The organism is Pseudomonas trivialis (assembly GCF_001439805.1).
Classification (GTDB): Bacteria; Pseudomonadota; Gammaproteobacteria; order Pseudomonadales; family Pseudomonadaceae; genus Aquipseudomonas; species Aquipseudomonas trivialis.
Genome location: NZ_JYLK01000017.1, coordinates 1 through 57,671 on the forward strand (window position 1 = coordinate 1; position 57,671 = coordinate 57,671).

Sequence of the window (57,671 nt, forward strand, 5' to 3'; positions counted from 1 at the left end):
GGCGGTGTGGCTGGCGGGCTTGCCCCGCGTTGGGCTGCGAAGCAGCCCCAGTAAAGACGAATGCGCTGTATCAGGCACTCCCTGGGCCTGGTTTTGGGGCTGCTGCGCAGCCCAGCGCGGGGCAAGCCCGCTCGCCACGGTGCGTTTTGCGATCCTCGAATTTGTATTCAGCCTGTCATTCAGTCGCCAGCGGCGGCGTACGCGGCGGCACCCGGCGCTTGCTGCCGATGGCTTCATACGCCGCAGCAAAGCGCAGCAGCGCCGAGTCGTCGTAGGCGCGGCCGGCAAAGGTCAGGCCGACCGGCATGCCGATGTCGGCCATCACGCCCATCGGCACGGTGACGGTGGGCACGCCGAGGTGGCGGATGGCGAGGTTGCCGTTGGCCACCCACACACCGTTGCTCCAGGCGATATCGGCGGACGCTTCGTTCACGTCGGCATCCGCCGGGCCCACGTCGGCCACGGTGGGGAACAGCACGGCGTCGAGTCCGCGTGCGTCCATCCAGTCTTCCAGGTCTACCCGGCGCGTGTGTTCCAGACCGCGCAGGCCATCGGGCAAGGTCGCTATTTCGTTCCAGGGCCTGATGCCGCGCTGCGCCATGCGCACGTATTCGTCCATGCCGGCGGCCAGGTCGTCTTCGCGGTTGGGCAGAGTGCCGGGGTCATGGGGGAAGATCTGCGGGCCGTCCACATCGGCCAGACGGTTGAGCGCCGGGTCATCGTTGGCGCGCAGGAAATCATCGAACGCCCACGCCGACAACTCCCACAATTCATCGTGCAGGAACTCTTTGGATACCAGGCCACGGGTGAACACAGTCGGCGCGCCGGGGCGGTCGCCTTCGCAGTTGGACACCAGCGGGAAATCCACGTCGATCACTTCGGCTCCGGCCGCTTCCAGCGCCTGGCGGGCGGCCTGCCAGAGGTCGATCACCGACGCGCGGGTGTTGATCTTCTGCCCGGTGGGGCCGCCGATGCCGGGTTTTTCACTGGTGCCGGCCTCGGGGTCGGCATTGATGTACATGCGCGGCACGCCAAAGCGTTTGCCGGCCAGGGCGGCGCTGCTGGTAGCGAGTGCCACGTAGGACGCCGGGCGCACCGCGCTGACGCTTGGAATCGGTACCCACGGTTGCAGACGCCACAGGTCGCCACGGGTGTCGGGGTCTTCGGCGACCACCACGTCGAGCACTTCCAGCAGGTCGGCCATGGTGCGCGTGAAGGGCACCACCACGTCCATGGTCGGGGTCAGCGGCCAGTTGCCGCGCACCGAAATTACCCCGCGCGAGGGCGTGTAGGCGCACAGGCCATTATTCGACGCCGGGCCACGCCCGCTCGACCAGGTTTCCTCGGCCAGCCCGAATGCTGCAAAGCTCGCCGCCGTGGCCGTGCCGGCACCGTTGGACGAGCCGGACGCAAAAGGCGCCGTCAGGTAATCGGCGTTGTACGGGCTCTCGGCACGGCCATAAACACCGCGCTGCATACCGCCATTGGCCATCGGCGGCATGTTGGTTTTGCCCAGGCAGATGGCGCCACCGTCACGCAGCCGTTCAATGGTAAAGGCATCACGCTGGGCGACCAGCCTGGCAAACGCCGGGCTGCCGGATGCAGCGGTCAGCCCCTTGACCAGATAACTGTCCTTGGCGGTATAGGGAATGCCATCCAGCGGCCCGAGTGTTTCACCCCTGGCCCGGCGCGCATCGGACGCCTCGGCTTCTTTCAACGCATCAGGGTTGCGCACCACCACGGCGTTCAACGCGGTGGCGGTGTGCGCGCCGTCATAGGCATCGATCCGCGCCAGGTACGCCTTGACCAGTTCAACGGCAGTGGTCCGGCCGGACTCAAGCGCAGCGCGCAATTGGGCAATCGAGACTTCGGTAACTTGCATCAGGTTTTTTTCGCCGCCTTCACGTGGGGGTATGGCGGCAGTCTACGTACAGATATTTCACAGTGCCAGCTTACGACGCTAGCGCAGGCCTCCCGCGCCGGTGCGGTCCACCAGTTGCAGGCTGTCACGCCCGCCGCGCTTGGTTTCGTAGAGCGCGGTGTCGCCCAGTTCGATCACCGCCGCCAGCGAGGCAGGTGGCTGGTCGAACAGGTTGGCGCCGATGCTCAAGGTGACGGGCGCGGGCGTGGTGAAGGCTTGCGCGGCCCGTTGCTGGAACTGCTCACGCAGGTGACTGCCCAGTTCTATGATCTGCTGCGTGGAGGTATTGACCAGCAGGATCACGAACTCATCGCCGCCCAGGCGGGCCGACAGCGCGCCCTGGGGCGTCGCGCTGCGGATCAGTTCGCTCAGGCCGATCAGCAGGCGGTCGCCGGCGGTATGGCCGTAAAGGTCGTTGACCAGCTTGAAGTTGTCGATGTCGATCAGCAGCAGCGCCCCGGGTTGCGTGGACGACACCTTGGCCAGCAGGCGCGGTGCCCGCAGTTCCAGGGCGCGGCGGTTGTAGAGGGCGGTCAGCGGGTCGCGGGCGGCGAGCCGGGCGATCTGCTGTTCGCGGCGATGGCGCTCGGAGCCGGTCATCGACAGCGCAATCAGCATGATCGCCATGGCGCCTTCCACCAGGGAAATCTGGATGATCTCGCCCTTGAATGAAGCCAGGTCGATCAGCGCGCCCGGTATCAACACCGACAGCGCCTTGACCACATAAAACCCGCCGTGAAAGCGCAGCACGTAGCGCAGCTGTACCGCGCCGATGCTCAGCGAACTGCCGTGGGGCCGCAGCAGGTAGCTCGCCCGCAGCGTCGGCAACGCCACCAGCAGCGACTGCACGCCCAGCATGGCCTTGGACCATGGCAGGTCGGCCGGCAGCGCCAGCATGCCGAACCACACCACAAGCATCAGCAACCAGGCCCGCGAAAGCTTCACTTGGGTAAACCGTGCAACGCCAAGCAGAAACAGCACATGCGCGCTCACCAGCATGCCATTGGCCAGCCAGATGCCGATCATTAAAAAGCCGTTGATGCGCAGCAGGGCCAGGGTGGAACCGACGCCGATGGTGGCGAAACCGCTGGCCCAGAACAACAGCGAGGATTCGCGCACGCTGTGCCATTCAATCGCAAGGTAAAGGGCGGCAGCGGCTGCCAGGGCAATGGTCAGTGCCAGAATCGTAGGAGGGTCGAGCGTCATGTTGGTGCCGGGATTGCCTGGGTGTGCGTTCAAAAACGCAATTGTAAGCGCACACGCAGGTTTTTCGGAGCTTTCAGAGTGATGGCTCGATGATATCAGATGGCCGGTTCATCAAACGCCTTTGGTCGACGGCAACAGGATCGTCAAGATGCCCACCAACGGCAGGAACGAGCAGATCTTGTACACGTACTCAATACCGTGATTGTCAGCGAGCAAGCCCAGCAGTGCCGCGCCGATGCCGCTGAAACCGAACATCAGCCCGAAGAACACCCCGGCGATCATTCCCACATTGCCCGGCACCAGCTCCTGGGCGAACACCACAATCGCCGAGAAGGCGGAGGCGAGGACGAAACCGATCACCACGCTGAGCACGGCGGTCCAGAACAGGTCGACGTAGGGCAGGGCGAGGGTGAACGGCGCCGCGCCGAGGATCGAGAACCAGATGACTTTCTTGCGGCCGATCCGGTCGCCAATCGGGCCGCCTGCGAAGGTGCCCACGGCCACGGCGCCGAGGAACAGGAACAGGTACATCTGCGAACTGGACACCGACAGCTGGAATTTTTCGATGAGGTAAAAGGTGAAGTAGCTGGTGAGGCTGGTCATGTAGAAGTATTTGGAAAACACCAGCACTGCCAGCACCACCAGGGCAAAGGTCACGCGGCCTTTGGACAGGCCATGGGTGGCCTTGCCGCCCTGCTTGAGCTTGAACAGGTTGAGGTGGTGGCGGTACCAGCGGCTCAGGCCGTACAGCACCAGAATGGCGAACACGGCAAACAGGCCGAACCAGGCGATATGGGTCTGGCCGTAGGGAATGATGATCGCCGCCGCCAGCAACGGGCCGAAGGCGCTGCCGGTGTTGCCGCCCACCTGGAAGGTCGATTGCGCCAGGCCGTAGCGCCCGCCCGAGGCCAGGCGTGCGACGCGGGACGTTTCCGGGTGGAAGGTCGACGAGCCTACGCCCACCAGCGCCGCCGCCATCAGGATGGCGGGGAAGCTGCCGACAAACGCCAGCATCAGGATACCGACCAGGGTGCACACCATGCCGGCCGGCAGCAGCCAGGGCTTGGGGTGACGGTCAGTGTGGTAGCCGATCCAGGGTTGCAGCAGCGAGGCGGTGAGCTGGAACGTGAGGGTGATCAGGCCGACCTGGGTGAAGCTCAGCCCGTAGTTGGCCTTGAGCATCGGGTAGATCGACGGCAGCACGGCCTGGATCAGGTCGTTGATCAGGTGCGCCAGGGCACAGGCGCCCAACACGCGCATGACCAACGGGCTTATCTGCGGCGCAGGGGCGGCAGCGGAGGGGGTGGCGGTAACGGTCGACATGCAGGCATTCCATACAAGGCAGCTAACAGGGGCTGACAGTACTTCAGCTGGCAGCTCATTTCTAATTGTTTCGAGGCCTGTGCTGCAGGCATGACGTTACTGCTCGGACACCGACAGGTTTGCGTAGAAAATGCAGCCGATCAAGCGTGCGAACAGGCTCAGGGTTTCCGGCAGGTTGGGGTCTTCAAACAGCATCGCGCGCGAATCCAGGGCGCACAGGGCACCGTAGAGACGGCCATCGGGGAGGAAGATCGGCGCGCCGGCGTAGCTTTCAATGTCGAACTGCTTGACCACCGGGCGCACCGCGAAGCGGCCGCTCTTGCTCACTTGCGGGATGAACAGGGCAGTGGGGTTGACGCAGAATTCGCTGCACAGGGTGGTTTCCAGGTCCAGCACGTCGTTGGCGTTGATGCCCATTCCCGAAGGGTCATAGACCGAACAGACCACCCACTCGACGTCGGTGAACTTGGCAATCCCGGCAAAGCGCATGCCGGTCAGGCGGGTGACCAGTTGCAGGATGCTGGTGGTGGCTTCGATTTCGGCAATGGCAGCGCGCTCGTCCGCGCTGAGCAATGATTGTGGGGCGATGACGCTTGGAACCATGTGGAACACTCCAAAGACGTGGCGACCGAGGCCGCCACGTGCAGGCAGGTACTAGTTGATGCGTGGATGCTGTTGTACCAGATTGTTGCGCTTGGCTTCCAGTGCGGCAATCTCGGCATCGATATCTTCGATTTTCTGCTCGATATTATCGTGATGTTCCTGCAACAACTCCTTGGCCTCTTCCATGTCCGAAGCCGCCGGCGCCGCGCCGCGCAGGGGCTTGTTGGCGGTCTCCTTCATGGTCAGGCCGGTGATCAGGCCAATCACGGCGAATACCATCAGATAATAGGCGGGCATGAACAGGTTATTGGTGCTTTCCACCAGCCAGGCCACCGCCGTCGGAGTAACACCCGCGATCAGTACCGACACGTTGAACGCACTGGCCAGGGCGCTGTAGCGCAGGTGAGTGGGGAACATCGCCGGCAAGGTGGAAGCCATCACGCCGATAAAGAAGTTCAGCACCACCGCGAGGATCAACAGGCCGGCGAAGATCAGGCCGGTCTTGCCGCTGGTGATCAGCATGAACGCCGGGATCGACAGCAGCAGCAGGCCGACGCTACCGGCGATGATGAAGGGCTTGCGGCCGATCTTGTCGCTGACAAAGCCGATGAACGGCTGCACGAACAGCATGCCCACCATGATCGCGATGATGATTAGCACGCCGCTGTTTTCGGCGTAGTGCAGGTTATGCGACAGGTAGCTGGGCATGTAGGTGAGCAGCATGTAGTACGTCACGTTGGTGGCCGCGACGATACCGATGCAGGTCAGCAAGCTGCGCCAGTGCTTGGTGGCGATCTCCTTGAACGACACTTTGGGGCCATGGGTCAGGCCTTCGCGGTCGCCCTGTTCGAGCTTGTCGACGTGCTGTTGAAAGGCCGGGGTTTCCTCCAGCGCATGGCGCAGGTAGAGGCCGATCATACCCAGAGGCAGGGCCAGGAAGAACGGCAGGCGCCAGCCCCAGGCTTCGAAGTCCGCCTCACCCAGCACGGTGGAAATCAGCACCACCACGCCCGCGCCCAGCACGAAACCGGCAATCGAGCCGAAATCCAGCCAACTGCCGAGGAAACCGCGCTTGCGGTCCGGGGCGTATTCGGCGACGAAAATCGACGCGCCGGTGTATTCACCGCCCACCGAGAAGCCCTGGGCCATTTTGCAGAGCAGCAGCAGGATCGGTGCCCAGATGCCGATGGAGGCATAGCCGGGAATCAGGCCGATGGCGAACGTGCTCAGGGACATGATCACGATGGTGGCGGCGAGGACTTTCTGTCGTCCGTATTTGTCACCCAACGCGCCGAAGAACAGGCCGCCCAGTGGACGAATCAGGAAGGGTACGGAGAACGTGGCCAGGGCTGCGATCATTTGCACGCTGGGGGAGGCGTCCGGGAAGAACACCTTGCCAAGCACATAGGCGACGAACCCATACACGCCAAAGTCGAACCACTCCATGGCATTGCCCAGCGCGGCGGCGGTGATTGCCTTGCGCATCTTGGCATCGTCGACAATGGTGATGTCTTTCAAACCGATGGGTTTGACGCTTTTCTTACGTAGTTTCATGCGGGCCACTCTAAACAGAACAGGGGGGGTGCCATCGTTGCAGTGGCACCGCTGTGCTGCTTCAGATACACGCGGACACGAAATAATTCACCTTGTTGCATATTTTTTTGCCTTTCCCGCCTGCAGGCGCGACGGCAGTGGCGTGATGCGTGGATGTCATCCTACAACCGAATATGGCTGAGTTATTTCATACCCCTTTAAATCCTTGCCCATTCGGCAATATTTCAGATTGACACCCTGTAGGCGTCCCGATATAAAAGCCACAGTTGTACGACGACATATGACGTTACATATGTCTTACCTAACAAAAATAAAAAAGTGATGCCATGAATCTGAACGAGCCCATCAGTGCCCATCGTGTCGGCCAGGCGGTCGGCAACTATCGCTGGACCATCTGCGCGATGCTGTTCTTCGCCACCACCGTCAACTACCTCGACCGCCAGGTGCTCAGCCTGCTGGCGCCGCAGTTGTCGACGCAATTTGGCTGGAGCAACACCGACTACGCCAACATCGCGGCGGTGTTCCAGTTTGTCTACGCGATTTCGATGCTGTTTGCCGGACGTTTCGTCGACAAAATCGGCACCAAGGCGGCCTACGTCATCGCCATCGGCATCTGGTCCAGCGGTGCCATCCTGCACGCGTTTGCAGTGCCGATGGGTGAGGGGATTGCGGCGGTCAGCGGCGCAATAGGCCTGGCGGTGATCCCGGTGTCGATTGCCGGTTTCATGCTGGCGCGTGCGGTGCTGGCAATTGGCGAGGCGGGTAACTTCCCGATTGCCATCAAGGCCACCGCCGAATACTTCCCGAAAAAGGAGCGCTCGTTCGCCACCGGTATCTTCAACTCGGGTGCCAACGTGGGCGCGATCCTGGCGCCGATCTGCGTGCCGCTGATTGCCGGTATGTGGGGATGGGAGGCGGCCTTCATGGTGATCGGCATGCTCGGCTTCGTGTGGGTGGCGATCTGGGCCGCCGTGTATGAAAAACCGGACCAGCAAAAACGCCTGTCGGCCGAAGAGCTGGCCTACATCCGCAGTGACCAGACCGTCCAGCCGCTCACCCCGGCGCCTGCCGGCAGCGTCGCGAAGAAAGTCTCCTGGTTCAAATTGCTCACCTACCGCCAGACCTGGGCCTTTGCCTTCGGCAAGTTCATGACCGACGGCGTATGGTGGTTCTTCCTGTTCTGGCTGCCCACCTACCTGTCGGCGCAATACGGCATGAAAGGCGCAGATATCGTGATGCCACTGGCCGTGTTGTACAGCATGACCATGGTCGGCAGCATCGGCGGTGGCTGGTTCCCCAGCTATTTCATGGCCCGAGGCGACGCACCATACGACGGGCGCATGAAAGCCATGCTGGTGATCGCGCTGTTTCCGCTGGTGGTATTGCTCGCGCAGCCGCTGGGTTACATCAGCTTCTGGGTGCCGGTATTGCTGATTGGCGTGGGGGCGTCGGCGCACCAGGCGTGGTCGTGCAACATCTTCACCACCGTGTCCGACATGTTCCCGCAGAAGACCGTGGCCTCGGTGGTCGGCATCGGCGGCATGGCCGGCGGCCTGGGCGGTGTGGTGATGACCAAGATCGGCGGCTGGGTGTTTGACTATTACAAGTCGATCAATGACATCCACACCGGCTACATGATCATGTTCGCGATCTGTGCGCTGGCGTACCTGGTGGCGTGGAGCGTGATGAAGACGCTGGTGCCGCGCCACAAGGAAATCACGGACCTCTAAAAGCGGCGGTGATCAAGTGTGGGAGGGGGCTTGCTCCCGATGGCGGTGGGTCAGTCAACTGATAATTGACTGAAACACCGCCATCGGGAGCAAGCCCCCTCCCACATTTTTGATCTCCGTTTATCAGAGGGAGATCACCAGGTTACGGGTTGCGCGTGACTCGCCAGATGGTATTGGCCAGGTCGTCGGCAATGATCAGCGCGCCCTTGGGGTCGACCGTCACGCCCACCGGGCGGCCGCGGGTCTTGCCGTCATCGCCGCGAAAGCCGGTGGCGAAATCAATCGGCTCACCGGACGGCTTGCCATTGCTGAACGGCACGAAGATCACCTTGTAGCCCACCGGGTTGGGACGGTTCCAGCTGCCGTGTTCGCCGACGAATACGCCGTCGGCAAATTTCTCGCCCATGGCAGGGATGGAAAAGTCCACGCCCAGCGCCGCCACGTGGGAGCCGAGGCTGTAATCCGGCTTGATCGCAGCGGCCACCTTGGCCGGGTTCTGCGGTTGCGCACGTGGGTCGACGTTCTGCCCCCAGTAGCTGTAAGGCCAGCCGTAGAAGGCGCCTTCACGCACCGAAGTCAGGTAGTCCGGCACCAGGTCCGGGCCCAGTTCGTCGCGTTCGTTGACCACCGTCCACAATTGCCCGGAACCCGGCTGAATGGTCAGCGCGGTCGGGTTGCGCAGGCCGGTGGCGTAAGGCTTGTGTGCGCCGGTGGCGGCGTCGATCTGCCAGACCATCGCGCGGTCGATTTCCACTTCCATGCCACGTTCGGTCACGTTGCTGTTGGAGCCGATGCCCACGTAGAGCTGGCGCCCGTCCTCGCTCACGGCCAGGGACTTGGTCCAGTGGTGGTTGATCTGCGCCGGCAGGTCGGTGACTTTGGTCGGTGCGCCGCTGGCTTTGGTCTGGCCGTCGGCATAGTCGAAGCTCACCAGCGCATCCTGATTGGCCACATAGAGCTTGCCGTTGGCGAAAGCCAGGCCGTAGGGCGCGTTGAGGTTGTCGGCAAACACGGTCTTGAGTTCGTATTTGCCATCGCCGTCCGCATCGCGCAGCAGGGTGATGCGGTTGCCGCTCTTGACCTTGGTGTTGCCCTCGGCCTTGATCAGGCTGGCAATCACGTCCTTGGGCTTGAGCTTGGCCGCGCTGCCGCCGCGACCTTCGGCCACGAGGATGTCACCGTTGGGCAGCACCAGGGTCTGGCGTGGGATCGCGAGGTCCGTGGCAATGGCGGTCACGCTGAAGCCCTCGGGCACCGTGGGCTTGCGGTCGCCCCAGGGGGTCGGCTCGGCAATCTTCATGCTCGGCAGCAGGCTGCTTTGCTGTTCCGGCAACTTGGGGTCCGGGCCGCGGGCCTGGGTCTTGTCGCCTTCGCCACCGCAGGCAGCCAGCAGCAGTGCGGCGCTCAATAAAGTGAGGGTGTGGGCCGTTTTCATTTGCCACCTCCGGCGCGCAGGCCAATCCAGGTTGCCGCGAGGGTCAGCAGCAGCACGATGGCCGATAGCACCAGGCCGGCGGGCATGGCGGCGTAGGCGTCCTTGGCGTGTTGGAAGGCATTGACCAGGCCCAGAATCCAGGTGACCAGCAACAGCAAAACGTACAGCACCGGTGCCCCGGCCTTGCGCTCGGCGCGTACCAGGTTGACCAGCGCGCACAGCAGCGCCAAGCCGCAGAATACCAGCGCACCGGCGATCAGCCAGGAGGCAAAGTTGGCCCACTGAATCTGGAAAGTCTGGGTGTAGGCAATGTCACTGAGCAGGGCGCCGAGAAACAGCGGCACGGTGCCGGCGAGCAAGGTCGCATGCAGCGGCCCGGGGGTTATGCGTTGATACGCGGGAAGGGTAGTCATGGGGGAACGGCTCCTTGTTGTACAACGCCCCAGGTTCGGGGCAGCGCATAGGAAAGGAACGCAGCGTTTGTCTGAAAGTTCAGCTCATCTCGTGTCTAAATATTATGAACCGCCAGGGTCAGTCGCCTGCCCAACACCTTACACTTCCGCCCAATACTTCCATGCCAGGCCCTTCCATGACCCACCCCCGTATTGGTTTCGCGTGCCAGTACAAGCATCCCGAACGCCTGCTCTCCAACAGCGCCCTCAAGCTGATTGAGGGCCCGTACAACCCGCGTACCACCACGTTGCGCTGGATGGACGGCGTGGCCCCCGAGGTCGCCCGTGCCAGGCTGGTCGAGGTGGTCACCCACAACCTGGCGGCGCAACTGCGCCTGCTGGCCTACGTTGCCGAACTGCCGCCGACCCTGCGCATGCTGCGCTTGAGCAGCGATCTGCTGCCGTTTTACAGCCACCCGAAAGTCGCCGCCGTCTACCAGGACCCGGCCATTGCCAGCCAATTGCTCGAAGGCTTCGCCGCCATTGGCGATCTGGCGCGTGCGTCGGACATTCGGCTGTCATTCCACCCCGGCCAGTACTGCGTGCTCGGCTCGGAAAATCCCGGCGTGGTGGAAAACAGCCTGGCCGAATTCGAATACCACGCCGACATGATCCGCATGATGGGCTACGGCCGTCGCTTCCAGGACCTCAAGTGCAACGTGCACATCGCCGGTCGCCTGGGCGTGGAGGGCACGCGGGCGGTGTGGTCACGGTTATCGGAAGTGGCGCGCAACTGCATTACGTTCGAAAACGACGAAAAGACCTACGGCCTCGATCACTGCCTGCAAGTGGCCGACCTGGCGCCGGTGGTGCTGGATATTCATCACTGCTGGATCAACGAAAACGACTACATCGACCCCGATTCGCCACGGGTTGCCCGCGTGATCGAAAGCTGGCGCGGTGTGCGCCCTGCCATGCATTACTCCCAGCCTCAGGAGGTACTGCAGGAAATGGGCTTTGACGCCGAACACAAACTGGAGATGGACGCCTTGCTGAAAGTGGTCTCCAAGCGCGACCTGTACGCCCACAGCGCGCAAATGTGGAACCGCTGGACCAACGATTACGCGCTGCAGTTTTTTGATCGTTTCGACATCATGCTCGAAGCCAAAGACAAGAATGTGGCGGCGCTGGCGTTTTACGAGCATTTCAAAAAAAGCTCAGCGGCCTCCAACTGACACAGCTTCTCCGTGATGAGTGGGCGTGTTGTGGCGAGCGAACGGTTGATCAGTCCCTAGGACTTGAACCGTCCCACCAACCCATTCAACTCCTCCGACAGTTGCGACAGCCGACCCGAGTCGTCCTGCGCCGAATGGGCCAGGCTTTCCACCAGCCGTGCTTCGTCGTAGATCTGCTGGATATGCCGGTTGATCTCTTCGGCCACGCTGTGTTGCTCTTCGGCGGCGGCGGAGATCTGCAGGTTCTGGTCGCGGATTTCGTTGACCGAGGTCTGGATGCCTTCGAAGCTGTCGCGCGCGCTTTCGATGGACGACACGCTGGCGCGGGACAAGTCCATGCAGCTGTTCATCTTCTGCGTGACTTCCTCGGTCTTGCTGCCGAGGGAGCCCAGCAGGTGCTCGATTTCGCCGGTGGAGTCGGACGTGCGTTTGGCCAGCGCGCGCACTTCATCAGCGACTACCGCAAAGCCACGGCCCTGGTCACCGGCCCGGGCGGCTTCGATGGCGGCGTTGAGCGCCAGCAGGTTGGTCTGTTCGGCAATCGCGCGGATGGTGCCGAGAATCTGGTTGATGCTGCGGCTGCCGGCTTCCAGCTCGACCATGGCCTGGGACGATTCGCTCAGGCGCCGGCCCAGGCGGTTGACGTTGTCGGTGGTCACTTCGATCTGCTGCTTGCCCTCGGCGACACGGCGGTGACCGTTTTCGGCCGACTCGGCCGCGCCGCTGCAGGAGCGCGCCACCTCGTTGGCGGTGGCGACCATTTCATTGAACGCGGTCGACACCAGCTCCACAGCCTCGCGCTGGCGCCCGGCCGCCTCGTTCATGTTGTGCGCCACTTCGCTGTTGACCCGTGAGGCGTCCTGCAAATTGGTCGATGCCGAGCCGATGCGCTGGATCAGATGGCGAATCGCGGCAAGAAACTTGTTGAACCAGCCGGCCAGTTCGGCGGTTTCATCCTTGCCCTGGATCTGCAGGTCATGACGCAGGTCACCTTCGCCCTCGGCGATCGATTGCAAGCCACTGCTGACCTGGCCGATCGGCTTGACGATCACCTTGGAAAACGCCGCCGCGAGCAACCCGAAGATCAGCACCAGCACCACCACGATGACGGCGGTGATGTAAGTCATGCGGGTCGCGGCCGCCATCACTTCGTTGTATTCGATCAGCCCCACATAACGCCAGCCAAGACCGGGCGAGGTCCAGATGTTGGCCATGTAGCGCACGCCGTCGATCACCACGTCGGTGGAACCCTGAGGGGTGTTGGCCAACTGCGCGTACGGTGCGCCGAGGTCCTTGAGCGGTTTGAAGTTGTGCGCGGCGTTGCGCGGGTCCACCAGCACCACGCCGTCTTCGATCAGCATCACGTAGCCGCTGTCTCCCAGCTTGATGCTCTTGACCAGCTCGGTGAGGTTTTTCAGCGACACACTCACCACGAACACGCCCTTGGGCTTGCCGGCGTTATCCAGCAACGTGCGCGCGGTGCCCACCAGGGCCACGTCGTCTTTATCGTAATAGTAAGCCGGGGTGCGCACGGTCTTGCCGGGGCTGGCCATGGCGGCCTTGTACCACGGGCGCGCGCGCGGATCGTATTTGGCCAGTTGCGGATCGTCAGGCCATTTGACGTAGGTGCCATCCTCAAGGCCAATGGACAAGATGGCCGCCGCGGGGTGAGTGGTGCCAAAGCGCGCAAACTGCTCAATCACGCGCTGTGCCTGGGGCGGCATGGGTTGGCTGGCCGCATCGGCGCCCTGGTAGTTCTTCAGCGTGTCGACAGAGGTGTATACAGGGTCGGCGGCCATTTGGTCGACGTTCTGCACCGTGCCATCAAAGAACTGCCGGATATTGCCATCGATCTGGCGAATCTCGCGGGTGCTGCCATCGATGAACTGATCGACCGCCTCAGTCCGTGTGTTCATGACGGAGATCACCGCGACCAGACTGACCGGGATAAAAGCGACGCAGACAAACGCGAGCACCAGCTTGTTCTTTATTTTCATGAAGACGACCATCAGCGGGGAGGGCGGCCAAATCGTCTGCCCGGTGCGGACACGGCGACTTGATTTCACTGACTGTTTCGGCCTGAGGGTGGTAAAGCTTTAGCGTTATTTTGTGTACAAATCGTCTTCGTTCGAGTACTTCCGCCCGACTGGGATCAGCCCGTGGCTTCACCCAATCGATTAGACACCTTCGCGAAATGCCTCACGACTTCTGGTCAGGATCGCACCGGCCTCCACAATTGTGGCGTAGTCCATCGCCAGGTTGCTTAGCGAAAGGGCGTGCACGTCCTCGGCGGGCCAGAGGCGTCCGGATAAATCGGACTGGTTGAAGGTGTAACAGGCGTCTGAAACCACCGTTACGTCGAACCCCAGGTTACCGCCCGAGCGGGCTGTGGCCTCGACGGAGTTGTTGGTGATCACGCCGACAATCACCAATTGCCTGATCGATCGCGTATGCAGCCAGCGCTCAAGACCCGTGTGGATGAATGCATCCGGAACATTCTTTTCCAGCACATGTTCAAGTGCGAGCGGTTGCAATGCGGCTTGGAATTCGCAGCCAGTCTGTCCTGGCCAGAATACCGAAGTGGGTGAACGGGACATGTGCCGTACATGCACGACAGGGCGACCTGACTGGCGCCATGCGCTTAGCAGGCGCTGGATGTTTGATTCTGCGTCGGGATTATTGCGTCGCCCGAGCGCTGGCGAGTGCATGCCTTTCTGCATGTCGATGATGACCAATGCTGCGTTTGGGGCTAATGGGTCCATGGCACATTCCTTGGTTTGTCAGTCGCGAAACATAGCTCAGCCATTTCGAGTTGTGGTGGATTAAAAGATCTGCCTGACAAACTGGCTACCCCATGGCTAGCGAGCTTATTGTGGCGAGCGGGCTTGCCCCGCGTTGGGGTGCGAAGCGCCCCCATCAAGACCGAGTGCGGTGGGCCAGAGACGACTTAGACACAGGTTTTGGGGCTGCTGAGCAGCCCAACGCGGGGCAAGCCCGCTCGCCACAGGGGGCGGGCTCGACTGAGATTCTGGCTGACCTGCTCCTCAGCCGCGTCTCAGCGATTGAACCGCTCAACCAGCGCGTACTGCGTGGCCGCGGTGTTGGTCAGTTCCTTGCTCAGGTCGGTCGATTGATGGGCTTGCAGCGAGGTCTGGTCGGCCAGTTCGGCGATGGTGGTGATGTTGCGGCTGATCTCTTCGGCGACTGCGCTTTGCTCCTCGGTGGCGGCGGCGATCTGGGTGGTCATGTTGGTGATATTGGCCACCGCTTCGCTGATGCCGACCAGCGCCTGGTCGGCTTCGAGCACCCGGGCCACGCCTTCCTCGGCCTGGCGGTGGCCGTTCTGCATGCTGCTGACCGCGTTATTGGACGAGGCCTGAAGCTGGGTGATCAGCGCATGGATCTGCGTGGTCGATTGCGAGGTGCGTTGCGCCAGCTGGCGCACTTCGTCGGCCACCACGGCAAAGCCGCGGCCTTGCTCGCCGGCGCGCGCCGCTTCGATGGCGGCGTTGAGGGCCAGCAGGTTGGTCTGGTCGGCGATGCCTTTGATCACATCGACCACACTGCCGATTTCGTCGCTGTCGCGGGCCAGCTGCGCGACGGTGGCGCCGGTTTCGCCGACCACGGCGGACAACCGCTCGATGGCTTCACGGGTATCGCGCGCCACTTCGCGACCGCGACCGGTGAGCACATTGGCTTGCTGGGTGGCGTCGGCGGTGCGTTGCACGTGACTGGCGACTTCCTGGGTGGTGGCCGCCATCTGGTTGACCGCTGCCGAGACCTGTTCGGTTTCGACGCGCTGGCGGTCCAGGCCCTGGGCGCTGGCGGTGGCCAACTGGTCGGACTGGCCGGCGAGGGCGCTGAGCTGCTCGGCGCTGTCCTGCAGGCGCGTCAGGCAGGTTTTCAGGCGCGCGGTCTGGCTGAGGAACGCGGTTTCCAAACGTGCCTGAGGCCCGCGCGCGTCGCTGTACATCTGCGCGATCAACGCATCCGACGTCGACGGCTCCACACCCGCCAGCAGGCGCAGGGTGCTGCCTTGGCGCCAGCGCGCGCAGAGCACGCCCACCGGCACGGCCACGGCCAGCGCAACGGCAATCGCCACCGGGGCGCTGAGAGACAGCCCGGCCACGCTGCCGGCAAGGCCCGTTGCCATGTACGGCACGCACGCCACGGCCGCCGGCAGCCAGGCATCCTGACGCGGCACGCCGGGTTTGCCTCGGCTGATCCGCTGGTACAGCGCCTGCGCGCGGCGGATCTCATCGGCGGTGGGCTTGACCCGCACCGACTCGAAACCGACCACGCGGCTGCCGTCATATATCGGCGTGACGTAAGCGTTGACCCAATAGTGGTCGCCGTTTTTCGAACGGTTCTTGACGATGCCCATCCACGGCTGGCCTTGCTTGAGCGCGCGCCACATGTGCGCAAACACCGCCGGTGGGACATCGGGGTGACGCACGATGTTCTGCGGCGCGCCGATCAGGTCGGCACGGTCAAAACCGCTGATGTCAACGAACGCGTCGTTGCAGTAAGTGATCATCCCCTGGGTGTCGGTGGCGGAAATGAGTTTCTGCGACGGCGCGAGGGAAATCTCACGCTGTGTTACGGGCTGGTTGTTGCGCATGGTGCTGCTCCCTGAAGTGCCAGACAGGTCATCGGCACCAACGCGAATAAGTTGATGGCCGATTTTTCGCCAGGCACTGCGGGACGGCATTCAGGGGCGTGAAGCCACCTCATCGAGGTGGTCGAGCAAGTCCTGCGGGTCTTCATAAACCCGCAGCGCGCCCGCACGTTCCAGTTCGCCGATGTCATAGCCCCCCGACAGCAGGCCGATTCCGGTGGCCTTGGCGCGCCGCGCGGCGAGCATGTCCCACACGGCGTCGCCGATCACCAGGCACTCGTCGATCGGCACCTTCATATGCCGGGCGGCGGCGAGAAACAGGTCCGGGTCCGGCTTGCCGTACTTCACATCGTCACGGGTGATGATGTTCACCTCGTCAATGTCCAGTTGCAGCGCCTTGAGGTTGATCTTCGCGGTGTCCAGGCCGCCGCTGGTGGCGATGCACCAGGTGAGGCCGCCCTGGTTGAGGTGGTCGAGCAGCTCGACGGCGCCCGGCAAGGCGATGATCTGCCCCTGCAATCGCGCATACGCCTCGGCATGCAGTTGGCTCAGGCGTTCGGCTTGCGCCTCGCTGATATCGAGGCCGGTTTCGCGGGACAACGTTTTGAGCATCAGGCCGCCGCTCATGCCGATCCTGCGGTGGATGCGCCACATCGCAAGGGGGATGCCTTCGGCGTCGAGGGCTTCTTTCCAGGCGGCCACGTTCTGATAAACGCTGTCGGTGAGCGTACCGTCGAGGTCGAAAATGAAGGAGGTTTGAGGTCGCATGGGGCTGTTCTCCGATCAGAAAAAAGATGATGGGACATCAGCTTGAGTGACATCACAGGGCTTGGAGTGCCCCGAGGTTTTGCCGTTCGATTTTTCGCTCATTCGCGCAGGCTTTGGCAAAAGCCTGAAACTTTCCGGGGAAAAACCTCATAATGGCGGCCATTTTTGTTCAGCCGTTATTCTGGTGTGCCCCCATGGAAATCAAGGTCAACTTTCTCGACAACCTCCGACTTGAAGCGAAGTTCGATGACTTCACGGTGATTGCCGACCAGCCGATTCGCTACAAGGGCGACGGTTCGGCGCCGGGGCCCTTTGATTATTTCCTCGCGTCGTCGGCGCTGTGCGCGGCGTACTTCGTCAAGCTGTATTGCCAGACGCGCAATATCCCCACGGAAAATATCCGCCTGTCGCAGAACAACATCGTCGACCCGGAAAACCGCTACAACCAGATCTTCAAGATCCAGGTCGAGTTGCCCGCCGATATCTCCGACAAGGACCGCCAGGGCATCCTGCGTTCCATCGACCGTTGCACCGTAAAGAAAGTGGTGCAGGCAGGTCCCGAGTTCGTCATCGAGGAAGTCGAGAACCTCGACGCCGATGCGCAGGCCCTGCTGATGCCCGGCTCGACAGCAGGCGCGGGCACCCGCATCGCCGGCAAGGACCTGCCGCTGGAGCAGACCATCGCCAATATGTCCACCATCCTCGCCGGGCTTGGCATGAAGATCGAGATCGCCTCGTGGCGCAATATCGTGCCCAACGTGTGGTCGCTGCATATCCGCGATGCGCAGTCGCCGATGTGCTTTACCAACGGCAAGGGCGCCACCAAGGAAGGCGCGCTGGCGTCGGCCCTGGGTGAGTTCATCGAGCGGCTCAACTGCAACTTCTTTTACAACGATCAGTTCTGGGGCGAAGAGCTGGCCAATGCGCCGTTCGTGCATTACCCGGATGAGCGCTGGTTTCAGCCTGGCCCCAACGACGAACTGCCGGGGGACATCCTCGACGCGTACTGCCTGAAGGTCTACAACCGCGACGGCGAGTTGCGCGGTTCGCACCTGTTCGACACCAACTCCGGCAACGAAGCGCGCGGCATCGTTGCGCTGCCGTTTGTGCGCCAGTCCGATGGCGAGGTGGTGTATTTCCCGTCCAACCTGATCGAGAACCTCTACCTCAGCAACGGCATGAGCGCAGGCAATACCCTCGCCGAAGCCCAGGTGCAGTGTCTGTCGGAGATTTTCGAGCGTGCGGTGAAACGCGAAATCATCGAAGGCGAATTCGCCTTGCCGGATGTGCCGGCTGACGTGCTGGCCAAGTACCCCGACATTCTGGCGGGCATTCAAGGCCTGGAGGCCCAGGGCTTCCCGGTGCTGGTCAAGGATGCGTCCCTGGGCGGCGAGTTTCCGGTGATGTGCGTGACCCTGATGAACCCGCGTACCGGCGGCGTATTCGCCTCGTTTGGCGCGCACCCAAGCCTGGAAGTTGCGCTGGAGCGCAGCCTCACCGAGCTGCTGCAAGGCCGTAGTTTCGAAGGCTTGAATGATTTGCCGCAGCCGACCTTTGAAGCCCAGGCGGTCACCGAGCCGAATAACTTCGTCGAGCACTTCATCGACTCCAGCGGCGTGGTGTCGTGGCGCTTTTTCAGCGCGCAATCGGATTACGAATTCGTCGAGTGGGACTTCTCCGGCCAGGGCGAAGACTCCAATGCCGAGGAAGCCGCGACCCTGTTCGGCATCCTCGAGAGCATGGGCAAGGAGTCGTACATGGCGGTGTACGAGCACCTGGGCGCCACTGCGTGCCGGATACTGGTGCCCGACTATTCGGAAATCTACCCGGTGGACGACCTGATCTGGGACAACACCAACAAGGCGCTGTTCTTCCGCGAAGACATTCTCAACCTGCACCGCCTGGATGACGCGCAACTGCACGCGCTGGTCGAACGCCTGATCGAAAGCGAGCTGGACGACTACACCGATATCACCACGCTGATCGGCATCGAATTCGACGACAACACCGCGTGGGGCCAGTTGACCATCCTGGAGTTGAAGCTGCTGATCTTCCTCGCCCTCAAGCAGTACGAAGAGGCCAAGGAGTGCGTAGAGATGTTCCTGCAGTACAACGACAACACCGCCGAACGTGGCTTGTTCTACCAGGCGCTGAACGCGGTGCTGGAGATGGAGCTGGACGACGACCTGGCGCTGGCAGACTACGAGGCCAATTTTCGCCGTATGTTCGGCACTGAACGCATGGATGCGGTGATTGGCTCCGTGGACGGCAGCGTGCGCTTTTATGGCCTGACGCCGACCAGCATGAAGCTCGAAGGGCTGGACCGGCATTTGCGCCTGATCGAGAGCTACAAAAAACTGCACAGCGCGCGGGCCGGGGTTACCTCCGCCTGAGACACGGTTTTCGTGTGGGAGGGAGCAAGCCCCTCCCACATTTGACCGTTGCTGCCTGGACTCTTTAGATGTGAGCCAGGGCCTGCGCCAGGTCGGCGCGCAGGTCTTCTACATCTTCAACCCCTACTGACAGGCGCACCAACCCATCGCCAATCCCCAACTGCGTGCGCGTGGCCGCCGGGATGCTGGCATGGGTCATGATCGCCGGGTGTTCGATCAGGCTTTCCACGCCGCCCAGGCTTTCGGCCAGAGCGAAGAGGTTGACGTTTTCCAGAAAACGTCTGGTACCGGCCAGGTCGGTGTTCAAGTCCACGCAAATCATCCCGCCAAACCCGTGCATCTGTTGTTGCGCCAGGTCGTGCTGTGGGTGGGATGTCAGGCCGGGGTAGTGCACCCGCGCCACTTGCGGTTGCTGCTCCAGCCAGGTCGCCAGTTGCAGTGCGTTGCTGCAATGGCGCTCCATGCGCAGGGCCAGGGTCTTCACGCCGCGCAGGGTCAGGAATGCGTCGAACGGCCCGGCAATGGCGCCAACCGAGTTCTGCAGAAAGCCCAGGCGCTCGGCCAGCTCCGGATTGTCGCCGACAATCGCGATGCCACCAATCACGTCCGAGTGGCCGTTGAGGTATTTGGTGGTGGAGTGCACCACCACATCAAAGCCCAGCTCCAGCGGGCGCTGGATCCATGGGCTGGCGAAGGTGTTGTCGGCCACGCACAGGATGCCGCGCGCACGGCAGAGACGCGCCACGGCGCGCAGGTCGGTGAGGCTTAGCAGCGGGTTGCTCGGGGTTTCGACCCAGACCATGCGCGTGTCGTCCTGCAACGACGCGTCAAACGCTGCCATATCGCTCAGGTCGACATAGCTGAACCGATGCCCGGCGCTGCGTTGGCGCACCTTGTCGAACAGGCGGAAGGTGCCGCCGTACAGGTCATTGCCGGAGACGATATGCGCGCCGGCATCGAGCAATTCCAATACGGTGGAGATCGCCGCGAGGCCGGAAGCAAAGGCAAACGCCTGGCTGCCGCCTTCCAGGTCCGCGACACAGCGCTCCAGGGCAAAGCGCGTCGGGTTGTGGGAGCGGCCATAGTCAAAGCCCTTGTGCACACCGGGGCTGTCCTGCAGGTAGGTGGAGTTGGCGTAGATCGGCGGCATCAGCGCGCCCGTGCTCGGGTCGGGCGATTGCCCGGCGTGGATCACACGGGTGGCGAACGCGCTTTTATCGGGCTGGCTCATGCAAGGGATCTCCGTAAATGGTTGAGCAGGTCGACACGGGTGATCAGGCCATGGAAGCCCGACGCGTCGGCAATGATGGCGACGAGGCCGCGATCCAGCTCGGCCTGCAGTTCGTCCAGGCTGGCATCGGGGGCGAGGGTGTGCGGGGTGTTCGCCATGGCGCTGGCAACGGTCATGGAAAAATCCGCGGCGTTATGATGCAGGCCCAGCAGGATGTCGGACTCGTCGATCACCCCCACCAGTTCCTGGCCGCCCACCAGCACCGGCAACTGCGACACGTCGGCCAGGCGCATGCGCTGGAAGGCGGTGAGCAGGGTGTCGTCGGGGCTCACGCTGATGACGCGGCCGTCCTCGAAACGGCGGGCGATCAGGTCGCGCAGGTCGCCGTAATGTTTGTACTGCAACAGGCCGGCGTCGTTCATCCATTGGTCGTTGTAGACCTTCGACAGGTAGCGCGTGCCGGTGTCGCACACAAAGGTCACCACACGCTTGGGCTCGGTCTGTTCGCGGCAGTAGCGCAGCGCGGCGGCGAGGAGGGTGCCGGTGGACGAGCCGCCGAGAATGCCCTCGGCCTTGAGCAACTGGCGCGCGTGGTCGAAGCTTTCTTCATCGCTGATGGAGTAGGCGTGGCGCACGCTGGAGAGGTCGGCAATCGATGGGATGAAGTCCTCGCCGATGCCTTCCACCGCCCACGAGCCGGGCGTCTCCAGCCGCCCGCTGCGGCTGTACTCGGCCATCACCGAACCCACCGGATCGGCCAGCACCATCGCCAGCTGCGGCTGCACGCGCTTGAAAAACCGCGTGAGCCCGGTGAGGGTGCCCGCTGACCCTACGCCCACCACAATCGCGTCGAGGTCGTGCTGGGTTTGCGCCCAGATCTCCGGCGCGGTGCTGGTCTCGTGGGCCAGCGGGTTGGCCGGGTTGTTGAACTGGTCGGCGAAGAAAGAGCCAGGAATATCCTTGGCCATGCGCGCGGCCACGTCCTGGTAGTACTCGGGATGGCCCTTGCCCACATCGGAGCGAGTGATATGCACCTCGGCGCCCATGGCCTTGAGGTGCAGCACCTTTTCCGTGGACATCTTGTCGGGCACCACCAGCACCACGCGATAGCCCTTGGCCCGGCCGACCAGCGCCAGACCCAGGCCGGTGTTGCCGGCAGTGGCTTCGATAATGGTGCCGCCGGGACGCAGGCGACCATCGCGCTCGGCCGCGTCGATCATCGCCAGGCCGATACGGTCCTTGATGGAACCCCCGGGGTTCTGTGATTCGAGCTTGAGAAACAGGGTGCAGGGGCCGGTATCGAAACGGCTGACGCGAACCAGCGGCGTGTTGCCGATCAGCTCGAGCACGGCGGGGCGGGTGGGTGTAGGCATGTCGTCACCTGAGTGCGGAAGGGGGACAGCAAATGCAAAACATGCCTTGGACCATAGGTCGAGATCGTGCCACTCGCAACCGGGCGGTCGGGTGGGTGTCTTTTTTTGGCGCATGGTGGATCAGGACGTCTTCAGCCACCCTGACGCAAAGCCTGCATCAGTTGCTCAACAACGAAGGCTTCGACGGCACCTTCACTGGCGCCCGCTTCAAAAGCAGCACAACACGCCGATTTTTCGCCAGCGCAGAGCCGGTAGACAGCAATGACACTGCCTGGTCCGCCGCCCGTGTGTCCACACAGGGAATACCCTCCGTCAATCGTCCCCTGCATCACGCCAAGGCCATAACCCGGCTTGATCCAGGGGCGTCCGGGAATCGGACCGCCCAGAGTTCGCACTGTCTGCATTTCCTCAAGCAAGCTCGCTGGGAGCAGCAGGTCTGCACAAAAGAGTCGATCCAGAAATAACGCGGCCTGCGACACCGGGCCGATCAACAAACCGTGATAAACCCAAGCGGGGTCATACTGTGCGGGACTTCCAAAATGGGTTGTTTGCAAATCCGCCCGCGTTTTTGCAAAGCGAATGTTCGATAGGCCCGAAGGAGAAAGTGCCCGTTGAACCACCGCTTCCTCAAGCGTCAGATTTGTCAGCCGTTCAATCAGCCTGCCGATGAGCAGGTAGCCGACATTCGAATAACACCAACCCGTTCCGGGACTGTATCGAAGCCGAGCGCCGTCGAGACGCCGCATCATTTCATCGGTTGGCCAGGCTGGCTCATTGTTCTTGACAGCGGCATGATAGGCCGCCAGTTCGCCGTAATCAGCCAGACCTGCTTCGTGACGCAGCAGCTGGCGTAACGTAAAAGGCTGATCAGGGATCGCGTCGTCCAACCCGATCAACCCGTCACGTACCAACGATAGGGCTGTCGCCGCCAGGACTGTTTTCGTAAAGCTCCACCAGGGTGCCATCGGTTCTGATCGATCAGGCGTCAGGGGTTGACCATTCGATAGGAGTGAACTGAACATTGGCTTCCCTGTGTTGAGTGGATCGACAGCCCGACAAGTGTGAGAGCAGCTATGAAGATTGTAACCAGCATAATCGCTTTAGGCATGGCGTACGCCGCCTGCTCATCTGTTTACGCTTATCCAGCTAGAGTGGCTGCGGGAGAGAAGCCAGACAGTTACCTGATCTGCGGCTCGCCGGCGCCGCAGCAGTTGGCGGGAAACGGCGGAGCAGGCGGGAATGGTGGCGCTGGAGGAAGTGGTGGGAGTGCGGGTGGAAATGGTGGGGCCGGCGGTAAGGGTGGAAACGGCACTGTTCCCGGTAAAGGTGGTAATGGCGGCGCCGGTGGAACGGGTGGTACGCCAGGCGCAAAGGGCGCGCCAGGTGCGGACGGTGCAAAAGTCCCCGGCAATGAGCCTGATGAAAAATCACGCACCTGAAGTGGCTTGAGCCCCTGCACCGCAGAGGCAGGTTTCCTTAATTGAATAGAACATTCTCAGGGCAGAAGGCCATATGTAGTGGATCAGGATAAGGTGCGTGAGGGCGTTCGGGCAATCGGCCAGCCGTGGAGGTGAGCAGCCAGCAACTTAACCTTTCTGGGTTCTACTCAGTCAAACTTGGCTATCAATGAACCAGGAGAGGTTATGAACTACTCGGTGGAAGGCAACTGCCTTCGAACATTGGAACGTAACGATTTCGAGTTGATCAGCCGTTACGAAAAAGCGAACCGTGCGCATCTAAAGCCTTGGGAACCCCGGAGGGACGCAGAGTATTTCACCATTGACAACGCCAGGGCCAGAGTCGAACAGCAGGTGGAAAGCATGGAAGCCGCAACGTCCATGTTTTTCCTGTTGCTCGATAACGAGAGCGGAGAGCTTCTCGGTCGATGTAACTACACGAATATTGTGAGGGGCGTTTTTCAGGCCTGTAACCTCGGTTTTTCATTAGCCGTATCTGCGCAAGGCCAGGGTTTAATGAGAAAAACACTTCAGATCACTAACCGTTATTGCTTCGAGCAAATGGCGCTTCATCGAATCATGGCCAATCACCTACCCAGCAATATCCGAAGTGAACGTCTTCTAGAATCACTGGGGTTTGAAAGGGAAGGCTGTGCGCGTGCCTATCTGAAGATTGCAGGGGTGTGGGAGGATCACACGTTGAGATCTTTGATCAATCCGTTGGACTGTATTTAAGTGCCGCTACGGAATCTCCTCCTGGCTCTTCACCGGGCCGATTCAAGCGGGGCAAATGTCTCCAGCGTTTTCTCTCGCCGGCCGTACGCGCATTCGCTGACTGGATCGCCGAGCTTGTACGCGACGGCGATTCTCTTTCAGCCGCGTGGCACTGTGCCGGTAGTGAAGCCAAACTAGGAACCCAATATCAGGCTCTCTATACTGGTCATCCCTGGACGGTAGTTAGAGCGCCAAATATGCCCGTCACATTCAATCAAAACCCCCACATCATTTTGGTCCTGGCTCAACAAAGCGACTTGGACAATCTCGTGGCTATTCGAATTGAAGCCATGCGCGAAAGTCTGGAACGTGTTGGGCGATTCGATCCCGTGCGTGCGCGCGAGCGATTTCTTGGCGGCTTTGAAGCTCGCAACACACGCTACATTGAGGTATCTGGAGAGAAGGTTGGTTTTGTAGTGGTCAAGCATCACCACAATGAACTCCTGCTCGACCACTTATATGTAAGACCGAGCGCGCAAGGATCAGGTGTAGGGTCAGCTGTTCTCACTCAGATTTTCAAAGAGGCGGATGCCGCTGCGCTCCCTGTTAAAGTTGGCGCTCTCATAGGAAGCGGGTCGAATCGCTTTTATATCCGCCATGGCTTCCAGTTCATCGAAAGCAGTGAGTTCGACAATTATTATGTTCGTCAGAGTATTCCGGCGATTGGCGGCAGCTTGAATAAAGCAGCAAGAATCGGATAGCAGGTACGGTACGAATTCCAGTCTGATAAAACTTCAAACCCATAGGAGTTCGATCATGGCGTTTCGTATCACTGGCCTTTCCCCCGAGCCATTCCAGTCACTGTTTGGATTGCCCGACCAAGATCTCGCATCGCTCGGGATAAAGCGTTACATCGTCGACAGCCACCCAGGCTTTCCTGACCGTATCGAACTGAAGGATGCGCAGCCAGGTCAGAGCGTGCTTTTACTCAACCATGTCAGCCAGCCCGCCACGACGCCATACCGCGCTTCACACGCGATCTTCATACGGGAGTGGGCCACGCAAGCCTATGACGCAGTCGATGAGGTACCCGAGTCCATGCGAATCCGCCTGCTATCACTTCGCGCTTTCACTGATGATGGGATGATGCTCGACGCCGACGTCGTTGATGGAATAGCAATGGAAACTGTCGTTACTCGGATGTTTGCCAATCCAGAGGTTGGGTACATTCACGTGCACAATGCCAAGCAGGGTTGTTACTCCGGGCGGATAGATCGGGCGTAGTCGACGCAGGTGTTGGTGGTTGGTTCTTCTTTCGGCTTTGCTGGGCAGCGACGGGCCGGTTGCTGCCCGCCACGAACGGCAGAAATCGGCCAAAAGCGGTCGTTCGTTTCTTTCATCAAATAACTGACATTAACTGAGCCGCTAGGGAAACTCTAAAAAAGACTTCCTGATTTGGCAAAATCTCCGCACACCATTCGCCGAGCTTTTCGATGATGAAACAAATGACCTTCGCCGATGCCGAGTACGCCGGTAAGCGCAAGCAGACTCGTAAGGAATTGTTCCTGATCGAAATGGATCAGGTGGTGCCCTGGAAGGGTTTGATTGCCTTGATCGAACCGCATTATCCAAAGGGCGAAGGTGGTCGTCTGGCCTATCCACTGATGGCGATGTTGCGCGTGCATCTGATGCAGAACTGGTTTGGCTACAGCGATCCGGCGATGGAAGAAGCGCTGTATGAGACGACCATCCTGCGTCAGTTTTCGGGTATGAACCTGGAGCGAATACCGGACGAAACGACCATTCTCAACTTCCGTCGTCTGCTGGAAAAACATGAGTTGGCGACCGGAATTCTTGGCGTGATCAATGGCTATCTGGGCGACCGTGGTTTTTCGCTGCGTCAAGGCACGATCGTCGATGCCACACTGATTCATGCGCCCAGTTCAACCAAGAACAAGGACGGCAAACGCGATCCGGAGATGCATCAGACCAAGAAAAGCAACCAATATTACTTCGGCGCTAAAGCCCACATCGGTGCCGACGACGAGTCGGGTCTGGTGCACAGCGTGGTGGTCACGGCGGCCAATGTTGCAGATGTCACGCAGGTCGACAAACTACTGCATGGCGAGGAAAACGTGGTGTGCGCCGATGCGGGTTATACCGGGGTTGAGAAACGCGAAGAACACGCCGGGCGTGAGGCGATCTGGCAGATTGCAGTGCGGCGCAGTACTTATAAAAAGCACGGAAACCGTAGCGCCTTGTACAAAGCGATACGCAGAATCGAGAAGGCCAAGGCCCAGGTTCGCGCCAAGGTTTAGCACCCGTTTCGGGTGATCAAGCGCCAGTTTGGCTATGAAAAAGTGCGCTTTCGGGGCTTGGCCAAGAACACCGCGCAGATGGTGACGTTGTTTGCCCTGTCGAACCTGTGGATGACGCGACGATACTTGTTGTCGAACGCAGGAGAGGTGCGCCTGTAATGCAGAAAATGGCGGTGGTAAAGCGCATTGTAGCGGCCCAGGGTGCTGAAAAATGAAGATGACTGATCAATTTTCGATGTGCGCCGTTTTCAAAAAAGTGCTGACGGCTCGATAGTCGGAAAATATCCGGCTATTTCAGAGCATCCCTAGTGTTTGGTCTCGCAAATACGCACTCTTTTAACGAGTGGCTGTGGTGGCCAGGCAAGGCGCCCCGAAGCGCTTTAACACGCTCAGGGCGAGAGCGACAACGAAGTGTGTCTGCAACAGACGCTGTCAAAAAAGATCAGTATTTACTAGTCAAGGCACTAGAAATTAACATGCCTACGCGACTATTCTCGAGCCCACTTTCCAGCGATACTTGCATCGCTTCAAACCCTTGATAAGGAATTCTATGTCATTTCCAGTGAAGGTCGAATCGTCAATCCCTGGCTACTCCACCACCTTAACTCGAACAATTACGCTCAACACAGGACTAACTGTCCTTCTTGGGCCAAACGGTTCTGGTAAAACTCAACTGCTACGTGGACTGATGGGGAACATAAGTAGCCACGCGGCAAACCGAAAAGTCCGTTTTATCTCCGCCGGTCGTATAGGCTCGCTAGAAAACTTTCGCTCTGATTATGACGGGCATCGCGGCGGCTCTCCGTTATATGAGCACCTTTCGTTCGGCAGCAAGGGTGATCTCGAACGACGTCATCGCATTGAAACTTTGAATGGTGACTTTCAGACTCTATCTCAGCGACCCGATATCCAGGTAAAGATACAGGAAAGACTGAGAAAGCTCTTTCGCCGAAATTTACTGATTGAATGGGATGCTGGTAATCTAGCAGTAAAATTCGCTCGACTTGAAATCGGTGCTTCTCCTTATTCCTCGGGCAGAGAAGCTTCTGGATTGCTCCACTTAGTAGGTATCCTCACGGCGTTATACGATGACGAAGTCGGAGTTCTTTTGTTGGATGAACCAGAGGTGTCACTTCATCCTCAGTTGCAGGCTTTCCTAGCAAATGAAATCAGATCTGTCTCAGGTCACCCTCTAGAAGGACCGACGAAGAAGATCGTCATCATTGCTACGCATTCGACCGAAATGTTCAAAATCTCCAAACCCTCGGATCTGTCTAACCTTATCTTCTGCCAAGATATAAAAGAAAATCCAACTCAGATCGACCCAGAGGCGGGGGAGCTTAAAAATAAAAAGGTGAAGGCATTGGTTTCACGCCTAGGCCAAGAGCATAAGTTATCCCTGTTTTCTAACCGTCCACTGCTTGTAGAGGGGCCATCAGACGTTATTATTTGCACAGCTATCGCTTCGAAACTGGAAAGGCACCTAGAAGCGGCAGGCTCGCAGCTTTTACCGGTAGTTGGTAAAGGTCAAATGCCTACAACCATGAAGTTGCTGAGATTGCTTGGAAAGCAACCGGTTATCTTAGTTGATGCGGATGCCATCACAGATGGTCTAGAATTGATGACTGACTTACTGAAAGACAATGCAGTCGCCGATGCAAGAGCTAATTTGAACGGTTTTCCAACCGCACTAAAGATGGCGCAAACTATATTTTCGGATTTTTGTGAGTTAATAGATAAGCAATGGGAAGTTGTAAGTTGCGTAGCAGAAAGTCACCCCTACTGGGTGAATCGCAACACAGACGAGGAAAATCAGGCCAAACGACGCGCTGCATTTTGTATCTTGTTTGTCAACAATCCAGAACGATTGGCAGAACTCAATTTAACGCAAGCGTGGCTCGGAATTAGGACAAGGCTCTTGGTGCTATTGGACTTACTAGAAATCGCCGGCTGTTTTGTGCTGCGCCGTGGATCAATAGAGTCGTATTATCAGCTGTCCGATCCTTTTACCTCACAAGAGAAAGCCACTGCCGCAGCAATAGAGATGGAACATATAGATCAGCTAGAACCTGCGGTAGTTGAAAATCTTTATGAAGACATATCGAGATGCATCAGCTACGCAGCAAATACTTCTCCTATTAATGAGGCAGAGTCAATCCGCGATATATTGCTATCAATTGCAGCTCCTACTTTGGCGAAAATGCAGGCAGGCGCTTCAAAAGAGGAACTGGTGATTTCCATTCAATCTTTTGCTGGAGATAGGGCAAAGCTGTTTGATATTGATGTAGTGGAAGGTTTTCTGAAAATATCACTGGCAAGTAAAGTATTAGATATACCGGGCCTCCCGCTGACGCTTGCCGTAGGCGACAACATTATCGACCGTGTAAATGAAGCCCTTGGCTTGAACTGTTCTGGTTAGCATAGGATGGGCACTTAAGTGCATCCACCGTAGGTAGATTGCGAAGCTTTCTCAAAAGATAGGAATCGGCCAATAGCTCCCTATATTAATGGCAGCTATGGGTCGATTTCTGCCGTTCGCGACCGGCAGCTTTTGGCCAATTGCTGCCCTTCATAAAAGCCAGCAATCAGCCAATAACCACGCTCCTGTTAAGGCACCGATATCCCATACTCAGCCAGCTTCGCCTTGTGCTTCTCCTCCACATATTTCTTATCGACGATCTGCGAGAACTTCAGGAAGTCAGCCTTCGCGCCGTCCCTGTCTCCCAAATGGTCGTACGCGACACCGCGCGCGTAGTAAGCCCAGGCAAAGTCAGGCTGGCGTTGAAGGCCGGTGCTGAATGCTTCAGCGGCTTCTCGGTACTGACCCAGGTCTGTCAGTGCGAGGCCCAGGTGGTAGTAGGTCGGCATGTGGAAGCCCGAGCCTTTTCCGGCTTCTCCCAGACCGTTGTCCAGGTTGTACTGCACCAGTTCAAGGGCTTTTTTCGGGTTGCCAGCGTCGCGATACATGGCACTCAAGTCCAGGTTGGCGCGCGGGTCAGGCTTGGTCGCCAATTGCAGGGATTTTTCCTTGGCTGTAACGGCTTGCGCAAATTGCTTGAGGTTGCTGTAGGCGTCCGCCTGCAACGCGTACACCAGACTTTGCAGTGAGGCGGGCAGGGTGTTTTTCTGCAGGCACAAATCACCTTCCTGCAGCACCAGAGGGTAGTTCTCGGCTTTATAGGCCTTGAACTGAGTTGCGCAGTGCGCAAGGTTGGCTTTTTGCGGGTTCTGCGTTCCGGCACATCCGGTGAGGATGAAGACGCATGCGATGAGTGCGGGCCAGCGAATAGTCATGAAAAACTTCCTTGTCAGTCAAACAGCCGAGCGTTGAGGTCAGGGCGATAGACCTGTAAAAGCGGTGCGGTCACGGTACCTTGCAGCGAGCAGAACACAGTGGTATGTCCCGTGAGCGGCGGTGTCGCGTCGCCCTTGTCGACCATGAACACGCGGTCTACGAAACCAAACGGCGTGGCGACGCCTGGGCCGGTCAAGCCTTCGGTGCGCCATTGACCGATCGGGTCACCGACGCGGCGAATTTCGGCGCGGGCAATGGCGTTGCCCTCACTGACAAAGCGTGCGTTATCGACAATCAGCGGCTTGAGTTTTTCGGCCACCTCTTGCGGCAGGCCATCGGCTACGAAACCCCAGAACAGAAAGTTGCCGACGTCGTTCATGGTTTGGGCCTGGTTGTAGTAGCCGATCATAGGCACGCCGTTGACGATCAGGGGCTTTTCGAAGCGTTGATAGGTGCCACCTTCCTGCAACGGGTTCATGATGGTCGGCGCCTTGACCGAGCCGTACTGACTCAGGCGCAAGGTATCTGCCGGCAGGCGGGCGTCGCGCAGGCTCTCGAAGAAATGCGCATCGCAGCGAGAGAACTCGGTCAGGAGCTGTTCGGGCGTGGTGACGGTCTGAGCCTGGGCGGCATTACAGGCAGCGGCGACGGCGAGCAAAGCAACGCCGGAAAAAACGGATCGGAACATTTGAAATCATCCGTGAAGTAGGAACAAAAACTGTCGGCTTGTCAGTCGCGAACTTTAGCAAAACGAGACTGCGAAAAAAAAACGGAGCAATCACATGCTGAACATCGGAATACTAGGCGTCGGCGAGCTCACCGAGAAAGTCGTGCTGGGCCTGCGCCGCAGTGGCTTCACCGGGCAAATCCTGCTGTCTCCACGCAACCATGAACGTGCCCAAACGCTAGGCAATCGTTGTGCCTGCGAAGTGATGCTCGACAATCAAGCCGTCGTCGATGGGGCGGACCTGCTGTTCCTCGGCGTGCGGCCCGATGCGGTCGCGCAACTTGCCGCGCAGGTGCAGCTCAAGCCTCGGCAGACGCTGGTCTCGCTGGTCGCCGGCTTGACCCTCGGTGACCTCTCCGACCACTTTCCCTCAGCACGCCCGGTGCGGGCGATGCTGTCGTATGCGGCGCAGATCAACCAGTCCACGGTGGTGATCAGCCCGGGTGGCGAGCCTCATGAATCGGTACTCGGCGCGCTCGGGCAATTGGTGGTGCTGGACGATGAGCCCGAGTTCGAGCTGGCCACGGTCGCGGCCTGCATGAACGGCTGGTTCTATTTCCTTATGCATGACCTTCAGCAGTGGTTTACCGCCAGGGGGTTGTCCGAAGAGAAGGCACAGCAACTGGTGATGGGTAATCTGCAGGATTGCCTGGCCAGTGCGCGTCACCAACCCGACATCAGCGTGAAAGCGCTGGGCGAAGCCATTGCAACGCCGGGCACCTTTACCCGTGCGGGGCTGGAGGTGCTCAAAGAGCAGGGCGCAACACAAGCCTGGGCTCAGGCATGTGATGAGGTGTTGTTGCGTTTGAAGGCCCGTTGATTGTCACGCGGCGTCAGGCAACGTTGGAGGCGTCTTTATTAAGCGCGATCTTCACCCGAAACACCGTGCCCTGGTCCGCGTCGGAGCTGACCTCAATCGAGCCACCATGTGAGGCCACGACTTCCGACGCGATAAACAGGCCCAACCCCAAGCCTTCCGTGGGGCCGTGATCAATCGCCGTGCGCTGGGAGAAGCGGCCCATCGGGTTGAAGATGAACGGCAGCACATCCTCGGGTATCGCCTCGCCACGGTTGTGCACCGAGAACACCGCGCAGTCCTCTTCAATCTTCAGCTGGACCTTGATAGGCCGAGCGGTGTCGCCATGTTGCACCGCGTTGCTGATGATGTTCGAGAAGACCTGTTCCATCCGCGCGCCATCGAACCGCCCGGCAACCGGTGACGGTGTTTCGAGCACGATTCTCGCCTCGGGATGAAACGCCTGGATTTCCTCGACCACGCGCGCGCAGAGCGGTGCGAGGTCGACCGCAGCGGTTCTGACCGGAATGCCCGGTCCCATCTGGCAGCGGGTCAGGTCAAGCAGGTCGCCGACAATCTGGCTCGCGCGGCGCACGCTGGTGTAAATCTGATTGGCGACTTTGGTCGAGCGGGCACCGGCGCCTTCCGTGCGCCTGAGGACGTCGGCGCCCAGCATGATTGCGCCAAGCGGGGTACGCAGGTCGTGACCGAGAATGCCCAGGAACACGTTGCGCGAGGCCTCGACCGCGCGCGAGTAACTGGCGATGGACTCGGCAAGTGCTTGATCGATGGCTTCGTGGAAGCGGGTCATGTCGTCGACGTTGATCGGCGTGCCATCCTTGACCTGGCGCATCCACTGGCTGACCACACTGGTTCTGAGGGCACGGTATTCCGAGACCATCTGGTCAATGGTGAAACCGGCCATCAGCCGCGTGATGGCGTGGGTTTCGGCGGCGGTTTCTTGCTCATCCACCGGGCCATGCCCCTGGGCCTTGGCCGTTTGCTCGCGGCGGGTCTGGCGGGTGCGCAGGTCCGTCACGATGGCTCGCAGCATTTGTTCGGCATGGTCGCGCAGCTCGATGCTGTCGAGCTCGACGCCCGGCGTCTTGATGGTTCTGGCGAAGTCTTCCCAGGCCTGCAGAATCGGCTCGAGGTTTTCGAGGATGAAATCGGGCAGGCGCATGTCTTGAATCCTGGTGGGAGGCAATGCAGAGCCGCGCAGAGTAACCCATGTGGGAGGGGCTTGCTCCCACAGGTTGATCGTCAGGGGTGAAACCTGCGTCCCAACGCATCCAGGCGCACGGCAATCGGCGGCAGGCGCTCGCTGCTGCGGGCCAGGGTTTCCACGTCGTCGGCGGTGCTTTGCGCGATGCTCTGTACCGACTGCAGCCGCCCGACAATCTCAAGGTTCGCCGAGGACTGGTCGCGGGTGGTGCTGACGATGCGTCCGTTGAGCGCGTCGATCTGCGCGATGTCCTGACCCACAGTCTGCAGCATTTCGACGGCCAGCCGGCTGTCTTCCACGCAGCGTTCCACGCCTTCGCGGCTGTCGTGCATGGCGGCGACGGCCTCGCGGCTGCCGTGTTGCAGGCCTTCGATGATGGTCTTGATTTCCTGGGTGGAGAGCGCAGTGCGCTGGGCCAGGCTGCGCACTTCATCGGCCACCACCGCAAAGCCGCGGCCTTGCTCGCCGGCGCGGGCGGCTTCGATGGCGGCGTTGAGGGCGAGCAGGTTGGTCTGGTTGGCGATGCTGCTGATCACCTCCAGCACCGAGCCGATCTGTTCGGCCTGGGCGGCCAGGGACTGGACGGTGGATTCGGTGCCGTTGATGTGGGACGCCAGTTGGTTGATCTCATGGCGGGCGCGGCTGACGCTTTCCTGGCCACGCACAATCTGACGGCTGGCTTGGCCTGCGTGCTCCACGGCCTGTTCTACCTGTACCGTGATGTGGCCCATGGCGTCTTCCATGCGCTGCATCGAACCGGTCATCTCGGTGATCTCGGCCAACTGATGCCGAGCGCCTTTTTCCAGGGTGCCGCTGGCGCTGGCCAGCTCCTGGCCGAGTTCGCCCAGGCCTTGTGAATCGCGGGCGACGCCGTCGATCAGGTGGGTGAGCTGTTGCAGGAAGTGGTCGAACCGCTTGGCCAGGGACACATGCACCTTGCCTTCGGTGTGCGCGCTTTCGGCGGTGAACTGAGAGGTCACCGCGAGCATCTTCTCGAGCATTTCCTGGCTTTCGACCGCTTCAGCCTGGCTGTGCACCGCGAGGTAGAGCAGCGCAATCGTTTCCATGACCACATAGAACGCGTGCACGAAGACCATCGTCCAGCCGCCATGATGCTCCATCACGAACACCGGGAAGCCCTGATGCTGCAAGGCATGGAACACCACGTGATGCACGGCGATGGTCGCCGCGGCCACCAGGATCGGCAGCCAGTCACGGTAGAAGGTCAGGACGGCCAGCAGCGCGAAAATCCCGAAGTGCGATTCGATCACGCCCTGCGCCTGATTGATGTGCAGCGCGGCCATCACCATCAGGCCGGCGCCCAAGGCGCAGCGCATCCATCGGCTGCCACCGATCGCGCGGTACAGCGCGGTGAGCACCAACGCGGTGCCGCCGCCGACCGCCAGCGCCTGTAGCAGGGTGTCATGCCAGAACGCCAGACCCAGGGAAAACAGAAACATCAGCCAGATAAGCGCCAGCATGATGCGGTCGGCCTTGCGGTAGTGCTCCAAAAAGGGGCTGGGGACGGGCATTCACGTTTACTCCTTGTGGTTTAGCCAGGAACAAAGCAGGGGGCGTGCCATTACAGGCCGCGTGCTGAGTGAAGCAGGTCGTTGTTTTTTTGCGCTTCAGGGCCGTTATCGGCAAGCCCGCGCGGGACTTTAAGCCAGCAACGGCTGCCCGGGCGGGCAGCCGAAGGAGAGGTCAGAAGCTGTACTTGGCAGTCAGCATCATATTGCGGGGTGCGCCATAGGAATCGCCGCCATAGTCGACGGAGTTGGCGATGGTCTCGTAGTACGTGCGGTCGAAGATATTGTTGGCGTTGAGCTGCAGGTCCAGGTGCTGATTGACCTGGTAGCCGGCCATCAGGTCAGTGACGGCATAGGCGCCCTGTTTGAGCCGGTAGCGGCTGCCATCCGCCACCGTGAGGTCGTTGTACATGCGGCTCTGCCAGGAGATGTTGCCGCCCACGCGCAGTTTTTCCAACGGGCCCTGGAAGTTGTAGCGCGTGGTGAGCTTGAACAGGTGTTCCGGGGTGTCAGTGTCGAATTGCTTGTTTACGCTCTGCGGTTTGGACTGGTCCTTGATGACATGGGTGCGCGCGTAGGTGTAGCCACCGCCGACCTGCCAGTGTTCGGTGAGGGCGCCTTGCAGTTCGAAGTCGATACCCTGGCTGCGAATCTCGCCCGACGCCTCGGCGCAGGAGGCCTGCGGGCAGTTCTGCACCACCACGTCGACGGCGCGGTTCTGCTGGTCGACACGGAACAGCGCCACGCTGGCATTCAGCGCGCCACCCAGGTATTCACCCTTGATGCCCACCTCGTAGTTCTTGCCGACGATGGGCCTGACCGGGGTGCCGGCGGTGTCCTTGGCCGTCTGCGGGGTGAAGATGTCGCTGTAGCTGGCGTACACCGAATGATGATCGTCCAGGTCGTAGATCAGGCCGGCGTAGCGGGTGAGGTTGCGGGTAACCTTGTAATCGCCGTCGCCATCGTGGTTGTCGTAGTCGTACCAGTCCAGACGGGCGCCAAGGATCAGCTTCAACGGGTCGGCCAGGCTCAGGCGAGTGGTCACGTAGACACCGTCCTGGGTGGTGACTTCACGGCCGTTGGCGGTGTGGACGAAGTCCGGCTTGCCCGCTGTGAGCGGCCAGTTCATGTCGTACGGCGAGTAGCTGTAGGTGGTCAGGTCGTAGACGCGACGGCTGGCGCCCACCACCAGCTCATGGCTGCGCCCCAGCGCCTGAAAGGGACCGCTGACAAAGGCGTCGAGGCCCGCCTGGTTTTCATCCGCGGCAGACTGGTACACGGTGCGGGCCAGGGTGTTGTTGGTCCAACGGGACTGGTAGGAGCCGGAAAACAGGGCGTTCTGCTCGGCGTAGTTGGCGTTGACCTGCAGTTTCCAGTCGTTGGCCAGTTGCTGGCGCAATTCGGTAAAGACCGTGTTGATCTCCTGGTCCTTGTTCTCCCAACGTGTACCGGGGTTGTAGGCGCGCGACAGGTTCAAGTGGTGACCGTCCTGGCCTACCATCGACGAGCCCCAGAAGTAGTTGGTCTTGTCTTTCTGGTTGGAGAAACCCAAGGTCAGGCTGGTGTTTTCACTGAGGTCCGCTTCGGTGACCGCATAGAACAACCCGTGATAATCCCCGACATTGTCGATAAAGCTGTTGGCATCGCGGTAGGAGGTGACCACCCGGCCACGCCAGGTGCCACTGTCATTGAGCGGGCTGGAGGCGTCCAGCTCGCCACGGTAGTTGTCCCAGGTGCCGGCTGCGCCGGTGAGGGTGACCTTCTGCTCATCCAGTGGCCGCTTGCGGATCAGGTTGATGGCGGCCGAGGGGTTCCCCGCGCCGGTGACCAGGCCCGTAGCGCCACGCACCACCTCGACGCGGTCGAACATCGCCAGGTTCGGCTGGGCACCCACGTTGACACCGTTGTAGCCGCTCGGGATGCCGTCGTACATCAGGTTGTCGATGTCGAAGCCGCGCGCGGTATACGACTGCCGGCCAGGGCCGTTGGAGAAGTTGAGGAACAAGCCCGGCGTGGCGGCGACCACATCATTGATGCTGGTCATCGCCTGGTCGTCCATGCGTTGACGCGTGACAACGGTAACGGCCTGCGGCGTTTCACGCAGGGTCAGGGGCAACTTGGTCGCGGTTTTCATCGCGCCGGTGGTGTAGGACTGTGTGCCCTCGGTGGTTTCGCCCAGCTGCCCCTCGCCGGAGACTTGCGTGGCGCCCAGCTCGATAGGGCCGGAGGAGGGCGCGACCTCGGCGGCAAAGGCCGCGTGCGAGCTGGCAAGACAAATGGCCAATGCCATTAAACTGGGTGCAAAAATGGTGTTGCCTTGATGTTGCACAGACATGGAACAAACTCTCCCCGATGTGCCTTCCCTGGCGAATACTAAAACTGTTGATAATTATTCGCATCAGTGTGACAGAAGGTGTCCTGGCAAAAAAGCCTTTACGGAGAATTGGTTAACGAATTTTTCACATGCCGGGTGATGGGTAAACCGTCTGGGGCGAGGGCACACACCTCGCCTTCAGTCAGGGCGCTAGACGAACACAATCTCGAACGGTTCGCGCATGCGTTCGAGCAGGTCATGGGCAAGCATCGGCGGCAGGCCGATGGCGGGGTCGCCGGCCAGTTGGCTGGCGAAGGCATGGGCTGCGTGCAGCTTGCGTGCAACGTTCCAGCTGTCCAGGCGCACCTTGCGTGCACGCAGCCAGGGAATCGTCGAGCCTTCGCGCACCGGGCTGTGCCACGCCCATACCGGCAATTCGTACAGATGGGCGCCCACCAGATTGCAGGCCGTCGCGCAGGCACGCCCGACCGCCTCATGATCGGCCGTGCCGTCGTGGCGCCAGGTGGTGAACGCCACGTCACCGGGTTGCAGATAACGCGCGATAAATTGGCTCACAGCGTGTTCATCAACGGCCAGGCCGCCGTCACGGAAACCGCCGCGTATCCATTTAAGGCTGTGCAGCGGCATGCCCAGGCGGCGCAACGCTTCCACGCTTTCCTGTGGCCGCACCACGCTCAAGCGGCTGGCCGGCCACACCCGTGAGCCCGGATGGCTGGCACTGCCGTCGGTGATCGAGATCAGTTGCAACGGATGTTCCAGCACGCTCAGGCGCTGCAATAGACCACCGCAGGCCAGCACTTCATCCCCCGGATGCGGCGCAACCACTACCACGCGCGCACCTGGCGGCACCAATGAACTGGGGTGAATGGTGGGGATCTGCGCCAGTTGCGGCGCACTGTTCCAGACTTGCGCAGGACCACGGCGGCCGTCACGCAGGGAAGCGGGATTCATGGGTGACACATCCTTGTCGATTGAGCTCGGTCGCCACCGCGTGCAGCGCGACACCAGGGTAACCGCCGCAGACTCCGTTGCGGCGAGTGCCGGGCGTTCCAACCCTGGAATGCCCGGCGGGCGTTGTCAGCATAGACAATGATCTGGAATTGTCACATGGCTGAACGACGATTCTTCGCAGCAACCGTTATCAGCGCAGGCCTTCATGGGCGGCGACCGAGGTGCCGTCGCGGCTCCACAGGTCGAGCAAAAAGTCCGCTTCGTGGTGCATCAGCACGCGCGGCATGGCCAGACGCTGGTCGAGCAGGGCGTGCACCTGCTCGGCGGTCTGCGGGCAGCCGTCAATGGCCGGGCGCCAGTGGCAGGCCAGCAGTTGCCCGTTGGCGGTGAGCGATCCGAGTGCGCAGTCGATGAGGCGGGAAAGGTCATCGGCGTCCAGGTAGTAACACCATTCGCTCAATACAATCAGCTCGAACCGGTCCTCGGGCCATTCCTGCGGCAGCCGGTTTTGCCGCACCTGCGCATGGGCGAAGTCCAGCAGCCGGGTTTTCGCCAGGGCCACCGCCGCCGAAGCCGCGTCGCAGCACAACAGCCGGTCACAACGCGGCGCCAGTGCGGCGCTCAACTCGCCATTGGCACAGCCGGGCTCGAAGATCGAGGCGTAGTGCGGGCGCGGTAACACCGCCAGGGTCAGCGCGCGTTTGCGCTGCTCGTACCAGCGCTGGCGGAAGGCCCAAGGGTCGTCGTTGCCGTCGAATAATTGGTCGAAGTAGGGCGTTGCGACACTCATACAAACACCACTTCAAACGGTTGCAGCAACCGTTCGACCACATAGGGCGCCAGGACTGGCGGCAGGCCGATCTGCGGGTCACCTTCCAGTTGGCTGGCAAACGCATGGATCGCGTGACGCTTGCGGGCCACCGCTTCGGGACTCAACGGGATCTTGCGCGCACGGTGCCACGGCACCTGACTGTCTTCCGGGGTTGCCCAGTGCCAAGTCCACACCGGCAGTTCGTACAGCGTTGCGCCGACGTTCTCGGCAGCCGTGGCGCTGGCGCGGCCGACCGCTTCATGGTCGCAATGCCCGTCTTCGCGCCAGGTGGTGAACACCACGTCATCAGGCTTGAGGTAGCGCTGGATAAAAGCCACCAACTGCGCTTCGCCGGCCGCGACCTTGCTGTCGGTAAAGCCTGCACGCAGCCATTTCAGGCTGTGCAGGGGCACACCCAGGCGGTGCAGGGCCTGGGCCGACTCTTGCGGGCGCACCACACTCAAGCGCTCCACCGGCCAGCGCTGCGAACCCGGATGACTGGCGCTGCCGTCCGTGACCGAAATCAGCTGGATCGGCCGGCCCAGCGCCGCCAGGCCTTGCAGCAGGCCGCCCGTGCCGAGCACTTCATCGTCCGGGTGCGGCGCGATGATTACGGCGCGATGACCTTCGGGCACCAGTTGTTCGACGCTTATTTGCGGCAATCCGGCCATGTGGGGTGAGTTCTGCCACTGGTGCAACGGCGTGCCCTGGCCGACGATCGGGTTGGGTTTCATAATTGCCAACTCCCCGATGGCTCGCCCGCCACCAGCTCGCCCAGCGCGGCGAGGTCACGTTCGGCATGGCTTTGGCGCACGTACACCGGCAGGTCCGCCATCAACTGGGCGAAATGCGGATCCTTGCAATACGGCCCGGCACCGACAGCACGCCCGACATGGTGGATCACCTGCTCGGTCATGTCCTCGATGCTGGCGCGTGTCTGCTGCGCCAGCAGGCGCGCGTCGGCCAGAGGCGCCTGGTCGATTTGCCCGGCACTGGCGCGCAGCACACAGGCGGCGCTGTTCAACGCACTGTCGACTGCACCCAGGTGCGCCAGGGCATGGGGTTCCGGACGCTTGCCGCACTGCTCGCGCAGCACTTCGGCCAGACGCTGCGCGCCGCCGTACCAGCACGCGGCAATACCGATGCCGCCATGCCAGAAGCCCGGCCGCGCCAGATAATCCCCAGGTTGGCCGATGGCAATGCCCCAGGCCTCATTGAAAACCACCTCGACGCTGCCGGTCGCCGCCATGCCCACCGCGTTCCAGCCCTGATCCGTCACCGTGACGCCAGGCTGGTGCATCTCCACCGCCACCAGTTGCTGGCGATCCTCTTCATCCCAGGCGGTGAGCAAGCCATGGCTGACCACCGCCGCGCCCGAGCACCAGGCCTTGCGCCCCTCCAGCAGCAGGCGCTGACCCGCCTTGCGCACGCGCACTTTCGCGTAGGGCGGTTCGGCGGCCCACATGCCCCAGATACTGCCCAACGGCGGCAGTGGGCAGCGCAGCTCCTTGATGATCGCCAACGCGTCGGTATGGCCCTCGAATAACTTGCACAGGCGCAGATCGTGCCCGGCCACCTGCGCCAGGCGGCTGAACCGTTCCAGAGTCTGCCCGCTGCCGGGCAGCGGGAGTTGATCGAGTCCTTCTTCCTGAAGCGCCTTCAGGGCGTCACCCAGGGCCTGCGTGTCCGCATACCCCCGGTAGCCACGAAGGAATCCGTGCAAAGCCATCTCACACCTCATCGTCTCGCTGAAGTTCGAACAATAGCAGCGAGCGGCCCGTCACGGCATATTCATGTTCAAAGTCGAAGCGTTCCTGACCGCGCACCGCCGGTTCGTTGGTGTCGAGCAAGCAGGTCCAGAACTGACCTTCAGGCACGTGGGGCAGGCGGAAATTGACCAGGTCGTGGTGAGCGTTCACCACCAGCAGCAAGGTCGCATCGGCGCCGGCCCGACGAATCCCGGTTTCCTGCGCGCGGCCATCCATCAGCATGCCCAGGCATCGACCGTTGGCGTCCTGCCATTGTTCGGTGCTCATTTCATTGCCATCCGGCGCCAGCCAGGTCACGTCCTTGACGCCGATGTCTTCGTTGTAGTCGCCCACCAGGAAACGCCCGCGACGCAGGATCGGGTAGGCCAGACGCAGTTTGATCAGGCGCTTGACGAATTTGAGCAGGGCCTTGCCGTCTTCGTCCAGGTCCCAGTTGACCCAACCGATTTCGCTGTCCTGGCAGTAGGCGTTGTTGTTGCCGTGCTGGGTGCGGGCGAATTCATCGCCGGCAACGATCATCGGCGTGCCTTGGGCCAGCAGCAGGGTAGCGAAGAAATTGCGCATCTGGCGCAGGCGCAGCGCGTTGATTTCCGGGTCTTCGGTCGGGCCTTCGACGCCATGGTTCCAGGACAGGTTGTTGTTGCTGCCGTCCTGATTGTTCTCGTCGTTGGCTTCGTTGTGCTTGTCGTTGTACGACACCAGGTCGTGCAGGGTGAAACCGTCATGGGCCGTGATGAAGTTCACCGAGCTGTAAGGCCGGCGACCCCGGTGATTGAACATCTCGCCCGAGGCGGTCATGCGCCCGGCAAAGTCGGCCAACTGCGCGTCGTCACCTTTCCAGAAGGCGCGCACAGTGTCGCGGAAACGGTCATTCCATTCCACCCAGCCCGGCGGGAAATTGCCCACCTGATAGCCACCGGGGCCGCAGTCCCAGGGTTCAGCGATCATTTTCAGCTGGCGCAGCACCGGGTCCTGACGGCAGGCGACGAGGAAACTGTGGCGCTCATCGAAGCCGTCGCGGTAGCGGCCGAGAATGGTCGCCAGGTCGAATCGGAAGCCGTCGACGTGCATCTCGGTGGCCCAGTAACGCAGCGAGTCGGTGACCATCTGCAGCACGCACGGGTGGCTCAGGTCCAGGGTGTTGCCGGTGCCGGAGTCGTTGATGTAATAGCGCTTGTCGTCGGGCATCAGGCGGTAGTAGGAGGCGTTGTCGATACCGCGCATCGACAGGGTAGGCCCGCGCTCGTTGCCCTCGGCGGTGTGGTTGTAGACCACGTCGAGGATCACTTCGAGCTTCTGCTCGTGCAGGTGCGCAACCATTTCCTTGAACTCGGCGATCTTGCCGCTGGCCAGGTAGCGCGGGTCGGGGGCGAAAAACGCGATGCTGTTGTAGCCCCAGTAGTTGGTCATGCCTTTTTCCAGCAGGTGCTGGTCATTGACGAAGGCATGCACGGGCAACAGCTCCACCGACGAGACGCCCAACTGGCGAATGTGCTTGAGCACATCGTCTTCCATCAGGCCGGCGCAGGTGCCGCGTACTGACTCCTCGACCGAGGGGTGACGCATGCTGATGCCGCGCAGATGGGTTTCATAAATGATCGTACGGTCCCACGGCACCCGCACCGGCTGGTCGTTGCCCCAGGTGTGCGCCGGGTCGATGACCTTGCACTTGGGCACGAACGGTGCGCTGTCGCGTTCGTCAAAGCTGAGGTCATCGTCCGGATGGCCGATGGTGTAGCCAAACAGCGCCTCGGACCACTTCAATTCACCCACGAGCTGTTTGGCGTAGGGGTCGATCAGCAGTTTGTTGTGGTTGAAGCGATGACCGTTGGCCGGGTCGTAAGCACCGTACACGCGATAGCCGTAGATCAGCCCGGGATGGGCGTCGGGCAGGTAACCGTGGAAAATTTCGTCGGTGTATTCGGGCAGCTCGATGCGCTCAATTTCCACTTCGCCGCTGTCGTCGAACAGGCACAGCTCCACCTTGGTGGCATTGGCCGAGAACAGCGCAAAGTTAACGCCCAGGCCATCCCAGGTGGCGCCAAGCGGGAAGGGCAAACCTTCACGGATCCTCGACGGCTCATGGCTCTGCGTCGGAGGGTTTTTGTCGGGCTTGCTCATGGTGTTGCTCCTGCAAAGGTGTTTTTCAGGCCGAACGCGGCCGTACTGACGATAATTCAGCTGACTGTCTGGAAGGTAAAAACACCGCTTGCCGACCGTGTCGACAAGCGGTGTGGAGGTCAAGGCTTTGGTTTTTTCGGTGCCGGCGGCTTTTTCGCAGCCGGTGCGGCCGGTTTGCCGGCAGCGGACGGTGACGGCTTGGGCTTGGGCGCAGCTTTAGGCGCGGCCTTGGGCCCGGCTTTGGGTTTGTCCGCAGGCTTGGACTTGCTCGGCGTCAACGCCTCGGCTTCAGCCAGCTTGCGCGCCATCTCCCAGTGACGTGCATCTTCACCGTGGGGCTTGCCTTCGGACTCCCAGATCTGATGCGCCAATTCGCGAATGCGTTTGTCTTCACTACTCATCACACGCTCCTCACAGAAAATGTTCAGCTTTCTTGAATATCAGGATTGATAAAGACATTGACCGGGAAATCCCCCAGGGCAGTGCTGATCAACAGCTCCTTGTCTGGTGTGACTGCGCCTGTATGAAAAAGTCCCTTCCAGTTTTGCGTTGGCGCGTTGAACGGTAATTTCACCCGTGTATCGCCCCAAACCTGCGCAGTGATGGTGGGATGCACACCGTTTTCAAGCAGGCGCTGCGGCCAGCGTGGCACCACCACCAGCACCTGTGTTCCGGCGTGCTCGCGGCAGAATGCAACCACGTGGGCGGCGTGTTGCCCGACCACTTCCAGCGGCGTGTAGCTGCCGCTGCGGAACACCTCGGGATGGGCCTCGCGCAAGGCCAGCACCTGGGCGATCAACGCTTGCTTGATCCGTCCGTCACGCCAGTGGAACAGCAGCTCGCCAGGGTCCGGCGACGCGTCCAGCGCCTGTTGCCGTGCACTGAAATCCACCGGGCGACGGTTGTCCGGGTCCACCAGACTGAAATCCCAGAACTCGGTGCCCTGGTACAGGTCCGGCACACCCGGCACGGTGACGCGAAGCAAGGTTTGCGCCAGACCATTCAAGGCGCCGGCCGGTGCGATGGCCTGAGCGGCGTTGCCGATGGCCTCGCGCAATGCGCGGCCTTCCTCGCTGAGCAACAGGCGCGAGAGGAACGCTTCCACGCCTTGTTCGTAAGCTTCGTTGGGCGCGCTCCAGCTGCTCTGCAACTTGGCTTCGCGCAGGGCCTTCTGCTGCCATTGCCACAGGCGCTGCTGGTAGTCGCTAAAGTCCGCGCCCATGTCCAGCGGCCAACTGCCCAGCAGCACCTGGTACAGAATCAGCTCATCGCCGGCGCTGGGGATGTCGGCATCGCTGCGCAAGGGCGCGGCGAGGGTGCGCCAGTGCTCCACCTGCTCGACATACCACGGCGCGCACTCGCTGAGCACCGCCAGGCGCGCGCGGGTATCTTCGCCGCGCTTGTGGTCGTGGGTGGCGGTGACCAGCAGGTTATCCGGGAAGGCCTGCAGGCGCTGTTGGTTGACCGCGTGGAATGCCTCCACCGGCGCGCTGAACTGCTCGGTGCTGAAGCCCACATCGTTGCGCGACAGCAGCACCACCGAGCGATAGAACGCGGTGTCTTCCACGGCCTTGGCGGCGGCCGGCGAGGTCAATTGCTGGAAACGCACGCAGGCATGCTTGAGGATCTTGCGTTCGCGGCCCACCGGGCGATTGCGCCACGGCTGGCCACCGAGCCACTGCTCGAGGTGCTCGAGCACCGGCCAATCGTTTTCGTTCAAGGTGCTGCGCGCACCGTCCATGGCCTGCTGGAAGATTTTGTCGTCGGCGGCGCTGCGGCCACGGGCACTGATATAGGTGCGGTACACCGGGAAATGCACGATCAGTTCCTGCAAGGCCCGGCGAATGGCGCCCAGGGTCAGGTCACGGGTCATCACGTCGTCGCGGGCCACTTGCAGCAGCGCCTGGGCCACGCTTTCGAAGTCGCCGCCCAGCGAGCCATTGAGGATCTGCTGGCGCGCCAGCCGGGCTTCCTCGATAAACGCCGAAGGCCGCTCGCTGTGACGCGTCCACAGCTCGGCCAGCGGTGCAAAGCCTTGCGGGTCGTGTTGCAGCAGCGACAGTTGGTTCATGAATTCGTAGCCGGTGGTGCCGTCCACTTGCCAGTCTTCGCGCAGGGTTTCGCCGTCGCCGAGGATCTTCTCGACAAAGATCGGCAAGTGCCGGTCCGGCGCCAGCGAGTCGACGCGGCGACGCAGTTTGCGGCAGTAGCCGCGCGGGTCGGCCAGGCCGTCGATGTGGTCGATGCGCAGGCCATCCACCAGCCCTTCGCTGATCAGCTCGAAAATCTTGCCATGGGTGGCTTCGAACACCGCTGTGCGCTCCACCCGCAGGCCGCCCAGCTCGTTGACGTCGAAGAAGCGACGCCAGTTGATATCGTCCGCCGCCGTGCGCCAGCTGGCCAGGCGATAAGCCTGCTGTTCGAGCAACTGGTGCAGGCGCTTGAAGCCCTCCGGTTGACGGCTGTCGAACGCGGCCAGGCGCTGCTCGATGGCCGGCAGCACCTCGGTGGCCCGCTCGGCCAGGGCCTGCTTGAGCCAGGCGGCTTCGGCGTAGGCGTCGTCCTGATGGGCGAGGGCGCGGAAACGCTCGGCGAGCGGTTTGAGTGGCTCGTCATTGCCCAGGATCATCGCGTAGTCGCGCGGGCAGATCGGGAAGCGGTGCTCGTAATGCTCGACGTGGAACGCACCGTGCTCGGCGTCAAACAGCAACTTCAGGGTGCCGGTCTGCAGGGCTTCGCCGTAGTCGCTGCCCAGAAACGGCATCAGCAGCTGGCCCTTGAGCAGCGGGTCCGGCGAGTGCCACTGGATGTCGAAAAATTCGCTGTAGGGGCTCAGGCGGCCCCATTCCAGCAGGTCCAGCCACCAGGGGTTATCGGCACCGCCAACGGCCATATGGTTGGAGACGATATCGAGGATCAGCCCCATGTCGTGCTCGCGCAGCGCCGCGACCAGCCGGCGCAGGGCCGCTTCGCCACCCAGTTCCGGGTTGACACTGGTGGGGTCGACCACATCGTAGCCGTGCATGGAACCGGCGCGCGCGCTCAGCAGTGGCGAGGCGTACAGGTGGCTGATGCCCAGCCGGGCGAAATACGGCACCAGCGGCACCGCGTCATCGAGGGTAAAACCTTTGTGAAATTGCAGGCGCTGGGTCGCGCGCAGGGGCAGTGCTTTCATCGGTCACGCTCATAGGCTTGGTTGCGCGCGACGGCCAGCAGCTCGAGGCGACGCGCGGCGCCGGCGTTGTCGAGCAGGCTCGCGGCCTCGCCCGGCAGGCGCCGGCGCCAATTGGGATGGGTATCGGTGGTGCCGGGCAGGTTGGGTTGTTCTTCGAGGCCCAGCGCATCTTCCAGGGGCAGCAACACCAATGGCGCTCGGGTGTGCCCCAGGTAGCGCACGCTGGCGTCGATCATGTGGTCGGTTTCGTTGCGGATCTCGTCGACGAAGTTCTGCGGGTCCTGGCTCAAGGCCTGGCGCAGCGCCTGGCGTTCACGCAGGCGATGCTCGCTCCATTGCTCCACGGTGGGCGCGTCGATCAGGCCGAGCTGGACGTTCCAGTCGATATCGCGGCTGTGCCACCAACCGTTGAGGGTCGGCAGGTCGTGGGTGCTGGTGGTCGCCAGGGCGTTGTCCGGCCAGTCGAGAATCGGCGTGAACTGACCTTCATGGTTCTGTTCGAACAACAGCACGCGCATGCCAAGGATGGAGCGACTGCTGAGTTTTTCCCGCAGACCGTCGGGCACGGTGCCGAGGTCTTCGCCCAGCACGATGGCCTGGTGGCGGTGCGACTCCAGCGCCAGCAGGCGCAGCATGTCGTCCACCGGGAAATACAGGTAAGCGCCCTCGCGCGGCGAGGCGTCCATGGGGATCACCCACAGGCGTTGCAGGCCCATCACGTGGTCGATGCGCAGGCCGCCGGCATGGGCGAAGTTGGCGCGCAGCATCTCGATGAAGGCGCGAAAGCCATTGCGCTTGAGGCCTTCGGGGGAGAACGCGGAGATACCCCAGCCCTGGCCGGCACGGTTGAGAATATCCGGCGGCGCGCCCACGGTGAGGTCGGCGAGCAGCTCATCCTGGCGGCTCCAGGCCTGGCTGCCGCCGCCGTCGGCGCCCACGGCCAGGTCGGCGATCAGGCCGACGCCCATGCCGCTGCCGCGTGCAGCCTGTTGCGCACGTGCCAGGCAGCGCGCGATCAGCCACTGGCTGAAGGCGTAGAAGCCGATTTCGTCACGGTTGTCCTCGGCAAATTGCGCCAGTGCCGGGCTCTGCGGCGTGCGCCAATCCTCGGGCCAGTGGCGCCAGTCGAGGTCTTCCCCGGCAGCGGCGCGCATCGCTTGTACGGCTTCGAAGCGGCAGTGGTTTTCCAGGGCTTCGCCACCGGCCTGGCGAAAGCTCAGGAAGTCGGCGTGCTGCGGGTGATGGCCGTGGCGAAAGTCTTCATACAGGGCGCGCAGCAGGCGTTGTTTGGCCTTGGCGGCGGCCGGCCAGTCAATCAGGGTTTCCTGTTCGAGGCGGTGCAGTTCTTCGTCCAGGCCCAGGGCCTCAATGGCGTCACGCACTTCACGTTCGCCGAGGATGCTGGCGGGCGAGGCGTAAAGGCTGTTGAGAAACAAGCGGCTGGACGGCGAGTAGGGGCTGTAGCTGCCGGTGTTGGCGCTGAACATCGCGTGCATCGGGCTGATCGCCAACGCATCGGCGCCGCGTTCGGCAGCGGCGCGCACGAGGTTTTCCAGGGCCAGGGTGTCGCCGAAACCGCCATCGCCGAGGCGCCGCAGCGAATACAGCTGGGCACTGAGGCCCCAGGCGCGGGCAGGGTGGGAGTCGACTGCTTCGGCCACGCTGTAGCAATGGCGGGGCGCCACGGCGAGGGTGAACTGCTGGTCGGCGATATGCACCTGGTGATACCCCAGGGCGACTACTCCCGGCAGCACCGCGCTGCCGTCCAGGCGCAGTTCCAGACTCTCACCCTGTTCCAGGTTCACGCGGCAGGGCGTGTCAGGCGTAAAGAAACGCGCCAGGTCAAGGCCGTCGCCGCTTTCGACGGTGAGCAGAGGGGGCAGGTGTTTATCGTTTTGCGCCTGTTCCAGTTCATGCAGGCTGGCGTCGATCTCGGCATCGTTGCCGGCCGGGTGACCGAGGCCTTTCAACACGGCACGCAGGGCATCGGCGCTCACGCGTTGCGGGCGGCCATTTGCGTCGATCCACTCGACGGCCAGGCCCGCGCGGCTGGCGAGGATTTCCAGGTTCGCTTCGCTCAAGGGTGCTCTCCAACAGGGGATAAGGTGACGCGCGCGCTGCAGGGCGGCAGTTGCGCATCCTGGCTGGCCGGCGTTTGAAAAATAACCGGGCCTGACGTCGCGCAGTCCCGCGCCGTGGTGCCCAGGTTCAGGTCGATCTGCAAGGTGCTGCCATCGCCCAGACGCCAGCGCGCACTGACGGCGGCGTCGCCCAGCACCTGCGCGCCCAGGGCAACGGCGCCGGGCAGGTGCGGCACGATGTGCCGGTGGCGCAGGCTCAGCAGGTGGCGATACAGCTCGGCCTGTTCGTTGTCGGCAAAGCTGGGGGTCGACTGCGTGAAGGTCGCCAGCGCATTTGGGTCGGGAATGCGTGCGCGCCGCTCGGGGTCGTGGAAGGCGGCGAAGTCGGCAAATTCGTTGCGCCGGCCTTCGCGCACGGCTTCGGCCAGGTCGCCATGGTGGTCGGTAAAGAACAGGAATGGTTCGCTGGCGTTGACTTCGTCGCCCATGAACATCAGCGGAATCATCGGCGACAACAGCAGCAGCGCTGTGGCCGCTTCGAGCGCCTGGGGCGAGCAGAGCTGGTGCAGGCGCTCGCCCAGGGCGCGATTGCCGATCTGATCGTGGTTCTGCAAGAACGCGACGAAGGCGGTGGGTGGCAGATGCGCGCTGGGCTCGCCACGGGCATGGCCGTGGCGCGTGGTGTGCCCTTGATAGATAAAGCCTTCGCCCAGACAACGCGCGAGTTTGGCGGTCGGGTCCTGGGCAAAGTCGCTGTAGTAGGCGTCGGTTTCACCGGTGAGCAACACGTGCAGCACATTGTGGAAATCGTCATTCCACTGCGCATCGAAATCCTGTTGCAGCAGGCTGGCCTGGTTCAGCTCGTTTTCCAGCATGAGCCACACGTGACGCCCGGTATCCACCTGCTGACGCACGCGATGTGCCAGTTCCTGCAGGAAGCCGGGGTTGTCGATGGCGTGCACCGCATCCAGGCGCAAGCCGTCGAAACGGTACTCCAGCAGCCACATCAGCGCGTTATCGAGGAAGAAGTCCCGCACTTCGCGGCGATTGAAGTCGATGCCCGCGCCCCATGGGGTGTGCACCTCCTCCTGGAAGAAGCCTGCCGCGTATTGCCCGAGGTAGTTGCCGTCCGGCCCGAAGTGGTTGTAAACCACATCGAGGATCACCGCCAGGCCGTGTTCGTGGGCGCTGTCGATCAAGTGCTTGAGCTGCTCGGGGGAGCCGTAGGAGGATTGCGGCGCGTACGGCAGAACCCCGTCGTAGCCCCAATTGCGCTCGCCGGGAAATTGCGCCAAAGGCATCAGTTCGATGGCGGTGACCCCCAGCGCGGCAAGGCGCGGCAGGTGCTGCTCAACCGCAGCGTAGCCGCCCAGCGCGCCCACGTGCAGTTCGTAGATCACCGCCTCGTGCCAGGGGCGGCCCTGCCACTGGCTGTGTCGCCACTCATAGGCGAGCGGGTCGACCACCAGGCTCCAACCGTGGACATCGTCGGCCTGCGCCCTTGCAGCGGGGTCGGGGACGTCCATCTCCCCATCGATGTTGAAGCGATAGCGTGTGCCCGCAGGGCACGCCACTTCTGTCTCGAACCAGCCATTTGCCTGAGGCAGCATGGCGATGGATTTACCGTGTTCCAATTCAACGCTGACATAAAACGCGTCTGGCGCCCACAGGGCAAAACGCGTGTGTTGCGCGTCCAGCATGATTGCGCCGTGGGGCCAGGTTTCCAGAGTCCGTAACGGCATCTACAAAAACCTCCCTTTGATTATTTAGCGGATTTCCCCAGTGCTTTAGCCACCAGTTGCTCATAGAGTTCGGCGTAGGGTTCCACCGCCTGGCTCCAGTTGAATGGCCGTGTCATGGCCCGGCAACGCATGGCGTTGAGCAGGTCAGGGAAGGCAAACACCTTGAACGCGCGGCTCAGGGCTTCCTTGTAGCTGTCGACTGTCGATTCATTGAACAGAAAGCCGGTCACGCCGTTTTCGATGGTGTCGGCCAGGCCGCCGGTATTGCGCGCGACCGGCAGCGAGCCGAAACGCTGGGCGTACATCTGGCTCAGGCCGCAGGGCTCGTAGCGCGACGGCATCAGCAGAAAATCGCTGCCGGCGAACATGCGGCGCGCGTCGGTTTCATTGAAGCCGATGCGCACGCCGATCTGGCCCGGGAAGCGCAGCGCCAGTTCACGCATGGCGTTTTCTTCTTCCGGCTCGCCGCGACCGATGATCGCAATCTGGCCACCTTGCTCGACGATAAAGCTGGCGACGGCCTCGGTGAGGTCCAGGCCTTTCTGGAACACCAGACGCGATACCACCGCGAACAGCGGTCCGTTGGATTCGCTCAGGCCAAACAGGTCGCGCACTTGCCGGGCGTTGACCGCCTTGCCTTCCCAGTCGCCGATATTGAAGTTGTGGGTCAGGTGCGGGTCGGTGGAGGTTTCCCAGCTGTCTTCAATCCCGTTGGGAATGCCACTGAGCAAGCCTTGCTGGGTCTTGCTGGCCAAAAAGCCATCAAGGCCGCAGCCGAATTCCGGGGTGGTGATTTCTTCGGCGTACGTGGCGCTCACGGTGGTGATATGGCTGGAATACGCCATGCCGGCCTTGAGGAACGACATCTTGCCGTAGAACTCCATGCCTTCCTGTTGCAGGGCGTGGGGCGGAATGCCCAGCTCCGGCGTCGAGGCCAGGCTGACGACGCCTTGATAGGCCAGGTTATGGATGGTGAACAGGGTTGGGGTGCGGGACCCGCGCCAGTGCATATAGGCCGGCGCCAGGCCGGCGGGCCAGTCATGGGCGTGCACCAGGTCCGGGCACCAGTGAATCTGCGCGAGGTTGGCGGCCATGTCGGCGGCGGCCAGCCCCAGACGGGCGAAGCGAATATGGTTGTCCGGCCAGTCGCGACCGTTGTTGGCGCCGTAGGGAGTGCCTTCACGCTCGTACAGTTCAGGGCAGATCAGCACGTAGATCACCAGCCCGTCCTTGAGGTCCATGCGCCCGATCTTGCACGGCGGCAGCGCAGCATGGCCACCCAGCTCGCCAACGATGTGGATAGGGTTGTCGCTTTCCATCACCTGCGGGTAACCGGGGATCAACACGCGCACATCATGCAGATGGGCCATGGCGCGGGGCAGGGCGGCGGAGACGTCGCCCAGGCCGCCGGTTTTCACCAGGTCGGCGAACTCGGAGGTCACGAACAAGACTTTCTTGCGATTTGGATTCTGACTCACGATCGGCCGCACAGTATTGGGCAGGTCGGCCAACGAAGTGGCTCCTCCTACCGTCTGACTAAAACGCTCTCCCTGAGTTACAACTGCGGCACTGATCATAATGCACTCCCCTTGATGTTGGTCGGCTAGTGGCCCGCTGCCACTGGCTCGAATTGGCCGCTTCCTGCGGCCAGGCGCACAAGCGCTATACAAACTGGCAAGGCGTATGCCAGTTGCACGGTTATCTTTAAAAGATTGGATGGACGGCATCTGGCGGGAACCGCTGAACACGCCCTACCTGGAACTTGACCTACGGCAGAGTTTGAAAGTTTCGATTTTTTGCGGGGTTTTTATTCGGAAACGGACCCATCGGTCATGAGTCTAGGACAGAACTCAGACACTGTAGGGACTTTAGGAAGAATTTGTAGGACAAAAAACTTGTAACAGGATATCCGGCGGTTATAAGCCGACGGTCGGTAGGGCTGATGCAGTGCAGGGTGGCCATTGTGGCCTGCTCATTCCGAATCAAGCCATGGCTGCCCTGCAATGGTGCGGCGGACGGTTATGCCAGCACGCGAACGGGCGCCCCTTCAGCCCAGGCCAGGATGTTTTCGATCATCTGCTGGTAGAACTGCCGGTAATTCTGCTCGCTGACATACCCAACATGGGGCGTCGCCAGTACATTGGGCAAGCGCCGGAAGGGGTGATCGACCGGCAAAGGCTCCTCGCCATACACATCCAGCGCCGCCCCGGCCAGTCGCCCGGCGCTCAGGGCCTCGACCAGTGCCTGCTCATCCACAATCGGCCCGCGGGCGGTGTTCACCAACCTGGCCGTCGGTTTCATCCAGCCCAGCGCCTCGGCGTCCACCAGCCCACGACTGCGGGCGCTCAGTACCAGATGCACGCTGAGGATGTCGGCCTGCTCGAACAGCTCGCGCTTGCTCACCCAGGTCACCCCGGCTTCGGCAGCGCGCTCGGGCGTGAGGTTTTCGCTCCAGGCAATCACGCGCATGCCGAACACCTGGGCAAACCTGGCAACTTTCTGGCCAATGCTGCCCAGGCCGAGAATGCCCAGCGTCTTGCCGTGCAGGTCACCGCCCAGGCCGACCTGCCAGTGACCGGCCCGCAGCGAAGCAGCTTCAGCGAGCAGGTTGCGGGTTGAGGCCATGATCAGCGCCCAGGTCAGCTCCGGCGCCGCATGTTTATAGCTGTCGGTGCCGCACACCTGGATGCCCAGGGCCTTGGCGGCGGAAATGTCGATGGCGGCATTGCGCATGCCGCCGGTCACCAGCAGTTTGAGGTGGGGCAGGCCTTGCAGCAGCGCCTGGTCGAAGGTGGTGCGTTCGCGCATTACGCAAATCACCTCGAAGGCCTTCAACCGCTCGATCATCACCGCCGTGTCCGCCGGGTAGTCGTGCAGGAAGTGCACCTGCCCGACCTGCGCCAGCGCCGACCAATCCACCACACCACTGGCCACGTCCTGCCAATCATCAATGACTGCGATCTGTACCGACATTCACGAGTGCCTCGAAAAAAGTTGGATTAAAGGCTGTTCAACCCCTGCAACAGCGCCTGGTGAAACCGGGCCGGTTCTTCCATCTGCGGCGCATGGCCCAGGCCCGGGAATTCCACCAGCGTGGCCTTGGGAATCAGTTTGGCGACCTGTTTGCCCAGCACGGCGTAATCGCCCAGCTTCGCCTTGACCTCGGGCGGGGCCACGTCCTTGCCGATGGCGGTGTTGTCGGCCGTGCCAATCAGCAACAGGGTGGGCACCTTCAGGTTCTTGAATTCGTAATACACCGGCTGGGTGAGGATCATGTCGTAAATCAATGCCGAGTTCCATGCCACCTGCTTGTGCCCCGGGCCGTCGCTCAAGCCTGCGTACATGTCCACCCAACGCTCGTACTCCGGCTTCCAGCGCCCGACGTAATAGGTGTTGAGCTGGTACTTGCGAATCCCCTCGGCACTGACGTTCAGCTCACGCGCGTACCATTGGTCAACGCTGATAGAGGGCACGCCCAGGGCTTTCCAGTCTTCCAGGCCAATCGGGTTGACCATCGCCAGTTGTTCGGTCTGTGTCGGGTACATCAGTGCATAGCGGGTGGCGAGCATGCCGCCGGTGGAGTGGCCGAGGAGGGTGGCGTTTTTTACGCCCAGCTTTTCCAACAGTTGGTGGGTATTGGTGGCCAATTGTTGAAAGCTGTATTGATAGCGTTCGGGCTTGCTGGAGGTGCAAAAGCCGATCTGGTCCGGCGCGATGACCCGATAGCCGGCGTCGCTCAGGGCCTTGATCGAGCCTTCCCAAGTGGCGCCGCAGAAATTCTTGCCGTGCATCAGCACCACGCTGCGGCCATTGGGCGTGCCGTTGGCGGGCACGTCCATATAGCCCATCTGCAGGGACTGGCCCTGGGATTGGAACTCGAAGTGCTTGAGCGGATAGGGGTATTGGAAACCTTGCAGTTCAGGCCCGTAGGTAGCGGCGAAGGCAGAGGCGGTACTGGTGGCGAGCAGTCCCGTGATGAAAACGTCGCGGATCAGAGGCATAAGCAATACTCCAGAGAAAGTGTCCGGATGCTGTTTATAGCCGATTAAGCAGGAATTAATACCCAGTGCAGCGTCACGGCGACGAGTACGCCATACCGCAGGCTTTTGGCGAGGGTGACCAGCAGCAGGAATCGCCATAGCGGTTCACGCATCACGCCGGCGACGAGGGTCAGCGGGTCGCCGATGATCGGCACCCAACTGAGCAGCAGCGTCCAGTGCCCCCAGCGCCGGTAATTGTTACGTGCTTTTTCCAACTGCCTGGCGCTGACCGGAAACCAGCGCCGCTCCTTGAAATGGTCCACCCAGCGGCCAAGCAGCCAATTGACCACCGAGCCCAGCACATTGCCCAGGGTGGCGACGCTGAGCAGCCATCCCCACGGGTAATCGCCACTGAGCAACAGCCCGACCAGCACGGCTTCCGATTGCAGCGGCAACAGGGTGGCGGCGCCAAAGGCCGCCAGGAACAGGCCGAGGTAACCGATCAAGGGCAAGGATTCATCGTGAGTTTCACTGTGGAGAGGTCAGGCATTCTCCAGCCGTTGCTTGAGCCGGTCCAGCGCAACCGCCGACAGCTCGACCATGCGCGCATGCAGGGTGGCCAGTTGCAGCTCGGTTTCGTAAATGAGTACACGCTTGAACAGCGTGCCGTCGCGATAGGGTTGCAGAAAGTAGTGGATGGAGCCGTCGACCGCCACCGAGGTGAATGCGGCCTTGAACTCACCAGGGGGCTGGGCGATTTGCACGCGGTAGCTCAGGGGCACGCGCACGCCGAGCAGGTCGATCATTTCGCCAAAGCGTGCGCCGGCGGCAAGGGAGCCACGGGTGCCGGTATCAGCGCTGAGAGAGGTAGGGTGCCATTCGTGCCAGCGATCCGGTTGGGTCACATAGTCGTAGACGGCGTCGATAGGGGCCTGGAGAAAGCGTTCCTGACTGATCCGCTCCAGACGGACCGAGCAATCGGCAGTGCGCATGGCACACCTCCTGTGGGGCAAAATCCTTGAACTGTCAGAATAGTCCCACTCCCGCGCCGTGCACGGGAGTGTTTCATGAATTTATCACTGCACCTTGAAACGCCCCATCAGGCTGATCACCCGGCCATTGGCCTCCAGCAGGCTCTGGGTATTGGTTTCGGTGGCGTGGCCACTTTCCACCAGCTCTTCGACCATCTGTCGGATCTGCACCATGCTGCGGTTGATCTCCTCGGTCACCGCGCTCTGCTGCTCGGCGGCCGTGGCGATCTGGGTGCTGAGGTTGTTGATATGCGCCACCGAACCGGCCATCTCGTCCAGCCCGGTATTCACCCGCGCCGTGGCATCCGCCGCCGACTGGCAGCTGGCCTGGGTGTTCTCCATGGCCGCCACTGACGAGCTCACGCCGCTGGTCAAGCGCGCGAGCATTTCATTGATCTGCGAGGTGCTGGCCTGGGTCCGTGCGGCCAGCGCCCGGACTTCGTCGGCCACCACCGCAAAGCCACGACCCTGCTCGCCCGCGCGCGCCGCTTCAATGGCCGCGTTGAGCGCGAGCAGGTTGGTCTGGCCGGCGATGGCGCCGATCACACCGAGGGTTTCGGTGATGCGCGCCGCGTCCTGGCGCATGTTTTCCACGCTGTGGGTGGCGCTGGACACTTCACCGATCAAGGCGCTGACGCTGGTGGACGCTTCGCCCACCACCACGCGGGAACGGTCGGCGTGCTCGTTGGCGCGCTGGGTGAAGGCCGCAGTTTCGGCGGCGTTTTGCGCGACGGTGTCGGCGGTGGAACTCATTTCGGTGATGGCGGTGACCGTCTGATCGGTCTCGCTGGCATGGCGCACCAGAATCTGGTTGGTGTGGGCCGAGGTCCGCTGCAATTGCTCAAGGCCCGACGACATGGCGCCAGTGGCCTGGGTCACTTCGCCGATCATGTTTTGCAGGTAGACGATAAAGCGGTTCACCGAGTGGCCAATGGCGCCCATTTCGTCTTCGGCGCGGATGGTGATGCGCCGCGTGAGGTCGGCATCGCCAGCGGACAGCGCGTCGATGTTGGACGTCAGCGACTTCATGCGCTGCACCAGTTGGCGGATCGCGTAGGCGGCCAGCAGCACCAGCAGCAACACCATGGGGATTTGCAGCAGGGCCAGGCTGCCGAGCACGTCATCGCGTTGCGCGGTGATCAGCGAGGTGGGCAGGGCGGTCGCGAGAAACCACGGTGTGCCCTCGATCGGGCGCATATAGAAAGTGCTGGCCACACCGCCATTGTCGAACTCGCTGCGCTGCAGGCCTTGCTCTCGTTGGGTCAGCGCCTTGCTGACCTGGGCGGCGAACGCCGAGGTGCCGGTCAGTTCGCTGATGTTCTTCAACACCACCGGGCTGCTGAAACGGGTGCTGTTGCTGATGATCTTGCCGTCGGCTTCGACGATCAGCATCTGCCCGCCGATGTCTTTTTCCTTGGCGGCCACCAGGTCGTTGAAGAACCCGAGGGTCACGTCGATGGTGGCCACGCCGTACGCGGCACCGTTACGCTGGATCGCCATGGCGCAGTTGGTGCGCGGCTCCTGGCTGGCGTCGTCCTTGTAGGCAGCGGCCCAGGCACATTGGCCCGGCGGGGAGGCGAGGCCGCCCTTGTACCAGCTCTGATCGTAATAATTGGGCGCAGGGTCGCTGTTCCAGAAGGTATTGACCGCCAGTTTTCCCGACGCATCGCGGTGCCAGAACGTGCTGAATTTGTTGCGCCCGGGCATGCGCTGGTTGGGCAACGGCCAGATGCCGCCGCCAAACACCTTCAACTCGCCGTACTGGTCCACCAGGCCTGGCAACACCTTGTCGATGGCATCGCTGTCGAGCAGGGGAATCGTCTGGGTGATGCTGCGTTGCTGGGCCTGGACCTTGTTCAGTTCGCCCTGGATACGTTCGGCCACTTGCGCGACGCGGTTGAGCACCACCTGTTCCTCGGTATGGCGCAACGTGGGCGCGACCAACTGGCCGATACCGACCACCGTCAGCACGATCAACACCAGAACAAACAGCAACAGAAACAGGGTATAGCGGGCTTGGATGGAGCGCAGTGAGGGCATGGGGTCGTCCTTACGAAGCGTTTATTGTCGACGCGGCTTTTTTGGAGCTTCGTAGGGCTATCGGCTTGAGCTGTAGGAGCTTTAGGTACGATGGTGCAAGAAAATTCGTACGCACCTGGTAGCCATCAGCGTGTCAGTCAGACAAGCCAAAGTTTTTCATCGCCTGTAATATCAGGCCCCGGTGGCACATTCTTAACGCTTCAGGAACCCGTCATGACCCAAAAGCAACGCTTGAAATACTCGATTCTGATTTCCCTGGTGGTACTGGGCTCGATGTTCGGCCTGTCCTACCTGCAGAACACGGGCGTGATCAGCGAAAAAACCTTTCAGTACATCGCCATTGCCATCGCGGTGGTTGTGGTGGTGATCAATGGCATCATGCGTCGCAAGGTCAAGCCCAACTTCTGAGTGGGGTCAGGCGCGGCCTTCAAGCACTTTGGCAGCCTCTTCGTGGAGGCTGTAGCTCTTGTCGGCATTGAGGGTGATCACGCCCTCGCTGCACAGGCGCTTGAGCACTTCGCGCACGCTGAGAAACGACAGCGGGATGCCCAGCTCCAGCAGGTGGCCGTGCACCCCGCGCACGCCCAGGGTGCGCTGGTTGTCGGCGGCGGTGAGCAGGGCATCGATGACCTTCAGCCGAATCAGGCTGGTACGCAGGCCAAAACATTTGAGCAAATGGCGAATACGCTGGTTGCCGTGTTGTTCGGCTGTTTTACCGAACGCCTCGGTGCCGCTGCCGAACTTGGCCTCGGCGGCCGATGAATGTCCATCCGTGGTCACTGGCGGGTTGTACATGCAAAAACTCCTTATCAGAGCCTGATCAGGAAAATGATGGCGCTCTTAGGTAATAAGACGAACGAGCGAGCAAAATCATGAAGTGGCGAATGTAGAAATTTTGTCGGTATCGGTTTTGTCACCAGGCAAACACACGCAATAAAGCGCTCTGGCGGCTAAATTGTGCACGGTCTTTTGCGTTCTTACGGTGGGGTGGTTACCCCCGGTGAGGGTGTTCAATTTGACTGTGGAGTCTGCGTGATTATTACCAACGGGTTGTCCAGGGTGTGCATGGCGGGGCTGTTGCTGGGGGTAAGCCTGGCCGCATCGGCGCGGGAGCAGGTGACACAGGCGTCGGCCGATATCCGCCGCACCACCTACGGCGTGCCGCACATTCGCGCCACCGACGAGCGCGGCCTGGGCTTCGGTATCGGTTACGCCTACGCCCAGGACAATCTGTGCCTGCTGGCTAACGAAGTGGTCACGGTCAATGGTCAGCGCGCAAGGTTCTTCGGTCCCGATCAAGCGACCCTGGAAGAGCGCAACAACCTCGCCAGCGATGTGTTCTTCACCTGGCTGAACACGCCGGAGACCGTCGCGGCGTTCTGGAAAGCCCAAAGCCCTGAGATCAAACAGCGTATCGACGGCTACGTGGCCGGCTATAACCGTTATCTGCAAGAGCAGGGCGCGCCGGCGCAATGCCAGGGCGCCTGGGTGCGCCCGCTGGTAGCCGACGACCTGGTGAAGTTGACCCGCAGGCTGCTGGTGGAAGGCGGCGTTGGTCAATTCGCCGAAGCGCTGGTGGGTGCGACGCCACCCCAGGCCACCGCATCCTTGCAGCCCGGCGCCAAGGCGTTTGCAACGGCAGCGGCCAATCAGCAGCGTTTCAGTCTGGACCGGGGCAGTAATGCCGTCGCCGTGGGCCGTGATCGCTCATTCAACGGCCGTGGCATGCTGCTGGCCAACCCGCACTTTCCGTGGGTGGGCGGCATGCGTTTCTATGAGATGCACCTGACCA

At 61.5% G+C, this 57,671-nt stretch carries 46 protein-coding genes and 4 pseudogenes (1 of these 50 running past the window's edge); 12 read left to right on the forward strand and 38 right to left on the reverse strand.

The genetic code is table 11. The features are described from left to right. Positions 1-175 precede the first annotated feature (175 nt). From TU79_RS20815 to proP, 5 genes are all read right to left on the reverse strand, one after another. The gene (locus TU79_RS20815) at positions 176-1,885 is read right to left on the reverse strand and encodes an amidase (RefSeq protein ID WP_162276094.1); all 1,710 of its coding nucleotides are present in this window, start codon (positions 1,883-1,885) and stop codon (positions 176-178) included. A 75-nt stretch (positions 1,886-1,960) separates the two neighbouring features. Then, on the reverse strand, positions 1,961-3,127 hold the full coding sequence (locus TU79_RS20820; RefSeq protein WP_057009762.1) for a GGDEF domain-containing protein: 1,167 nt from the start codon (positions 3,125-3,127) through the stop codon (positions 1,961-1,963). A 111-nt stretch (positions 3,128-3,238) separates the two neighbouring features. Next, entirely contained in the window at positions 3,239-4,450 is a 1,212-nt protein-coding gene (locus tag TU79_RS20825) for an MFS transporter (RefSeq protein WP_057009763.1), read from the reverse strand. Between the two features lie 96 nt (positions 4,451-4,546). Beyond that, positions 4,547-5,053, reverse strand: a complete 507-nt coding sequence (locus tag TU79_RS20830) for a GAF domain-containing protein (protein WP_057009764.1) — start codon at positions 5,051-5,053, stop codon at positions 4,547-4,549. A 51-nt stretch (positions 5,054-5,104) separates the two neighbouring features. Then, a complete protein-coding gene (gene proP / locus TU79_RS20835) occupies positions 5,105-6,607 on the reverse strand; it encodes a glycine betaine/L-proline transporter ProP (RefSeq protein ID WP_057009765.1) in 1,503 nt (500 codons plus the stop codon). Positions 6,608-6,933: 326 nt separating this feature from the next. On the opposite strand from proP, the gene TU79_RS20840 reads away from it, so the two are divergent. Further along, positions 6,934-8,337: an MFS transporter gene (locus TU79_RS20840; protein WP_057009766.1), complete on the forward strand. Its 1,404-nt coding sequence runs from the start codon at positions 6,934-6,936 to the stop codon at positions 8,335-8,337. 142 nt (positions 8,338-8,479) lie between these two features. Here the strand turns inward: TU79_RS20840 and TU79_RS20845 are convergent, their stop codons facing one another. Further along, positions 8,480-9,772, reverse strand: coding sequence for a PQQ-dependent sugar dehydrogenase (locus TU79_RS20845; protein WP_057009767.1), 1,293 nt, complete (start codon positions 9,770-9,772; stop codon positions 8,480-8,482). Further along, complete coding sequence (locus tag TU79_RS20850; RefSeq protein ID WP_057009768.1) at positions 9,769-10,185, reverse strand: DUF2231 domain-containing protein; 417 nt, start codon at positions 10,183-10,185, stop codon at positions 9,769-9,771. The genes TU79_RS20845 and TU79_RS20850 overlap by 4 nt, the downstream gene beginning before the upstream one ends. Before the next feature lie 176 nt (positions 10,186-10,361). On the opposite strand from TU79_RS20850, the gene TU79_RS20855 reads away from it, so the two are divergent. After that, entirely contained in the window at positions 10,362-11,399 is a 1,038-nt protein-coding gene (locus TU79_RS20855) for a UV damage endonuclease UvsE (protein WP_057009769.1), read from the forward strand. A gap of 56 nt (positions 11,400-11,455) precedes the next feature. Here the strand turns inward: TU79_RS20855 and TU79_RS27040 are convergent, their stop codons facing one another. The 6 genes and pseudogenes from TU79_RS27040 to TU79_RS20875 form a co-directional block, all read right to left on the reverse strand. Then, on the reverse strand, positions 11,456-12,223 hold the full coding sequence (locus TU79_RS27040; protein ID WP_414896199.1) for a methyl-accepting chemotaxis protein: 768 nt from the start codon (positions 12,221-12,223) through the stop codon (positions 11,456-11,458). Between the two features lie 90 nt (positions 12,224-12,313). Further along, positions 12,314-13,408: pseudogene (locus TU79_RS27045) on the reverse strand (cache domain-containing protein); the annotation flags it as partial. Positions 13,409-13,576: 168 nt separating this feature from the next. After that, on the reverse strand, positions 13,577-14,161 hold the full coding sequence (locus TU79_RS20865; RefSeq protein ID WP_057009771.1) for a cysteine hydrolase family protein: 585 nt from the start codon (positions 14,159-14,161) through the stop codon (positions 13,577-13,579). A 293-nt stretch (positions 14,162-14,454) separates the two neighbouring features. After that, on the reverse strand, positions 14,455-15,552 hold the full coding sequence (locus TU79_RS20870) for a methyl-accepting chemotaxis protein (protein WP_414896198.1): 1,098 nt from the start codon (positions 15,550-15,552) through the stop codon (positions 14,455-14,457). 195 nt (positions 15,553-15,747) lie between these two features. Next, positions 15,748-16,110 (reverse strand): annotated as a pseudogene (locus TU79_RS27050) (PAS domain-containing protein); the annotation flags it as partial. Further along, positions 16,111-16,785 carry an HAD family hydrolase gene (locus TU79_RS20875; RefSeq protein ID WP_057009773.1) on the reverse strand — a complete coding sequence of 225 codons (675 nt, stop codon included), beginning with the start codon at positions 16,783-16,785 and terminating at the stop codon, positions 16,111-16,113. 194 nt (positions 16,786-16,979) lie between these two features. Here TU79_RS20875 and TU79_RS20880 point away from each other — a divergent pair, with 194 nt between their 5' ends. Then, positions 16,980-19,178, forward strand: a complete 2,199-nt coding sequence (locus TU79_RS20880; RefSeq protein WP_057009774.1) for an OsmC domain/YcaO domain-containing protein — start codon at positions 16,980-16,982, stop codon at positions 19,176-19,178. A gap of 64 nt (positions 19,179-19,242) precedes the next feature. Here the strand turns inward: TU79_RS20880 and TU79_RS20885 are convergent, their stop codons facing one another. The 3 genes from TU79_RS20885 to TU79_RS20895 form a co-directional block, all read right to left on the reverse strand. Next, positions 19,243-20,409: a cystathionine gamma-synthase gene (locus TU79_RS20885; protein WP_057009775.1), complete on the reverse strand. Its 1,167-nt coding sequence runs from the start codon at positions 20,407-20,409 to the stop codon at positions 19,243-19,245. Then, positions 20,406-21,782, reverse strand: a complete 1,377-nt coding sequence (locus tag TU79_RS20890) for a pyridoxal-phosphate dependent enzyme (RefSeq protein WP_057009776.1) — start codon at positions 21,780-21,782, stop codon at positions 20,406-20,408. Before TU79_RS20890 ends, TU79_RS20885 begins: the two co-directional genes overlap by 4 nt. A gap of 131 nt (positions 21,783-21,913) precedes the next feature. After that, a complete protein-coding gene (locus TU79_RS20895) occupies positions 21,914-22,804 on the reverse strand; it encodes a serine hydrolase domain-containing protein (protein ID WP_057009777.1) in 891 nt (296 codons plus the stop codon). A gap of 217 nt (positions 22,805-23,021) precedes the next feature. Here TU79_RS20895 and TU79_RS20900 point away from each other — a divergent pair, with 217 nt between their 5' ends. The 6 genes and pseudogenes from TU79_RS20900 (at position 23,022) to TU79_RS20930 (ending at position 28,690) form a co-directional block, all read left to right on the forward strand. Beyond that, a complete protein-coding gene (locus TU79_RS20900) occupies positions 23,022-23,231 on the forward strand; it encodes a hypothetical protein (RefSeq protein WP_057009778.1) in 210 nt (69 codons plus the stop codon). Between the two features lie 194 nt (positions 23,232-23,425). Then, the gene (locus tag TU79_RS20905) at positions 23,426-23,974 is read left to right on the forward strand and encodes a GNAT family N-acetyltransferase (protein ID WP_057009779.1); all 549 of its coding nucleotides are present in this window, start codon (positions 23,426-23,428) and stop codon (positions 23,972-23,974) included. 236 nt (positions 23,975-24,210) lie between these two features. After that, positions 24,211-24,714: a GNAT family N-acetyltransferase gene (locus TU79_RS25555; protein WP_082638616.1), complete on the forward strand. Its 504-nt coding sequence runs from the start codon at positions 24,211-24,213 to the stop codon at positions 24,712-24,714. Between the two features lie 55 nt (positions 24,715-24,769). After that, positions 24,770-25,237, forward strand: coding sequence for a DUF1203 domain-containing protein (locus tag TU79_RS20915; RefSeq protein WP_057009780.1), 468 nt, complete (start codon positions 24,770-24,772; stop codon positions 25,235-25,237). A 212-nt stretch (positions 25,238-25,449) separates the two neighbouring features. After that, positions 25,450-26,430: pseudogene (locus TU79_RS20920) on the forward strand (IS5 family transposase). 391 nt (positions 26,431-26,821) lie between these two features. Then, complete coding sequence (locus TU79_RS20930) at positions 26,822-28,690, forward strand: ATP-dependent nuclease (protein WP_057009783.1); 1,869 nt, start codon at positions 26,822-26,824, stop codon at positions 28,688-28,690. Positions 28,691-28,878: 188 nt separating this feature from the next. On the opposite strand, the gene TU79_RS20935 is transcribed toward TU79_RS20930, so the two are convergent. Both TU79_RS20935 and TU79_RS20940 read right to left on the reverse strand, forming a co-directional pair. Next, entirely contained in the window at positions 28,879-29,565 is a 687-nt protein-coding gene (locus TU79_RS20935; RefSeq protein WP_057009784.1) for a tetratricopeptide repeat protein, read from the reverse strand. Between the two features lie 14 nt (positions 29,566-29,579). Beyond that, positions 29,580-30,254, reverse strand: coding sequence for a hypothetical protein (locus tag TU79_RS20940; protein ID WP_057009785.1), 675 nt, complete (start codon positions 30,252-30,254; stop codon positions 29,580-29,582). A gap of 94 nt (positions 30,255-30,348) precedes the next feature. On the opposite strand from TU79_RS20940, the gene TU79_RS20945 reads away from it, so the two are divergent. Continuing rightward, entirely contained in the window at positions 30,349-31,113 is a 765-nt protein-coding gene (locus TU79_RS20945) for a pyrroline-5-carboxylate reductase family protein (RefSeq protein ID WP_057009786.1), read from the forward strand. Between the two features lie 13 nt (positions 31,114-31,126). Here TU79_RS20945 and TU79_RS20950 read toward each other — a convergent pair whose 3' ends face one another. From TU79_RS20950 to TU79_RS27060, 19 genes and pseudogenes are all read right to left on the reverse strand, one after another. Next, positions 31,127-32,272, reverse strand: a complete 1,146-nt coding sequence (locus TU79_RS20950; RefSeq protein WP_057009787.1) for a sensor histidine kinase — start codon at positions 32,270-32,272, stop codon at positions 31,127-31,129. An 80-nt stretch (positions 32,273-32,352) separates the two neighbouring features. Next, the gene (locus TU79_RS20955) at positions 32,353-33,846 is read right to left on the reverse strand and encodes a methyl-accepting chemotaxis protein (RefSeq protein WP_057009788.1); all 1,494 of its coding nucleotides are present in this window, start codon (positions 33,844-33,846) and stop codon (positions 32,353-32,355) included. 172 nt (positions 33,847-34,018) lie between these two features. Beyond that, entirely contained in the window at positions 34,019-36,178 is a 2,160-nt protein-coding gene (locus TU79_RS20960) for a TonB-dependent siderophore receptor (protein WP_057009789.1), read from the reverse strand. Between the two features lie 189 nt (positions 36,179-36,367). Next, positions 36,368-37,129, reverse strand: a complete 762-nt coding sequence (locus TU79_RS20965) for a PIG-L deacetylase family protein (RefSeq protein ID WP_057009790.1) — start codon at positions 37,127-37,129, stop codon at positions 36,368-36,370. A gap of 190 nt (positions 37,130-37,319) precedes the next feature. Next, positions 37,320-37,919 carry an SAM-dependent methyltransferase gene (locus TU79_RS20970; RefSeq protein WP_057009791.1) on the reverse strand — a complete coding sequence of 200 codons (600 nt, stop codon included), beginning with the start codon at positions 37,917-37,919 and terminating at the stop codon, positions 37,320-37,322. Next, the gene (locus tag TU79_RS20975) at positions 37,916-38,674 is read right to left on the reverse strand and encodes a PIG-L deacetylase family protein (protein WP_057009792.1); all 759 of its coding nucleotides are present in this window, start codon (positions 38,672-38,674) and stop codon (positions 37,916-37,918) included. Before TU79_RS20975 ends, TU79_RS20970 begins: the two co-directional genes overlap by 4 nt. Then, a complete protein-coding gene (locus TU79_RS20980) occupies positions 38,671-39,669 on the reverse strand; it encodes an acyl-CoA dehydrogenase family protein (protein WP_057009793.1) in 999 nt (332 codons plus the stop codon). The genes TU79_RS20975 and TU79_RS20980 overlap by 4 nt, the downstream gene beginning before the upstream one ends. A gap of 1 nt (position 39,670) precedes the next feature. Next, positions 39,671-41,830, reverse strand: coding sequence for a glycogen debranching protein GlgX (gene glgX / locus TU79_RS20985; protein ID WP_057009794.1), 2,160 nt, complete (start codon positions 41,828-41,830; stop codon positions 39,671-39,673). A 119-nt stretch (positions 41,831-41,949) separates the two neighbouring features. Further along, positions 41,950-42,231, reverse strand: a complete 282-nt coding sequence (locus tag TU79_RS20990) for a DUF2934 domain-containing protein (RefSeq protein ID WP_057009795.1) — start codon at positions 42,229-42,231, stop codon at positions 41,950-41,952. Between the two features lie 23 nt (positions 42,232-42,254). Beyond that, a complete protein-coding gene (locus TU79_RS20995) occupies positions 42,255-45,005 on the reverse strand; it encodes a malto-oligosyltrehalose synthase (protein WP_057009796.1) in 2,751 nt (916 codons plus the stop codon). After that, a complete protein-coding gene (malQ, locus tag TU79_RS21000) occupies positions 45,002-47,086 on the reverse strand; it encodes a 4-alpha-glucanotransferase (RefSeq protein WP_057009797.1) in 2,085 nt (694 codons plus the stop codon). Before malQ ends, TU79_RS20995 begins: the two co-directional genes overlap by 4 nt. Beyond that, on the reverse strand, positions 47,083-48,828 hold the full coding sequence (gene treZ / locus TU79_RS21005; RefSeq protein ID WP_057009798.1) for a malto-oligosyltrehalose trehalohydrolase: 1,746 nt from the start codon (positions 48,826-48,828) through the stop codon (positions 47,083-47,085). Before treZ ends, malQ begins: the two co-directional genes overlap by 4 nt. A gap of 20 nt (positions 48,829-48,848) precedes the next feature. Further along, positions 48,849-50,405 (reverse strand): glycogen synthase GlgA, encoded by a 1,557-nt coding sequence (glgA, locus tag TU79_RS21010; RefSeq protein WP_082638618.1) that lies wholly within the window; start codon positions 50,403-50,405, stop codon positions 48,849-48,851. A 442-nt stretch (positions 50,406-50,847) separates the two neighbouring features. Next, the gene (locus tag TU79_RS21015) at positions 50,848-51,801 is read right to left on the reverse strand and encodes a D-2-hydroxyacid dehydrogenase family protein (RefSeq protein WP_057009800.1); all 954 of its coding nucleotides are present in this window, start codon (positions 51,799-51,801) and stop codon (positions 50,848-50,850) included. A 26-nt stretch (positions 51,802-51,827) separates the two neighbouring features. Then, positions 51,828-52,829, reverse strand: coding sequence for an alpha/beta fold hydrolase (locus tag TU79_RS21020; RefSeq protein ID WP_057009801.1), 1,002 nt, complete (start codon positions 52,827-52,829; stop codon positions 51,828-51,830). Between the two features lie 44 nt (positions 52,830-52,873). Continuing rightward, a complete protein-coding gene (locus tag TU79_RS21025; RefSeq protein WP_057009847.1) occupies positions 52,874-53,311 on the reverse strand; it encodes a YqaA family protein in 438 nt (145 codons plus the stop codon). A gap of 39 nt (positions 53,312-53,350) precedes the next feature. Continuing rightward, the gene (locus tag TU79_RS21030; RefSeq protein ID WP_057009802.1) at positions 53,351-53,800 is read right to left on the reverse strand and encodes an SRPBCC family protein; all 450 of its coding nucleotides are present in this window, start codon (positions 53,798-53,800) and stop codon (positions 53,351-53,353) included. Positions 53,801-53,884: 84 nt separating this feature from the next. Then, the gene (locus tag TU79_RS27055) at positions 53,885-54,730 is read right to left on the reverse strand and encodes a methyl-accepting chemotaxis protein (protein ID WP_428839043.1); all 846 of its coding nucleotides are present in this window, start codon (positions 54,728-54,730) and stop codon (positions 53,885-53,887) included. A gap of 15 nt (positions 54,731-54,745) precedes the next feature. After that, positions 54,746-55,879, reverse strand: a pseudogene (locus TU79_RS27060) (HAMP domain-containing protein); the annotation flags it as partial. A 213-nt stretch (positions 55,880-56,092) separates the two neighbouring features. Between TU79_RS27060 and TU79_RS21040 the strand changes: the two are divergent. Further along, positions 56,093-56,287 (forward strand): hypothetical protein, encoded by a 195-nt coding sequence (locus TU79_RS21040; RefSeq protein WP_057009804.1) that lies wholly within the window; start codon positions 56,093-56,095, stop codon positions 56,285-56,287. Between the two features lie 6 nt (positions 56,288-56,293). On the opposite strand, the gene TU79_RS21045 is transcribed toward TU79_RS21040, so the two are convergent. After that, entirely contained in the window at positions 56,294-56,674 is a 381-nt protein-coding gene (locus TU79_RS21045; protein ID WP_057009805.1) for a hypothetical protein, read from the reverse strand. Between the two features lie 237 nt (positions 56,675-56,911). Between TU79_RS21045 and pvdQ the strand changes: the two genes are divergently transcribed. Beyond that, positions 56,912-57,671 carry the 5' end (the start) of a bifunctional acylase PvdQ gene (gene pvdQ, locus TU79_RS21050; protein WP_057009806.1) on the forward strand. It continues 1,520 nt past the right edge of the window, so only the first 760 of its 2,280 coding nucleotides appear in the window; the start codon lies at positions 56,912-56,914; its stop codon lies off the right edge, out of view.

Coding starts and splice junctions, on each gene's coding strand:
- TU79_RS20870 (WP_414896198.1), bottom strand. CDS start 15,552: ATGGCAACGGGCCTTGCCGGCAGCGTGGCCGGGCTGTCTCTCAGCGCC.
- TU79_RS21045 (WP_057009805.1), bottom strand. CDS start 56,674: ATGTACAACCCGCCAGTGACCACGGATGGACATTCATCGGCCGCCGAG.
- glgX (WP_057009794.1), bottom strand. CDS start 41,830: ATGAGCAAGCCCGACAAAAACCCTCCGACGCAGAGCCATGAGCCGTCG.
- TU79_RS20855 (WP_057009769.1), top strand. CDS start 10,362: ATGACCCACCCCCGTATTGGTTTCGCGTGCCAGTACAAGCATCCCGAA.
- TU79_RS20960 (WP_057009789.1), bottom strand. CDS start 36,178: ATGTCTGTGCAACATCAAGGCAACACCATTTTTGCACCCAGTTTAATG.
- TU79_RS20900 (WP_057009778.1), top strand. CDS start 23,022: ATGGTGGCGCTGGAGGAAGTGGTGGGAGTGCGGGTGGAAATGGTGGGG.
- TU79_RS20990 (WP_057009795.1), bottom strand. CDS start 42,231: ATGAGTAGTGAAGACAAACGCATTCGCGAATTGGCGCATCAGATCTGG.
- TU79_RS20845 (WP_057009767.1), bottom strand. CDS start 9,772: ATGAAAACGGCCCACACCCTCACTTTATTGAGCGCCGCACTGCTGCTG.
- glgA (WP_082638618.1), bottom strand. CDS start 50,405: ATGATCAGTGCCGCAGTTGTAACTCAGGGAGAGCGTTTTAGTCAGACG.
- TU79_RS21015 (WP_057009800.1), bottom strand. CDS start 51,801: ATGTCGGTACAGATCGCAGTCATTGATGATTGGCAGGACGTGGCCAGT.
- TU79_RS20905 (WP_057009779.1), top strand. CDS start 23,426: ATGAACTACTCGGTGGAAGGCAACTGCCTTCGAACATTGGAACGTAAC.
- TU79_RS20930 (WP_057009783.1), top strand. CDS start 26,822: ATGTCATTTCCAGTGAAGGTCGAATCGTCAATCCCTGGCTACTCCACC.
- TU79_RS20880 (WP_057009774.1), top strand. CDS start 16,980: ATGGAAATCAAGGTCAACTTTCTCGACAACCTCCGACTTGAAGCGAAG.
- TU79_RS21040 (WP_057009804.1), top strand. CDS start 56,093: ATGACCCAAAAGCAACGCTTGAAATACTCGATTCTGATTTCCCTGGTG.
- TU79_RS20850 (WP_057009768.1), bottom strand. CDS start 10,185: ATGACTACCCTTCCCGCGTATCAACGCATAACCCCCGGGCCGCTGCAT.
- TU79_RS27040 (WP_414896199.1), bottom strand. CDS start 12,223: ATGAACGAGGCGGCCGGGCGCCAGCGCGAGGCTGTGGAGCTGGTGTCG.
- TU79_RS20895 (WP_057009777.1), bottom strand. CDS start 22,804: ATGTTCAGTTCACTCCTATCGAATGGTCAACCCCTGACGCCTGATCGA.
- TU79_RS20825 (WP_057009763.1), bottom strand. CDS start 4,450: ATGTCGACCGTTACCGCCACCCCCTCCGCTGCCGCCCCTGCGCCGCAG.
- TU79_RS20885 (WP_057009775.1), bottom strand. CDS start 20,409: ATGAGCCAGCCCGATAAAAGCGCGTTCGCCACCCGTGTGATCCACGCC.
- TU79_RS27055 (WP_428839043.1), bottom strand. CDS start 54,730: ATGATCGGCGAAGTGACCCAGGCCACTGGCGCCATGTCGTCGGGCCTT.
- TU79_RS20865 (WP_057009771.1), bottom strand. CDS start 14,161: ATGGACCCATTAGCCCCAAACGCAGCATTGGTCATCATCGACATGCAG.
- TU79_RS20935 (WP_057009784.1), bottom strand. CDS start 29,565: ATGACTATTCGCTGGCCCGCACTCATCGCATGCGTCTTCATCCTCACC.
- TU79_RS20890 (WP_057009776.1), bottom strand. CDS start 21,782: ATGCCTACACCCACCCGCCCCGCCGTGCTCGAGCTGATCGGCAACACG.
- TU79_RS20940 (WP_057009785.1), bottom strand. CDS start 30,254: ATGTTCCGATCCGTTTTTTCCGGCGTTGCTTTGCTCGCCGTCGCCGCT.
- proP (WP_057009765.1), bottom strand. CDS start 6,607: ATGAAACTACGTAAGAAAAGCGTCAAACCCATCGGTTTGAAAGACATC.
- TU79_RS20950 (WP_057009787.1), bottom strand. CDS start 32,272: ATGCGCCTGCCCGATTTCATCCTCGAAAACCTCGAGCCGATTCTGCAG.
- TU79_RS20945 (WP_057009786.1), top strand. CDS start 30,349: ATGCTGAACATCGGAATACTAGGCGTCGGCGAGCTCACCGAGAAAGTC.
- TU79_RS20915 (WP_057009780.1), top strand. CDS start 24,770: ATGGCGTTTCGTATCACTGGCCTTTCCCCCGAGCCATTCCAGTCACTG.
- TU79_RS25555 (WP_082638616.1), top strand. CDS start 24,211: ATGCCCGTCACATTCAATCAAAACCCCCACATCATTTTGGTCCTGGCT.
- TU79_RS20875 (WP_057009773.1), bottom strand. CDS start 16,785: ATGCGACCTCAAACCTCCTTCATTTTCGACCTCGACGGTACGCTCACC.
- TU79_RS20970 (WP_057009791.1), bottom strand. CDS start 37,919: ATGAGTGTCGCAACGCCCTACTTCGACCAATTATTCGACGGCAACGAC.
- TU79_RS20955 (WP_057009788.1), bottom strand. CDS start 33,846: ATGCCCGTCCCCAGCCCCTTTTTGGAGCACTACCGCAAGGCCGACCGC.
- TU79_RS21030 (WP_057009802.1), bottom strand. CDS start 53,800: ATGCGCACTGCCGATTGCTCGGTCCGTCTGGAGCGGATCAGTCAGGAA.
- TU79_RS20975 (WP_057009792.1), bottom strand. CDS start 38,674: ATGAAACCCAACCCGATCGTCGGCCAGGGCACGCCGTTGCACCAGTGG.
- treZ (WP_057009798.1), bottom strand. CDS start 48,828: ATGCCGTTACGGACTCTGGAAACCTGGCCCCACGGCGCAATCATGCTG.
- TU79_RS20965 (WP_057009790.1), bottom strand. CDS start 37,129: ATGAATCCCGCTTCCCTGCGTGACGGCCGCCGTGGTCCTGCGCAAGTC.
- TU79_RS20840 (WP_057009766.1), top strand. CDS start 6,934: ATGAATCTGAACGAGCCCATCAGTGCCCATCGTGTCGGCCAGGCGGTC.
- TU79_RS20820 (WP_057009762.1), bottom strand. CDS start 3,127: ATGACGCTCGACCCTCCTACGATTCTGGCACTGACCATTGCCCTGGCA.
- TU79_RS20980 (WP_057009793.1), bottom strand. CDS start 39,669: ATGGCTTTGCACGGATTCCTTCGTGGCTACCGGGGGTATGCGGACACG.
- TU79_RS21020 (WP_057009801.1), bottom strand. CDS start 52,829: ATGCCTCTGATCCGCGACGTTTTCATCACGGGACTGCTCGCCACCAGT.
- TU79_RS20830 (WP_057009764.1), bottom strand. CDS start 5,053: ATGGTTCCAAGCGTCATCGCCCCACAATCATTGCTCAGCGCGGACGAG.
- TU79_RS20995 (WP_057009796.1), bottom strand. CDS start 45,005: ATGAAAGCACTGCCCCTGCGCGCGACCCAGCGCCTGCAATTTCACAAA.